The following is a 57,671-nucleotide window of genomic DNA, read 5'->3' on the forward strand; positions in this document are numbered from 1 at the left end:
CATGTCCCATGTAATTTCTTTTCCGGCAGCATTCCATTTGTTAGCCCAAATTGCTTTTTCACCTTCTATAGTGATATACGTTTTGTTAGCTGAAAATTCGCGGTCTTTTGGCGTTGCAGTAACTTCAATAAATGAATTGTCTTTAAAACGACGCGCTGTTTCCTTAACAACAGAAAAAGCTTCAGGAAGAATTTCCAATAAAGTTTTTTCTGAAATTTCGTATGCTTCTTTTTCAAGAGAATCGATAGCATCATAAAGATCTTCTCTTTTGTCGATGTCTTCGATGTTTTCAACTTCTGCTTTAAGTGCAGCAATTTTAGCATCTTTATCAGCTCTTGCTTCTTTTATTTTTTCTTTAAAAAATACGGTTCTGGCTCTCAATTCGTCGTGAGACAAACTCATTAAGCTGGTTTCGAATGTTTTAATTTTGTTTAAATAGGGCTGTAAAGCTTTGACATCTTTCTGTGATTTATCACCTACAAAGACTTTAATAATACTGTTTATGAAACTCATGATTTATTGTATTTCTATTTTATGTAAATGTGTATTTGAACCAAAAAAAAAGCCTCGGTGATGAGACTTTTTTCTTTGGTTTATTTTTTAATATTCATCCTCGTTCCAAAGATAATCTTCGTCTGTTGGATAATCAGGCCAAATTTCTTCCATTGATTCATATATCTCTCCTTCATCTTCGATTGATTGAAGGTTTTCTACTACTTCTAATGGAGCACCAGCTCTAATGGCGTAGTCTATAAGTTCATCTTTGTTAGCAGGCCATGGCGCATCACTTAAATAAGATGCTAATTCTAATGTCCAATACATCTGTTATCTGTTTAGTTTGTGCAAAAATAAATTTTTTACTGAAAAAGACAAGTAAATTTTGATTTATTTTAGTAAAATTTAAGAACGTCTCTATTAGTATTCAGTTTTCGGTGCCAGTTTGCAGTATGAAAACTGAAAAATTGCGACTGTTTACTTCTTTTTGAATTATTCGTTTTCAATGCCAGTTTACAGTATAAAACTAAAAAACTGCGACTCTTTACTTTCTTTTCAAGAATTCGCTTTTCAGTGTAAAACTGTGACTGCGACTGTAAACTCCTTACTTCCTCGGAATCCATTTCACTTCATCCGCTTTTAAGTCTGAGGACAACTTCCGTGCCAAGACAAAAAGGTAGTCAGAAAGTCGGTTTAAGTACTTAATTGCGATTTCAGGAACGTGTTCATTATGGCTTAAATGTACTGCCAAACGCTCTGCGCGACGGCAAATACAGCGTGCAATATGACAATGTGACACGGTAGGATGTCCGCCTGGCAAAACAAAATGAGTCATTTGCGGAAGACTTTCCTCCATTTTATCAATTTCGTTTTCTAATAATTCGATATCAGACTCTATGATTCCAAGGTTTTTTAAACGAAGTTCACCGTTTTTTAAAACTTCTTTTTCTGCCGGAGTAGCTAAAATAGCTCCAACGGTGAATAAACGATCCTGAATTTCGATTAAAATCGTTTTATAATGTGCATCGATTTCCTGATCGCGAATGAGTCCTATATAAGAGTTCAATTCGTCAACAGTTCCGTAACTGTCAATACGAATGTGATCTTTAGGAACGCGCGTTCCTCCAAAAAGAGCTGTTGTTCCTTTATCTCCGGTTTTTGTATATACTTTCATTTTTTTTAAGATACTAAGGTTCTGAGGTGCTAAGATGCTAAGTTTATTTTAGATTTCTGATTTTAGATTGAAATGAGAATTCAAAATTGATGATTTAGAAAATAATCTAAAATCTAAAATCAGAAATCTAAAATTTTCAAAGGAATCTAAAATCAAAAATCTACAATTATTTCGTTGTGTCACTTTCAATCAAACCATCACGCAAACGAATAACACGATGCGCGTAGGCTGCAATATCTTCTTCGTGTGTTACCAGAATTACGGTGTTTCCCTGAGCATGAATATCGCCAAAAAGCTTCATGATTTCTACAGAAGTTTTACTGTCTAAGTTTCCAGTTGGTTCATCGGCCAGGATAATAGATGGTTTGTTTACCAAAGCTCTTGCAATGGCAACACGTTGGCGTTGACCTCCTGATAGCTGATTAGGCTGGTGATCCATTCTGTCGGCAAGATTTACTTGTTTTAGAACTTCAATCGCGCGTTCGTTACGTTCAGATTTTGAATATCCTGCATAAATCATGGGTAGTGCAACATTATCTAAAGCGGTGGTTCTGGGCAAAAGATTAAAGGTTTGAAATACAAATCCAATTTCTTTGTTTCGAATTCCGGCCAATTCATCATCTTTCATCTGGCTCACATCTTTTCCATTTAAAACATAATGTCCCGAAGTTGGCGTGTCTAAACAACCTAATAAATTCATTAAAGTTGATTTTCCGGATCCTGACGGTCCCATTAAAGCTACGTATTCGCCTTTGTTGATTTCTAAATCTATACCTTTTAAGACATAGACGATTTCGTTACCCAATACAAAATCTCGTTTGATGTTGGTTATTTTAATTAATGGATTTGCCATTTCGATTTACAATTTTGGATTTAAAAGTACAAAACACTTTTCAATAAACGATAAGTAGCCTGAAATTGATTTTTGTTACAAAAACTACTGTTTATAAGGCTTTGCTTTTTCGATAGAAGGCTTTTTACTATTATTATATTTCATTGATTATAAAAATTGTTATATGATTATAAAATGATTTTACATAATTATCATATTTTTAAATTTTTATTGAATTATTTTAATTTTAAATATTAAAAAAATGATAATTATTTATTTTTATTTAAAAATTTAACTATATTTGTTATCTAATCTTAAATAATCAGAATTATGAAAAACATACAATTATTATCGGGAATTGCATTAATTGCATTAGCATTTACATCTTGTAAAGATGAAAAACAGGAAAAAGCTCAAAAAACAGTAGATGCTTATGTAGCCTATGTCGATTCTGTTAAAAACGTAAAAGCCGATGATTTGAAAGCCGATTGGGCAACTGTTGAAGCTGAATATGACAGAAAAGCTGCCGAGGCTCAAACTGCACTTGCTGATCTTAAAGACAATTCTGCAGCAACAGAAAAAATAAATGAGAGTAAAGTTAAATACGAAGCGTTTAAAAATGAAATGGCTACCGTTCTTGCTCCTCCGGCTCCAAGCCCAAAACAACAATTAAGAAACGCCTTATTTGGTGAAGGAAAAATTGGAGATGATATGAATTTTGACTGGGTAAACGCTAAAAATATTCATAGTGTATACCAACAATTTGTACATACTGTAGAGGATAATAAAGATAAATATTCTCGTGAAGACTGGGATGAAGTAAAATTAATGTACGAAGCACTTGACAGCCGTAAAAATACAGTTGAAAAAGAAGGTCTTACATCTGAAGACAATAGAAAAATTGCAGGTTTGAAAGTAAAATTTGCTCCAATGTACACTCTTAACAGAATGGGAGCTAAATCTGAAGAAAACAAAGAAGCTAAAAAATAATTAAGTAAATTGAATTAGTATTAAAATGACAATCAGAAATGGTTGTCATTTTTTTTATGCCCTAATCACAAAATGTTCTTTTTCCTGCTCGTACCTAAAAAACACAAATCCCCATTGAAAAGTATCAATAGTTACAGTAACTTTTGGATGGTTTTTAATTGTTTCCCAGGCTTCTTCCATATCAGGAGACCAGTGAATGTCATCAAATATCCAAACAGAATCGTTTGTAATAGTGGTTAATAAAAGATCGAAATAAGCTAAAGTTGCTTTTTTCGAATGATTACCATCAAAATATATCAGGTCGTAATCTGTAGATTGCAGGTTTGTACGAACTAAAAAGTCTTCAAATTCGGTTATAATGGTGTCGACATTTTTGCAATCAAAATTTTCTAAATGATTTTTTGCAACATTTCCGGTTTGCGGACAGCCTTCGAGTGTAATTATTTTTGCTTTTGGATTACCTAACGCTAATGCAGAAGTGGCTAAACCTAACGAAGTTCCTATTTCCAGAACGTTTTTAGGCTGAAAATAATTGGTAACTCTAAAAAGTAACTCGGCACGTTTTGGTGAAATTCCTGCGGTTTTGGCTATTTTAGATATTTGTCTTCTGTTCGATTTAAAAACTTTTGATCCTGCGCCAAAATCCGTTACCTCGATAAAACTTTTATTTTCTAAAAGCGTTTTTCGATAGTTTTTCAGAATTGAATATTCGGGTTTTGATTTTTTATCGTAAAAACATTTCGTTAATAAATTAAATACGAAAGGCGAATGTACTCCGTGTTCGTTTTTTGAATTCCAAAGGAATTTTAAATAAGATTTTATCTGAAATAGCATAGAAATAGTTACATCTGGATGCGAAGATAGTAAGATAATGATCAATAGTCAAAAGGGAAGACCTTGTTACTTTAGGTTTAAGATCTTTCAGAGTTCAAAAACACTATATTTGCGAACTTTAATTTAAGCTAATAGTAATACGTTTTTTATGATGTTGAAGGAAGAAATAGAAGGTACAAGTAAGATATCTTCTGAAGAAATTAATCGATGCATTGCTATTTTAGCACAATTGAATACTAACACAGATCAGATATTTGATATTCCGAAAGAGCAAAGAATTGCTTTGATTAAAGAAGCAGGAATGTTTTCGCGACCTGACAGAGATGAGTTTTCCCGAAGAGTAAAAGACGGACTTCAGGCTGCCAAACGAAAAAAAGAAAAGAAAGATAAAACTGCCCGCAAAGAAACCGGAATTCGTCATGCGCGTGAAGCCAGTATTTTTGTAGCGCCCAAATTATTGGCGCTAAATGATCTTGCCCATAAAGAACAATTAGAACTCGAAACTCCAAGAAATTGCTATGTTTGTAAAACAGAATTTACTAAAATGCATCACTTCTACGATACGATGTGTACAGATTGCGGCGATTTTAATTATGCCAAACGCTTCCAGACCGCTGATGTAAAAGGTCAAGTTGCCATTATTACCGGTTCGCGTTTAAAAATTGGTTATCATATTACTTTAATGCTTTTGCGTGGCGGAGCAACTGTTATTGCTACAACCCGTTTTCCGGTCGATTCGGCTTTGCGTTTTGCGAAGGAAGAGGATTTTATGGATTGGGGACATCGCTTAAAAATTCATGGTTTAGATTTACGACATATACCAAGTGTGGAGATTTTTTGCAATTTTATTGAACAAAAATACGAACGCCTGGATATTTTAATAAATAATGCGGCTCAAACTGTGAGACGTCCGGCAGGATTTTATTCGCATTTAATGCAAAATGAAGAATTACCAATAAATGCATTGCCTAAACAAGCGCAGGAATTATTAGGAGATCATTTGAATTGTCTGGACGAATTAAAAATGCTGACAAGTGGCGCTTCATCCAACGAAAATATGCCGGTAACCTGGCACGGACCTGAACCCGGAATTGGTTTGCGCGCTTCGGCTCAATTGTCTCAAATTCCGTATTCTTTTGATAATGCATTGGTTGCCAATGAAGTTTTTCCGGAAGGAGAACTCGATGCCGATTTACAGCAAGTCGATTTGCGTAAAACAAATAGCTGGCGTTTGCGTTTAGGACAAATAGAAACTACAGAAATGATCGAAGTACAATTGGTAAACTCTGTTGCGCCTTTTGTGTTATGCAACCGACTTTCGGAAGTTATGAAGAAAGATAATACAGGGAAAAAACATATCATTAATGTTTCGGCAATGGAAGGGAAGTTTCATCGCTTTTTTAAAGAAGACCGTCATCCGCATACCAATATGGCAAAAGCCGCTTTAAATATGTTAACGCATACGTCATCTGGAACTTTGGCCAAACATGGTATTTTTATGAATGCTGTTGATACTGGTTGGGTAACAGATGAAGATCCTGCAGAATTGGCGAAAAAGAAACAGGAATTAGAAGATTTTCAGCCACCATTGGATATTGTCGATGGCGCTGCACGTGTTATGGATCCTTTGTTTGACGGAATTAATACAGGAAAGCATTGGTGCGGAAAATTTCTGAAAGATTATAACCCGATTCCCTGGTAGATTTTAGTTTTCAGTCCCGGTCTCAGTTTACAGTTTAAAATGAAAAACCACAACAGAATTAAATTTTGTTGTGGTTTTTTTTATTGAAAAACAAATAGATTATCTGTATATGTTTACACCATTATTTGCTTGCCATTGCTGTTCAAGATATTCAGCATCTTCACTATTACGTGGGTGAACGCCTAGAACTACGTTACCATTTTTAATTCCGTCTTCGTAAACTTTGGCTCTTTCTTCAGGAATTCCGGATCCTACAAGTGCTCCAATTAAACCTCCTGTAATACCACCTGCACCTGCACCAGCTAATCCTGCAGCAAGCGGACCGGCAACGATTAGTCCTAATCCCGGAATAACAAGGCTAGTTCCTAAAGCTGCAACAACGCCCACAATAGCGCCAATTGTTCCTCCAATGGCAGATCCTGTTCCTGCACCTTCGGCTGCTTTTGTTCCTAATTCTGAATGATCATTTTTATCAGAATAATGTTTTTTTCTGGTTTCGTCTGACATTATCAAATTGATTTCGTCTTTTGTGTAACCTCTATCGTTCAAAGTGCTGTAAGCTCTTTCGATACTGTCGCGATCTGAAAACATTCCAGTTAATACTTCGCGTTTTGTTCCGTCAGGATTATGTAAATTTTCCATTTTATATATGTTTAAAGTGTGAATTTATTTTCACTTTAACAAAGCTCGTAAAATAGATTAAGTATCATTTACACAATTTTTTAGAATCATTATATAATACAATTCTTAGTTTTATAAAAAGGATAGTGCTTTTTTGAGATTATTTCATTTGTGACTATTTTGATAGAAAAAGAAAAGCCACAACAAAATTGAATTCTGTTGTGGCTTTTGTATAATGTAAAGTTGTTGTTTTAGTTGTTTACTTTGATCAATTTAACATCGAAAATAAGTACTGCTCCTCCGGGAATTTTTTCTCTGCCACCGTTTCCGTAAGCAAGTCTTGAAGGAACTAAAAGAATACCGCTTCCTCCAGTCTTGAAAAAAGGAATTCCTTCTGTCCAGCCAGGTATAACTTCATATAAGTTAAAAGAAATTCCATCTGAATTACTTTGGTCGAATACAGTTCCGTTAGTAAATGTACCTCTATACGCTACAGTAACGTTTGATTTTGCAGTAGGTTGAGTTCCTGTTCCCGGAACATCAATTACATAATACAAACCAGATTCAGTTCTCTGAGCTGTTAGTTTGTTTTTTGCTATGTAATCAGTGATTTCTTTCTCGTTTTCAGCAGTATAATCTTTTTGGTCATCTTTCGAACAAGAAATAAAAAGCGTCAATGCTAGTAATGAAGTTAAAAGGTATTTCATAAAATGTGGATTTTTTAAGAGCGCTAATATAATGAAATAAAGTTTTTTTGTTTCACGGAGATTCACAAAAAAAAAACACAAAGATTCACAAAATAAAAACTTTGTGGATCTCTGCGTTTCCTTTGTGAATCTCTGCGTAATTAACCTTCAATTTTAGCCGAAAGCTCGAACCAACGTTCTTCTTTCTGATCTATTTTATTGATGATGTTTTGTAATTCGTTTGCTTTTTTCTCGATATCAGCATCGGCTACTTTACCATCAGAGAATAATTGTTCGATCTTCGTTTTGTCGATTTCAAGATCTTTAATTTCTCTTTCTAGTTTTTGATATTCTTTTTGCTCGTTGAAAGTCAGGTTTCCTGTTGGATTGTTTTGTTTCCAGTCTTTCTTTTCGGCTTTGTTTTCTTCTTTTTGAGCAACATCGGCACTGTCTTCGTAAGCTCTGAAATCAGAATAGTTTCCTGGGAAGTTTTCAATGACTCCTTGCCCTCTAAATATAAATAGATGATCGACAATTTTATCCATAAAATAACGGTCGTGAGAAACCACTAATAAACATCCTGGATAATCTAAAAGGAAACTTTCAAGAACGTTTAGCGTAACAATATCCAAATCGTTTGTTGGCTCATCCAGAATTAAAAAGTTAGGATTCTGAATTAAAACCGTACATAAATACAAACGTTTTAATTCTCCACCACTTAATTTTTCTACAAAGTCATATTGTTTTTTAGCATCAAAAAGAAAACGCTCTAACAGTTGTGAAGCCGAAATCATTCTTCCTTTTGAAAGCGGAATAAATTCTCCGTATTCTTTAATAATATCAATTACACGTTGTCCCGGTTTTGGATTGATTCCGGATTGTGTATAATAACCAATTTTTATTGTTTCACCTTTTACCACGCGGCCGCTATCTAACGGAAGTGTTCCTGTTAAAAGATTCAGGAAAGTAGATTTTCCGGTTCCGTTTTTACCAATAATACCAATACGTTCTCCACGCTGAAAATCAAAACTAAAGTTATCCAGAATAACATGTTCCTTGAATTTTTTCGAAATTTTGTGAAGCTCGATAATCTTGCTTCCCATGCGTTCCATATTAATTTCAAGTTCGACCTTGTTTTCACGACGACGACTTTGCGCTTTTTCTTTAATTACATAAAAATCATCCTGACGCGATTTCGATTTTGTCGTTCTCGCTTTTGGCTGGCGGCGCATCCATTCTAATTCTTTAGTAAATAGATTTTTTGCTTTGTCAACGCTGGCATTTTCTGAGGTAATTCTTTCTTCTTTTTTCTCTAAATAATAAGAATAATTTCCTTTGTATTGGTATAGTTTTCCGTTGTCCAATTCGATGATTTCATTACAAACACGCTCCAGAAAGAAACGGTCGTGCGTAACCATAAACAACGTAATATTTTCTTTGGCAAAATAACTTTCAAGCCATTCGATCATTTCAAGATCAAGGTGGTTGGTAGGCTCATCCAGAATCAATAAATCGGGGCGATTGATTAGGATAATCGCCAATGAAAGACGCTTTTTTTGTCCACCCGAAAGATTTTTTACTTTCAATTTAAAATCTTCCAGTTTTAATTTGAAAAGAATCTGTTTGTATTGCGTTTCAAAATCCCACGCATTATGTTGGTCCATTCCGTCAAAAGCTTTTTGATAGGCTTCTTCATCATCCGGATTTTCAAGTGCTTTTTCGTATTTTTCAATTACTTTTAAAGTCTCATTATCTGAGGCGAAAATACTTTCTTCGATAGTCAGTTCTTCCTGCAAATTGTTGTTTTGCGATAAAAAAGCCATTTTAATACCTTTTCTTAAAACTACCTGACCAGTATCTGGTTCGTCTAAACCGTTAATAATGCTCATAATGGTTGTTTTTCCAGAACCATTTTTAGCAATAAAAGCAATTTTTTGGTCTTTATTGATTCCAAATGAAATGTTGTCAAAAAGCGTTTTTTCGCCAAACGACTTCGATATATTTTCTACAGATAAGTAATTCACTATAAACTAGGTGTTATAAATTATAAGTTAAGAATGTTTTGCAAAACATAACTTTTTTGCAAAAGTAAACTTTTATATTGCTATTTGCGAATTATTTATGGAGATAGGAATTTAGAACAGGACTTAAATCAATGCGATGAATTTGCTGTGGAACATTAATAATAGGTTTTCGAACCAAAGATTCATTGGTTAAGTAATAATGCAAGCCATCTTGAGTCGCGATTCCTTCTATCTGAAGAATAGGAAATTTGATAGTCATCCTGCGTTTGTTCCCAGATAAAAAATCATTGTTTTTATAATCGTATAAAAGATATAAAAATGGTTTTCCAATTTTAGAATAACCACAAAGCACTACGAGTTTTTTTGATTCTAAATAAGTAGCGCCCGTTACCAAACCTTTCGTGTCAAGCGTATGTTTTAGTTGTGCAACGTGATCGCCGGATTGGTTGGGTAAAGCATAAATACTAGTTTTAGACGAGCTCCATTGTTTGGTAAACAAATAAATACTGTCTTTTGAAACGATAAAGGCTTCACAATCAAAATTGGTCGTATTTCCTTTCTTAGCAGATAAATCAGTTTGATCAGAATATCGAAATGAAATGTTTTCGATAATTGGATTTCCTTCTAAAAAAGATTTTTTTTCAATTTTCAGAATATGCAAATCTGTTCTGTTTCCCGAAGCGTTATTTCCGAAATCTCCAATATATATGTGAGTACCGTCCTGAGAAATCTCTTCCCAATCATGGTTTACTACTTTATCTAATACAATCTTTTTCCTGATTTTGCCCAAAGAATCTAATCCGTAGATCGTTTTGTCGTGATCGTCATTGTGCGTCCATAATAAAGTATCGAAAGCAATTAATCCTGAAGTTTCATGAATAGAATCGCTTAGTTTGATAGAGTATTCTGGTTTTATTTTGAAATTTTTATACAAGCAGCTTCCATCATTTACTGTTGCGTCCGGATTATAATTTTTAGAAAGAGGGTCTGTGCAACCCTTAATTTGTGCATAACCCGATGAAAAAATCAGGCAGAAGAATAAAATCGTTTTTATCATGGTCTGCAATATTAAATTTGCATAACATAAAAGTAAAGTTTTAAAGAATAGCTTTAAATACTATTGAAAAATATAATTAAAATGGTATTTTGCGGTGCTGATTCATCAGATTTTTATTTAATATTTGTAGGTATAATTCCCAGTATGAAAATTTTACAAAGACTGTCACATTACCGTTTTTCACGCTATTTTAAACTTTTGTTTGTTTTAGTGGATGTGGTATTGTTAAATGTCGCTACAATACTTTCTGCGTTGGCCCGATTTGGCAGTTTAGATAAACTTTTATCTAAAGAAGAAAGGACAGTTTCGTTATTGGCAATTTTAATCTGGGTAGCATTATTACTTCAAAATGATTCTAACCGAAGTATACGGGTTGAGCCTGTAGAATCGATATTGGTAAGAACCATAAAAAAGCTAATCATTCATGCCGCTTTAATATCTATTTTTGTCGTTTACCTAAAATATACTGATATCTCGAGACTCAGATTGGCTTATTTTTATCTGATTTTCTTCGGATTATTGATGATTTCCCGTTATTTATCAATGAAGCTCTTAAAATATATTAGGGCCAAAGGCTATAATTTTAAAACTTTTATAGTGGTAGGAGCCAATGCGTCAGGAGAAAAAATCCGAAAAATATTAGCCAAAGATTTAACGTACGGATATCGTTTTTTAGGTTTTTTTGATGAACAGATCGATGATAAAATTGTAGATCCAAAATTGGTTTTAGGAAAGTTTAATGCCATTCAGGAATTTGTTCTTGAAAAGAAGGTCGATGAAATGTATGTCGCCTTGCACATTGACAATATTGAAGTAATCAACGAATTGACAAGGATTTGCGAACAAAACATGGTACGAATCAAGTTTATTCCTGATTTTCAGCTTTACACAAAATCCAGTAAAGTCGAGGTTGCTTTTTATGAAAATACGCCTGTATTAATGTTCAGGACAGAACCTCTGGAATTTCCGGTAAACAGGCTTGTAAAAAAAGTGTTCGATATTTGTTTTTCGGCTTCTGTAATTTTATTGGTTTTTCCTTGGCTGTTCCCAATTATAATGCTGATAATTAAATTGGAGTCGCCGGGACCAATCTTTTTTAAACAAGAACGTTCGGGTCGTGATAATCGATCTTTTATGTGTTTTAAATTCAGAAGCATGTATGTAAACGGTTTAGCGCATAGAAAACAAGCCGAAAAAGGGGACAGCCGTATTACTAAATTTGGTTCTTTTATTCGTAAAACAAGTATCGATGAATTGCCGCAGTTTTTTAATGTTTTGTTGGGCGATATGTCTATAGTAGGACCAAGGCCACACATGGTAAATCTGGCAAAAGAATATAGTGATTTGATTAATAATTATCTGGTTCGCCAATATGCCAAACCCGGAATCACGGGCTGGGCTCAGGTTAATGGTTTTCGTGGCGAAACAAAAGTATTAAGCGATATGGAAAGCAGAGTGGAATTTGATATTTGGTATATCGAAAACTGGAGTTTGGTACTGGATATAAAGATTATCATAAAAACAGTCATCAATATATTCAAAGGCGAAGAAAACGCGTACTAATACCGTTTATCAGAATTTAAAAAACTGATTATTACTAATTACTTTTTTTAGATTAGAGATACTTTCAACTTTTATTTTTTCATTAAAAGAAGCAATGTGTTTCATATGATGTACATCAGTTCCTGAAAAGTCATACATTCCTTTTTTAAGAAGTTCTTCTGCAATTCTGGTTATTCTTTCGCCATAATATCCTACTGTAGAAAGCAAATTCAGCTGAAACAAACATCCTGCTTTTTTTAGTTTTTCATATTCACTAAAGTCTTTTCGGTAATATAAATAACGTTCCGGATGTGCCAGAACCGGGATGTATCCGGCAACTTGCAACTCAAAAAGTGTTTTGTATAAATGCATAGGAGCGCTCTGGTAGGATATTTCGACCAATACATAATTATCTTTTAAGGTCAGCAGTTTTTCGGTTTTAAAATGACTTTCAAACCAATCATCCATAAAATATTCGGCTGCAGCCTGAAAAGGAATTTTGACATTGCTTTCTTCCAGCAAAAGCTTAGTTTCCTTGTGTTTTTCGATTATAATTTCCGAAGTATTATTCCATATATAATGACTTATATGAGGCGTAGTAATAACGTGAGAAATTCCAATTTCCTGAAATGCCCTGATAAGTTTTGCGGTGTCAGTTATGGTTTTAGCACCATCATCAATTCCCGGTAGTAAATGCGAATGAATGTCGACATAATGATCAGAAAGAAGATCTTTTAAAACGGGTTTTGATTTTAAGAAGGATAGCATGTTGCAAAAGTATAGAAATGGAAAGAATTTGTTATGGTTATTTTTTAATGTAACAAATGTAACCGAACATTTCAGAATTATATTATATTTGAGATTGCTATAAACCTACTATTTTATGAAAATTAAAGAAAATTTATACAATCAAAGGATTATTTCTATTGATGCTTTACGCGGAATTACAATTTTTGTTATGATTTTTGTAAATGAGTTAGCCAGTATTTCAAATGTTCCGCAATGGATGAAACACATGCCGGCTGATGCGGATGCGATGACTTTTGTAGATGTTGTTTTCCCTGCTTTTTTATTTATTGTAGGAATGTCGGTTCCGTTTGCTTTTAATGCGCGATTGCTCAAAGGAGATAGCGCCAAAACAATCTGGACACATACTTTAAAAAGAGCTTTAGCCTTAATTATCATTGGTGTTTTTATGGTTAATGCAGAATACGGTTATGATGCCACAAAAATGATTATTGCACCAGTTTTCTGGGCGCTTTTAGCTTATGCAATGCCAATCCCAATTTGGAATAAATACGGTAAAGATTTTCCGGTTTGGTTAAAAAACACCTTACAATATGGCGGAATGTTAGTTCTGGTCGCATTGTATTTTTTATATGTTCAGGATACGGGCGAAATCGGGATGACACCAAAATGGTGGGGAATTCTGGGTTTAATAGGTTGGGCGTATCTCTTTACAGTAGTATATTATTGGATTGTTTCCGGAAATTTATGGGCAATGATTGCTTTTTTAGTAGTTTGTGTTGCTGCAAATACAATGAATTTAACAGAAGGATCTTTTATACAACAAACTTCCTGGTTGAGTTTTATTGCCGGACATCTCACGCATGCCGCATTAGTTTCGGCAGGAGTAGTAATTTCGCTGTTGTTTTTTGATCGAAAAGTAACCGCCAAAATCAATTGGGCGGTAATAGGTTTTGCCGTTTTGTTTTTTGCAACAGGATATTTGTTAAGACCTTATTTTGGAATTTCAAAAATAAAAGGAACGCCTTCCTGGACGATGTTTTCTGCGGCAATTTGTACGGTATTATTTTATTTTCTGTATTGGTTAATGGAAATTAAAAAGATTACCAAATGGAGTAATTTCTTTATGCCGGCAGCAGCAAATCCGTTATTGATTTATATTTTGCCTGGCGTAATTTATTATTTCTGCAAAGCTTTTAATATTCATATTATTCCGGGATATTTCCGTGTAGGAGTGCCGGGAATTATCTGGGCATTGGTATTTTCGACGATTATGTTGTTTGTGATGAAATTATGTAATAGGTATAAAATTCAATTGCATTTGTAATGAGAGTTTAACCGCAAAGAGCGCTAAGTTTTTTTTTAAGCTGGATTTAATATGCTCGCAAAGTCGCAAAGTCGCTAAGTTTGTTTTTTAGAATTACATTTTTAGAAATCATTTTAATCTTGTAATCAGTGGCAAAAAAATTAACCGCAAAGACCACTAAGATTTACGCTAAGTTCGCTAAGTTTTTTTTAAAGCTGGATTTTAATATGCTCGCAAAGTCGCGAAGACGCAAAGTTTATTTCTATATTGAGTTTGTATAAATGCTAAGTTCGCAAAGTGATAAACACAAAGCTTTGCGAACTTAGCGTTTTTATTAAACCTTCATAATTAAAAAACCTTAGCGCCCTTTGCGGTTAAATTCTCATTTCAACCTGAAACAATCCTACTTAATCACAACTGATTTTATTTCTAAAAATGCTCCCGAAACCGGATTGTAATTCACAAAATTGAATTTGCAAAGATTGTGAATGTCTAAAAGTTTCCCGTCTGGTAATCCGTCTTGCTTAAAATCAGACCACGGAATTTTTACGGTTGTAAATTTTTTAGGAGAAGCTTTTAAATCAACTCGCGGATGCGAACCTCCATGCACGCAACCTGTTCCTTCGTTATTACCTTCGCGGGCTTGCAGTTTTATTAAATGAGAAGATTTATAAGTGATGGTGACAAATTTAGAATTATCAGATAAGTTTGTCGGAGCACCATCGTTGGAATTAGAATCTGTAATCAGGACATTCAATTCAATTTCACCAACCGGATTATCTTTTGCCGTCACTTTAATAATGCCTTTTTCCTGACGAACGCGATTAATAGTTTCCTGATTTTCTAAAGCTGGTCCGGCGATATACCATGTTGAGGTTTTGACTAAATCCTTTTCTGAATCTTTTTCAATAGAAACAAATCCGGATATGAAAATTCCTATTACCAGAAGTAAAAGCAAGGATTTAATCTTAACAGGCATTTTGTTTTTCATGGAAATGAAATTAGTATTCAAACTCAAAAATATACTTTTTTATCATCTGTTAGAATTTTCTCTTTTTTATTATTTCTAAAATAGCTTCCGTTTTAAAAATAATTTTAAATTTGTAAGAAGTTGTTTCTTAAAGTTTTACGAAATGAAAAAGCTGAAATCTCTTATAGTTTTATTTTTTCTAACGTCATTTTGTTATGCGCAGAATGATTCAATAGTGAGGAACGAAAAAGATATTTTAGATGTTTTGTATAAACTCTTTCATAAAAATGATTCACTTCGAATAGATCCCGATAAAAAAGTTGCTTTTTCGCTGCTTCCGGTTCCTATCGATGCTAATAAAAGTGCGGGATTAGTGGTTTCGTTTCTTACGACTTTTTATCTGGGTGACAGTAATACAACCAAAATGTCTCAGGTGGTATTTTCGCCTTATTTTAGTTTTACCAAACAATATGTTTTTCCTATTCAATCCTATATTTATACCAAAAATAATAATTGGAATTTTATTGGAGATTATCGGTACATGATTTATCCGCAACCAACTTACGGACTTGGCGGGCATAATACAGATAAAAAAATGTCGACTCTCGATTATCAGCAATGGCGCTTTTATCAATTTGCAACCCGAAAAATTATTGGTGATTTTCGCCTCGGATTGGGATTGTTGCTGGATAATTATCAAAATATTTCAGAGCAATCTTATATCGATGATGAAACCGATTATGTGAAGTATATGGATGGAGATTTCTCTGATGAAACTTCTTTTGGTGTTGCCATTCAGGGATTGTACGATTCGAGAAAAAACAATGTAAATCCGGAACAGGGTTTGTATGTCGAAGCAGATTATAGAATAAATACCAGTGGAGTAGACGGCGAAAAATGGAAATCGATCTATTTTGATGCCCGAAAATACCATTCCTTTAGTAAATACAAACACAGAGTTTTGGCTTACAGGGCTTTTTATTGGTCGACGTTTGGCGGAAAACCACATTATCTTGATTTGCCCAGTATAGGCTGGGATCGTGACGGAAAAACAGGCCGTGGTTTTACCAGAAACAGATTTAGAAGCAATGCTTTGATTTATCTAGAAACCGAATATCGAACTGATATTTCTAAAAACGGATTCTGGGGGGCGGTATTTTTTACGAATCTTTCTTCGGTTTCTAAGTTAGATACTTATGATTTCAAAAAATGGAATCCTGCTGCAGGCGCTGGTTTACGCATTAAATGGAACAAACAAAACAATAGTAATCTGGTACTTGATTTTGGTGTAAGTAAAAACGATTGGTCATTGCGATTGGGTTTGGCCGAAAATTTCTAACTTTCCAAAAAATCAATCCCTTCGTTTTTCATGCAATTATCGGTAATTATTCTTAATTATAATGTGCGTTACTTTCTGGAACAATGCGTTTTAAGTGTTCAGAGCGCCATCTCGACGCTTGATGCCGAAATTATTGTAGTCGATAATAATTCGTCAGACGAGAGTTGTTTGATGATGAAAACTAAATTTCCTGACGTAATATTAATTCAGAATACGGCAAATTTCGGTTTTCCAAAAGGCAATAATATAGGAGTAAAGCAAGCTTCAGGAAAATACATTTGCATTTTAAATCCCGATACTGTTGTTGCCGAGAATACTTTTGTAAAGATTTTGGCTTTCGCCGAAAGGCAAATCAATCCCGGAATTGTCGGCTGCCAATTAATCGATGGAACTGGAGAATTCCTGCCAGAAAGCAAACGCGGCATTCCAACGCCCTGGGTTGCTTTTACAAAAATTTCAGGATTGTATAAAGTTTTTCCAAAATGGAAACTTTTCAATCAATATTATGCCCAGCATTTAGATAAAGATCAAACCGGAAAAGTCGATATTTTGGTAGGCGCTTTTATGTTTTTAGAAAGAGAATTATATAAAGAACTTGAAGGTTTTGATGAAAAATGTTTCATGTATGCAGATGATATCGATTTGTCGTATCGTGCGTTACAAAAACAGAAATCGAATTTTTACTTTCATGAAACTACCGTTTTGCATTATAAAGGAGAAAGTACGGTGAAAGACGAAAAATACATGAAACATTTTCAGGAAGCCATGAATTTCTTTTATCAAAAGCATTTTAAGAAGTCGTGGTTTTTTGAATTTTTTATTCAAATCGGAATTTGGTTTTTCTCTTTTATAAAAATGTTTCAGGGAAAAACGAAGCCAAAACCGTTGCCTGAAAGTGTGGTTTTTTACTCTTCAAATAAAAATTTGTCTGAAAAATTACCTTCTATTTTAAAAAATAAAGTGCTGTTTATCGATTTAAAAAAAGAAAAAATGGTAAATTCGTCCCTGATTTTTAAGGGTAAAAGTGTTGAGATTATTTTGGATAATCAGTATGTTTCATTCAAAAAATGTATCAAAATCATAAAAACTCTTAAGGATAAGAACGTTACTTTTAAGATTTTCCCCAAAAACACAAATTTTATTATTGGGAGTAATTCCCGGAATGACAGGGGGCAAATTATAAAAATTGAGTAAAAAATTATATTAAGTGTAATTTATATTTAAAATATTCAGTAATTTCGCAATCAGAAAATCAAAATCATCCTTTAGATTAACAATATGGCAAGATTTGAATTAAAACTTCCTAAAATGGGAGAGAGTGTCGCTGAAGCAACTATTACCAACTGGTTGAAAGAAGTAGGAGACAAAATTGAAGCTGATGAAGCAGTACTGGAAATTGCGACTGATAAGGTCGACAGTGAAGTGCCAAGCGAAGTTTCGGGAATTTTAGTTGAACAATTGTTTGGCAAAGACGATTTGGTTCAGGTAGGACAAACCATTGCAATTATTGAAACTGAAGGTGATGCACCAGCTGCAAAAGCTCAGGAAGCTGCTGCTCCGGCAGAAGTTGCTGCACTTGAAGCAACAATTGAAACAGCGAAAGAAACAGTTGCTGCTCCGCAGGATTTCTCAGGATCAGATAAATTCTTTTCTCCGCTAGTAAAAAATATTGCAAAAGAAGAAGGTATTTCTGTAGCTGAATTAGAAAGTATTGCCGGTTCAGGAAAAGATGGCCGCGTAACAAAAGAAGATATTTTAAAACATATTGAAAACCGCAAATCAGGTGTTGAAACGCCAAAAGCGGTTTTAGAGGCTCCAAAAGCAGTACAGCCTGTAGCTGCTCCGGTTCAAAAAAGCCAACAAGCAGTTCCGGTTTCTGTAAACGGAGGTGACGAAATCATCGAAATGGACAGAATGCGTAAACTGATTTCAGGATACATGACAGCTTCTGTACAAACTTCGGCTCACGTACAATCGTTTATTGAAGTTGATGTAACGAATATTGTAAAATGGAGAGAGAAAGTAAAAACAGCTTTCGAAAAAAGAGAAGGCGAGAAGCTGACTTTTACGCCAATTATGATGGAAGCGGTTGCAAAAGCATTGAAAGATTTTCCTGGAATGAATATTTCTGTAGATGGTGATTATATCATCAAAAAGAAAAATATAAACTTAGGAATGGCTGCAGCTTTACCAAACGGAAACTTAATTGTTCCTGTAATTAAAAATGCAGATCAATTGAACCTGGTTGGAATGGCAAAAGCGGTTAATGACTTAGGAAACCGTGCAAAAGCAGGAAAACTTAAGCCAGATGATACACAAGGCGGAACTTACACGGTGACGAATGTGGGAACTTTTGGTAGTGTTTTTGGTACGCCAATTATCAATCAGCCACAAGTAGGTATTCTTGCTCTTGGTGCGATTCGTAAAGTACCTGCAGTTATCGAAACTCCTGAAGGTGATTTTATCGGAATCCGTCAAAAAATGTTCCTTTCGCACTCTTACGATCACAGAGTTGTAGATGGAGCTTTGGGTGGAAGTTTCGTAAAAAGAGTAGCAGAATATTTAGAAGCTTTTGATCTCGACAGAGATTTCTAAAATCAGATAAAAATAAATTCAAACCCGGAAAATTTTAATGATTTTCCGGGTTTTTTGTTTTGTAAGAAAAGGTTAAGAAATAAAGAAAGCCAATCTTTAAGAACGAATTTAAAAGTTAAAATCATTAAATTGACTTGATTTTTGTTTAAAAAAATCAAGAATAAAAGAGGAAATTCGGCTTTAAAAATTACATTTGTAATCTTATAAAATTAAAAAATGGAACTGAAACTCAACAAACCAATTTGCTTTTTTGATCTTGAAACAACCGGAATTGATATAGGTAAAGATCGAATTGTAGAAATTTCGATATTCAAAGTTTTTCCAAACGGAAATAAAGAAAGTAAAACCTGGTTAGTGAATCCTACGATTCCAATTCCCCCGCAAACCACCGCCGTTCATGGTATCACAGATGAAAAAGTAGCGAATGAGCCAACTTTTAACGAATTGGCACCGCAAATTCATAATATGATTAAGGATAGCGATTTGGGAGGTTTTAATTCAGACCGTTTCGATATTCCGCTTTTGGCAGAAGAATTGCTTCGTGCCGGAGTCGATTTTGATATGAAAAATAAAGTGTCAGTAGATGTGCAGACTATTTTTCATAAAATGGAAGAGCGTACCCTGAGTGCTGCATTGAAATTTTATTGCGGAAAAAGTCTTGAAAATGCCCATTCTGCAGAAGCAGATACTATGGCAACTTACGAAATTTTAAAAGCGCAATTAGATCGTTATCCGGATTTAGAAAATGATATGAAATCATTGTCTGAATTTACTACCCGTAAAAAAATCGCTGATTTCGCCGGAATGATCGCTTTTGATAAAGACAACGAAGAAATTTTTACCTTCGGAAAACACAAAGGTGCCAAAGTCGATAAAATTCTTGAAACCGAACCGGGATATTTCAGCTGGATTCAAAACGCTGATTTTCCATTATATACTAAAAAGGTTTTAACAGCAATTAAGTTAAGAAAGTTAAATACTAAATAAGGTACTAAGTTACTAAGGTTCTAAGATGTTAAGTTTTTATGCATTTTTTCTTAGAACCTTAGCAGCTTAGCAACTTAGTAACTCATAAAAGAAATGAAGATTATTTGTATCGGTAGAAATTATACCAATCATATCGAGGAGTTAAAAAACGAGCGTCCAGCAGAGCCGGTGGTTTTTATGAAACCGGATTCGGCAGTTTTGTTAAAGCAGCATCCGTTTGTAATTCCTGAATTTTCTGAAGAAATTCATCACGAAATAGAGATAATTGTTAAAATTAACAAAGTAGGGAAGTACATCGAGCCTAAGTTTGCTCACAAATACTACGATGAGATAAGTGTAGGTATCGATTTTACTGCCAGGGATTTACAGGATAAATTGAAAGCAAAAGGATTGCCTTGGGAAAAAGCAAAAGCATTTGATGGCTCTGCGGTAATTGGAGACTTTTTACCAAAAACCGATTTTATTTCGATGGAAAATCTTACATTTGAGTTAACAAACAATTCTAAAACAGTTCAAAAAGGGAATACAAGCTTCATGCTTTGGAAAATTGATGAGCTTGTTTCGTACGTATCGCAATTTTTTACCTTAAAAATTGGTGATATCATTTTTACAGGAACTCCTGAAGGTGTAGCTTCGGTGAAACCTAATGATGTTTTAGAAGGCTTTTTAGAAGATAAAAAATTATTTAGAATACAAGTAAAATAATGGCTTTAAAATACAACCTTTCGAAAGTGTATGCGCTTTCAGACAACGATCCTGAATTTGTAAACGAAATTCTAAAATTATTTGTTACCGAAGTTCCTGAGGATTTAAAACAAATCAAAGAAGGAATCAAGAAAAAAGATCATAAATACGCATATTCGTATGCGCACAAAATAAAACCAACATTAGATTTAATGGGTCTGAATGTTGCTTTTGAAGAAATATTGCAAGTCGAGGCCTGGACAAAAGCCGAAGGCAAGAAAAAAGAAATTATCGAAACTTTTAAAAGTATAAAAGTGCAGGTGAAAGACGCGATTAAAGAAATTAAGAAAGATTTCGATTTGTAAAGTCTGGGCGTGCCCCTGTTTTTGCCCTTTTTTAATTTAAGGCAAAAACAGGGTCGGGTTATTCGCTATATCTTTTGTTCCAGAAATTTTTTGCTTAAAAAAGGCGTCTCTTTTGTCACAAAAGGATGCCGCTACTACCCCTCACGCAAAATCGTTGCGACAACAACCTACTTTATAATAATGACTTACACCTAAGTAAGTAAAAATATTCCACAGCTATGAAAGCAACTATCATTACTATTGGAGACGAAATTTTAATAGGTCAGATTGTAGATACAAATTCAGGTTTTATCGCTAAATCACTCGACCGAATCGGTGTTGAAGTTCATGAGATGATTTCGATAAGCGATGACAAAAAGCATATTTTAGACACCTTTGCGCAACTGCAAAACAAAGTCGATGTGGTGATTGTAACAGGAGGTTTAGGGCCAACGAAAGACGATGTTACGAAAAAAACATTCTGCGATTATTTTGATGATGAATTAGTCGTAAATCCCGAAGTTCTGGCTCACGTGACCGAATTGATCGAAGGTTTTTACAAGCGACCAATTTCACAATTAAATAAAGATCAGGCCTTAGTTCCGTCAAAATGTACTGTTTTGCACAACAAAATGGGAACTGCACCGGGAATGTGGATGAAGAAAGAAAATACGGTGTTTATTTCGCTTCCGGGAGTTCCTTACGAGATGAAATATTTAGTCGAAGAAGAGATAATTCCTAAAATTGTTCGTGAGTACAAACGTCCGTATATCATTCATAAAACTATTTTAACGTATGGTCAGGGCGAGAGTCTAGTGGCAGAACGTATCGAACATTGGGAGAATAATTTGCCTGAATTCATCAAGTTAGCTTATTTGCCAAATCCGGGAAGAGTACGTCTGCGTTTGTCGGCCAGAGGAACCAATAAAGAATTGCTGGAAGCTGCGATAGAAGAAAATGTAAAATCATTAGATGCTATCATTTATGATATTATCGTGGGTTACGAAGAAAATGAAACGATAGAATCTGTAGTTGGTAAAATACTGACCAAACAAAATAAAACTATTGCGACTGCAGAAAGTTTTACAGGCGGAAAAATCGCTTCTGTATTATCAGCTGTTCCCGGAGCTTCTAACTACTTTAAGGGTAGTGTAGTTTCGTACGCAACGGCGGTAAAGGTTAATGTTCTCGGTATCTCGCAGGATTTAGTCGATCAATTTTCGGTAGTTAGCGCAGAAGTTGCCTCGGCTATGGCTTTGAATGTGAAAGAGATACTTAAAACAGACTATGCAATTGCCACAACCGGGAACGCCGGACCGACAAAAGGAGACTCTGATGCTGAAATTGGAGCTGTTTTTATCGCTTTGGCTACTCCAACCGGTATAATTGTCGAAGAATTTAATTTTGGCCAACCACGTGAAAAAGTGATAGATAGAGCCGTGATTAAGAGTTTAGAAATATTACAGAAAGAAATTTTAAAAAATGTGCTATAATTTTTTGTTTCAATCGTTTATTTTTCTTTTCTTTGCACCCTGATTTTGAATAACGATAAAAGATAAGTATAATGTCAAGAGTTTGTGACCTTACAGGTAAAAGAGCGATGGTAGGAAATAACGTTTCTCACGCTATGAACAAAACTAAGAGAAAATTTTCTGTAAACTTAGTTAAAAAGCGTTTTTATCTTCCAGAAGAAGATAGATGGATTACTCTTAGAGTAGCAGCATCTACGATAAAAACAATTAATAAAAATGGAATCACTGCTGTTTTGAAAAAAGCACAGTCAGAAGGATTTATCAAATAATCTTTTCCTAAATAAATATATAGCAAGATGGCAAAGAAAGGTAATAGAATCCAGGTAATTTTAGAATGTACTGAGCACAAGACTTCTGGTGTTCCAGGAACTTCTAGATACATTACAACTAAGAACAAAAAAAATACTCCAGACAGATTAGAGATTAAGAAATTTAATCCAATCTTGAAACGCGTAACTGTTCACAAAGAAATTAAGTAATAATTAGAGATTTTTGTAAATCTCAATGGTTTTGCCATTAGAGTTTTATAAAAGCTTCAAATAACATTTGAATCATGGCAAAGAAAACCGTAGCATCGTTACAAACATCTTCTAAGAGATTATCAAAAGCCATCAAAATGGTGAAATCTCCTAAAACTGGTGCATATACATTCGTAGAATCTATTATGGCTCCTGAAGAAGTTGATACTTTCTTGAAAAAGAAATAATAACAATTACACTATATAGAAAAGCTACTTTCATTCGGAAGTAGCTTTTTTATTTTTTATATTTGTCTAAAATTTTATAGAAATATAACAATTGGCTTTTTTTTAAGCAATAATTCCCGTTATCCTCTCTATCTTTACTATCCGTATTTAGCGGAAATAAAAGGATAAATGCTGTCAGGACTAAAACAATTGGTCTTCTATAAATACCAGGATTATTTAGATTGTCAAAAAATCGTATAATCTGAAAAACTAACAACCTATAAAAATGAGTTTTTTTAAAAAATTATTCTCTACTGATAAAAAAGAGACTTTAGACAAAGGTCTTGAAAAATCAAAAACTACTTTTTTCTCAAAGTTAAGCAAAGCTGTTGCCGGAAAATCTAAAGTCGATGACGACGTTCTTGATGATCTGGAAGAAATTCTTGTTGCTTCTGATGTTGGTGTAAATACAACTCTTAAGGTAATTTCAAGAATTGAAAAACGTGTTGCTGAAGACAAATATTTAGGTACAGAGGAGCTGAACCAAATTCTTCGTGAAGAAATTGGGGCTTTATTATCTGAAACTAATACTGGTGAAGCTACTGAATTCGAAATTCCGAAAGATAAAAAACCATACGTTTTAATGGTGGTTGGAGTAAACGGGGTTGGTAAAACGACTACAATTGGTAAACTGGCATATCAGTTTAAAAAAGCGGGTTATAAAGTCGTTTTAGGTGCTGCAGATACTTTTCGTGCTGCTGCTATCGACCAATTGCAGGTTTGGGCAGATCGTGTAGATGTGCCTATTGTGAGACAAAATATGGGTAGTGATCCTGCATCTGTAGCTTTTGATACTTTGCAGTCTGCCGTAGCTCAAAATGCCGATGTGGTAATTATAGATACTGCCGGACGCTTGCATAACAAAGTTAATTTGATGAACGAGCTTACCAAAGTAAAACGTGTAATGCAAAAAGTGGTTACTGATGCGCCTCATGATGTATTGTTGGTTTTGGATGGTTCTACAGGTCAAAATGCTTTCGAACAAGCGAAGCAATTTACTGCTGCGACTGAGGTAACTTCTCTTGCGGTAACCAAACTTGACGGAACTGCAAAAGGTGGTGTTGTAATTGGTATTTCTGACCAGTTTCAAATTCCTGTAAAATATATTGGTGTTGGTGAAGGAATTGAAGATTTACAAGTCTTTAATAAATATGAATTCGTTGACAGTTTCTTTAAATAATTTATAATGAGTTTTTCTTCTTTTAATAATATATCGGCCGTTGTTTTTTATTTCGCCAGCGTTGTATGTTTTGTATTAGCGAGTGTTTTGAGAGATAATAGTCTTTCTTTTTACTACATTTTATTAGTTTTAGGAATAGCTTTCTTCTTTATGGGAGTTCGTAAAAGACTGCGTACTAAACAATAATTTTTTGCTGTAGTTTGATTATGAAATACTGTTTTCTTGTTTTTCTTTTTCTTGTGCTTTCTTGTAAAAATGAGAAAACTGAAATCAGTGTCAAAATCCAAAAAGTAATTGTTATACAGCCTTTAGGTGATTTTAAAACAGAACAATCCCAAATGGTGTTTGCGGAAATTAAAACTATAAACCCAAATGTAGTTTTAAGGTCAAATATTTCCTTTCCTGAAAATTCATATTATAAACCCAGAAACAGGTATCGCGCTGATAGTATTATAAAAAGTCTTAAAGATAATATTGGCAAAGATTCTTTAATTGTTGGATTATCAAATCATGATATTAGTACAACATATAAAGGAGTTAAAGATTGGGGTGTAATGGGATTGGGTTACCGGCCTGGAAAATCCTGCGTAGTTTCGGATTTCAGAATGTCAAGGAAAAATAGAAACCAGCAATTTTATAAAGTAGTTTTGCATGAATTGGGTCATACTGAAGGTCTGCCTCATTGTGAAACGAAAATCTGTCTGATGAGAGATGCTGAAGGCGGAAATCATCTCGATGAAGAAAAAGATTTCTGTAAAAACTGCAAAAGTTTTCTCGTGAAAAAGGGCTGGAATTTAATCTAAATGCATTCCTGTTTCTTGTTTAAGTTCCCATTTTGTTCCGTCGGCAAATACAACGTAGTAGGCTCTTGCTGCTATAATGGTGTAGGCATCTGTCGAAAAATCTTCCCATATTTTAGATTCTACTTTTCGTGACTTTAATAAGATATCGGTGTGTCCTCGTGATATTCCCTTTACGAAGAAAAATTGTCCACTTGCGGGTTTGTCAAATACATTTTCGCAATACCATTCAAACTTAATAGCTTGAATATTTTTTTGTGTTATGTTTTTGTAGGTTAGCTGAATGTCTTTATGATCAGAATATTGATTTTTAAGCAATTTGGCTGAGAGAATTTTAACTGGTGAGTTTTTGGTTTTTTGTACGTCTAAGAAGTTGTGTTTGACAGAATCTATTATTTCTTTTTCTTTTTTTTCTTCTGTATTTTTAATGAGACTATTGTCCGGAATTATAGGTTCGGTTTTGTTGCTTTTTTTATTTGTACAGGAAAGTAAAGTGATAATAATAAATAGTAGTATTTTCTTCATATGGTTATGGTGTGTCTGGTAAAATGTCTGATTAGTAAGTGTTTTGACGAGAAAAGTTAAAACACTTTGAATGTAAAAATGCGATATATTAAAATTTCCTATAGCCTTTATAAGTCAAATTTTAGCTAGAATAAGTTTTTTGTTAAGGATGTTTTATTGTTTTTTATTATTGTGAATCTTATAAAAATTAAGAGATAAAAATTTTATTTGAATTTTATAAAGTTAACTTTGTATCACAGAATTTCTTTTGGAAAAGGATGCCCTAGCCCTGATGGGAGCGGCATCCTTTTTCTGGCTTCTTTAGACAGGAAAAGATATAGCGGACAGCAGGAAATAGCTCCTGATTCTTCTTATTGAGCTTCAGGATGCTGGCGTAGTAATTATTGAATTTTAATAAAATATAGTATGAAAAACACTTTTACGATTTTGGTTTTATCGCTTTTGTTTGTGAGCTGCAAACAGGAAATTAAACCGGAAGATATTGCGAAATTAAACGGTTACTGGGAAATAGAAAAAGTCGTTTTTGATAAGGGTGAGGAGAAGGATTATAAAATGAATGAAAGTTTTGATTATTTTGACATTAAAAATAATAAAGGAATTAGAAAGAAGGTAATGCCGCAACTTGACGGAACTTTTTTGACAAGTGATTCTTTTGAAAATGTTTCGGTTCGATTTAAGGACGATCAGGTTTTTCTGGATTATAAAACAGATTACGCAAAATGGAGTGAGGAGCTGGTTTCGATTACAGATGAGAAATTGGTGGTAAAAAATAAGGAGAAAAAAGAGTATCATTATAAAAAAGCAGGACCGGTAAATTTATTAGACGATGGCAAAAAGACTAAATAATCAGACAATCGGGGCTGTTTTACAACAGATTATCCAGGTAAATAAACTTCAGCCCGGAATGGATCAGATTGATGTAAAAGAGGCGTGGAGACAGTTAATGGGGAATGGTGTAAATACGTATACAAAAAATGTTGTGCTGAAAGGAAGTACTTTGTATGTAGAACTGGCATCGGCAGTATTGAGAGAAGAACTAAGCCACGGAAAAACTAAAATCGTGAAAATGATTAATGAAGAGTTGGGACGTGAGGTGGTGAAAGATGTGGTTTTGAGATAGATTAGTTTTTGAGTTGAAAATGAAATTTTTGTTATGATGAGTATAAAATCTAAATTTAAATTGTGGCCAATTTTGTTAGTTTCTTATTTAACAATATTACCGTTAGGAGTAGTTTATTTTTCGGCAATGTCTCCGGTAGCAGGTATGTTTTTACCTATTTTATTTTTATTATTTATTGTATTTTTTTGGCTCACAGTTTTTAGAACCAGAGCATATAAAGTAGAAATGGATGGTAATACATTAATTGTAAAACGTTACTTTGGTTTGGGGAAATCTACAGCTTATAATTTTAATGCATTAGATGGTTTTATAACTTTGTTTGAATCGGCAAAGGGAACCGTTCATGAATCTGTTTTTATTCTTGAAAAAGGAAAAAGAATTGGTAGTATTTCTAGTTTTTATCACAGTAATTTTGATCAGTTAAAATCGATTTTGAAAGATAAACTGATCGATCTTGGAGAAAGAGAATCTACTTTTAGAGGAGAAACATCTGAATTATTTAAATAAATAATGGAATAAAAAAAATCCTGATTGTAAACAAACAGGATTTTTTTATGTGTTTCTGTGACTAAAAACTGCCACTGAGACTGTAAACTTATATTAGAATTGCTCTCTTCCGGCAAAATGGAATGCACCTTCGATAGCAGCGTTTTCGTCGCTATCAGAACCGTGAACTGCATTTTCTCCAATAGAAGTTGCGTATGCTTTACGAATAGTTCCTTCAGCAGCTTCAGCAGGATTTGTAGCCCCGATTAAAGTTCTGAAATCTTCTACTGCGTTGTCTTTTTCTAAAATTGCAGCAACAATTGGTCCGCGAGACATGAATTCAACTAATTCTCCGTAGAAAGGTCTTTCTGCGTGAACTGCGTAAAATGCTTTAGCATCAGCTACAGTTAGTTGAGTTAGTTTTAATGAAACGATTTTGAAACCTCCGTTAGTAATCATTGCTAAGATATTACCGATGTGTCCGTTTTGAACTGCATCTGGCTTAATCATTGTAAAAGTTCTATTAGTTGCCATTTTATATTTTATTAAATTTTGTGCAAAAGTATACTTTTTTTATGAATTGATTTTAATTAATTCGTAATTAAAACACGGTAGAATGATGTTTTGATTAATAAAGGCTATTTTTTAAACCATATAAGTTATATAAGTTCATTTTAGTAATACCGCATAATTCTATAACGTTGATTTGTAGGTGCCTATTTAAATGAACTTATATAACTTATATGGTGAAAATATTTTTCTAGACTTTGAAAATCAATTTGTTTTTGTAGAATATCCACAATATAAACGTCCAGATGCCAACGTACACTAAAGCTCCGGCTAATGAAGCGGTCATAGGATTACTGAAAAATGGTGCGATTCCGAAAGTGTATAAATAATTTAAGAGATTGATTTTTTCTGAAGGATTATGCGGGTTTTGAAACTCGATCATTACTAAAGCCTGCGGGATAATTTGTGAGCTAAAGAAAACAATCATGGGATTTACTCCCCAAATTAAGAAGGGTTTGAAACCTTTTTTATAGTTAGCAATATCAATTGTGTAGTATAGAACGGTTAATACGACAGTTGCTAATCCTGTGGTATAAAGGACGTAGCTGCTTGTCCAGAGTGATTTGTTTATGGGGAAAATGATATCCCATATTAAGCCAAAAAAGATAAGTATCGTACCGATGATCCCCATTTTTTGCGCTTTTTGGATTTTGATGGTATCAGTTTGTAAAAGTTGCCCAATTAATAAACCGATAATTCCGTTTACGATTGACGGAACTGTACTCAAAACTCCTTCGGGATCCCAGGTTACAGTTCCTCGATACATATGGCCTTTTAGTAAAACACTGTCAAGCCAGGAAGCTAAGTTGGTTCCTTTGTCAAGATTTGCTTCGCCAATTCCGGGAACAGGAATTAGAGTCATCATCGCCCAATAACCTAACAATAAAACAATTCCGGTTATGATTTGCGTTTTTTGAGACGTTTTTAAATACAAAAGAGAAACTACAAAATATACAATTGCAATACGCTGTAAAACTCCGGGAAGCCTTACATCGCTGTAAGCTTCGATACCGCTATAAGCCAAAAACAAATAGATAAACAGAATCGAAAAGGCTAAAATGTTTTTGATTTTTGAACTGAAACTCCCCATCAAAGCATAACCAACGGCAATGGTAATAGCGAGACGGCCAATAAGAAGTGGAATCCCTTCAAGTCCGAATAATTGGATTTTTCCAAAAAAGTTGAAGAAAATCCCTAAACAAAGCATTCGCAACGAGCGAACTAAAATTTTGTTGAAAGTTGTGCCGTCATAAAATTTATCAGGCATTGCGAGCGGAACAGCAACTCCCATAATAAAAATAAAAAATGGAAAAACTAAATCGGTTGGGGTGCAGCCGTGCCATTCGGCGTGTAATAATGGCGGATAAACATTGCCCCAGTCGCCAGGGTTGTTTACAATTGTCATCAATAAAATAGTGAGTCCTCTAAAGACATCCAATGAAATCAAGCGCTCTCTGGTCATAATTTTGGTAAATAGGTTAATTTTTGTTTTTAAAAAGTTACTATTTGGTTTAGAGAGGCAATAATTTCAGAAGAGGTGGTTATTTGTTTCTGAGGATTATTACTTTATTGTTTGTTTGCCACTAATTGCGCGAATTTTAAAGAGAAGCAGATTGCTTTTTCTTTGAGTATTTACATTCGTGGAAATTTGTGTAATTCGTGGCAAACTTTTTTTATATCATAATTATATTAAAATTGTTTTCTAAAGGTTTTAATTTTTGAATTAAAAGCGGAATCAACTGTTCGCCTTTTTCCAGATAAAATTCTGAGAAATTAGTATGACGTTCCTGTAAACTTTGATTAGGAAACAATTCGAATTGCAAATCTGTTACACGTTGCAATTCGTGATCTAATTTCCGTTTTTGGGCTTTTAATAATCTTTTTTCAAGATTGTCTAATCCTTTCTTTTGTTTTACTTCCTGCGCTTTTACAGCTCCGGTAAATGATTTGTCGGTTTGCTGTGCGAGTTCATAAAGATATTCAAATTGTTTTTCTAATATTTCTTTTTGAGGTGTTAAATCAATCGGAAAAGCAGATAATTTATGTGTGATCGCATTGATTAAATTTTCTGGTTTTGTGAATAAATCTGCCCAGGTGAGATTTAATTTGTCTGCTTTTTTAGCTTGTTTTTCTGTTGATAAAAGAACAGAATTACGAACCAAAAGCATTGGGAAAGTAATGTTTACAGCTTCGAAAAATGATTTTAATTCCAGCCAATAAGCAATTTCTCCGCCTCCGCCAATGTAGCACAAATTAGGTAAAATAATTTCCTGATACAACGGACGCATAATTACGTTTGGACTAAATTTCTCCGGATTGCTTTCTAATACGTTTAAAATTTCATCTTTAGAAAATGAGATTCTGGTGTTGTTGATAAAGTATTTATCATTTTCGAAAATAATACGTTCACGCAAATCATCTTCGATATAAAATAAATTTATCTCACGAGGGTTTACCTGAACAGTATAATCCTTGAGTTGTTCTATCGTTTCCTGAACCGCTTTGAAAGAAGTTTGTTGTTCTAATTCTTCTTTGATGTACGGAATAAATGCTTGTTTTAAATTGGCATCATCAGCATCTAAAATTACCAAGCCATAATTGCCAAATAAACTATTGGCTAAAAAACGAGTAGCATCGGCCAGTTTTTCGTGTTTTAGATAAGCTTCTTCAAAAACTTTTTTCAAAACATTGGCATTAGTGCTCGATCCTAATTCTTTAGAATAAATTTCGAAAAATTCAGCTAAACCTTCTGTAGAAAGTCTGCCAACAGGACCCGTGCTTTCTTTATTCCATCGGAATTTTTTTCCTTTAAAATTAAAATAGTTGATCTCTTCAAAATCGTGATCTTCGGTCGCCATCCAATAAACAGGCACAAAGTTATTCGATGGATATTTTAGCTTTAATTCCTTGGTAAGGTTAATCGTCGAAATAATTTTATATAAGAAATACAAGGGACCGCTAAATAAATTTAACTGATGTCCGGTGGTAATGGTATACGTGTTTTGAAGCCCTAAAAGTTCGATGTTTTGTTTTGTCGAATCAGAAATTTCGATGTGGTGGTATTGCTTTTTTAAAGTTTCAACCAATGGGATTCGGTTGTTATTATCAAAGTTTGCGGCTTTTTCGGCAATTTGTTTTTCGAAGTTTTCTAAGGTAGGAAAATTGTTGTACAGCGGTTTTAATTCTGATTTTTGATCTAAATAATCTTGCATCAATTTAGAAAAATATCCTGAAGTTTGATAGCTGATACAGTCGGTTGGCATAATTTTAAATTTATTTTTGACAGCTGTAAATTTAATGAAAATATGCAGTGAAAAACAGTTTTAACGATAGCTTATGATTTGATTTTTGATTTTTATTTTAAAGCTCCTGTAATCAAGTTTTTAATGTTGAGTTATTTGTGGAATAAAATAAAATGAAAATTCGGTAAAGTTGTTAAAAATACGTGATCATTTAAAAGTATTTATTCTAAAGATGAATTATTACTAGCGAAATTCTATTTTTGTAATTAAAAAAGATATATCTATTTTACATGGAAACTAACCCGAAAAAGAAGAACTCACTAAAACACGTTCTTTTTGGTTCCCTGATTGGAACTACAATTGAATTTTTTGATTTTTATATTTATGCCAATGCTGCAGTATTGGTTTTCCCGCAATTATTTTTCCCTGGTTCTAATTCGACTATAGCGACTCTGGAATCTTTAGCAACTTTTTCAATAGCATTTTTATCACGTCCTTTAGGATCCGCTTTTTTTGGACATTACGGTGATAAAATTGGGCGTAAGTTTACTTTGGTTGCTGCATTATTAACGATGGGTATTTCGACCGTGACCATTGGATTTTTACCAAGTTATGCCAGTATTGGCGTTTCGGCTCCATTATTATTAATGCTGTGTCGATTTGGACAAGGTGTAGGTTTAGGAGGCGAGTGGGGAGGAGCAGTTTTATTGGCTATAGAAAATGCACCACCAAATAAGCGTGCCTGGTACGGAATGTTTCCGCAATTGGGCGCTCCGATAGGATTATTGCTGTCAGGAGGAACTTTTTTATTCTTGACCGATTCAATGAGTAATGAAGATTTTATGGATTACGGATGGAGAATTCCGTTTATTGCCAGTTCACTTTTGGTAGTAATAGGATTTTACATTCGAACAAAAATAACCGAAACACCTTCTTTCGAAAATTCTAAAAAAGAACAGGAAGAAGTAAAAGTTCCCTTTTTAACGCTTGTAAAATCGTATAAAAATCAATTGATTTTTGGAACCTTTGCTGCTGTTACAACTTTCTTGGTTTTTTATTTAATGACTGTTTTTACGTTGAGTTGGGCAACTTCAGATTTAGGAATTGTGAAAAGAGACGGATTATTAATACAATTATTTTCGGTATTGTTTTTTGCCATTTTTATTCCGGTTTCGGCTGTAGTTGCAGATAAAATTGGCCGACGTAAAATGCTTATTATAGCTACAGTGGCAATTGCAATCTTCGGATTTTTCTTTTCATACTTTTTAAGTTCCGGAAACATTGTTTTAGTCACCATTTTTGCCTGTATCGGAATGGCTTTAATGGGCTTTACTTATGGGCCATTAGGGACTTTTTTATCAGAGTTGTTTCCAACAAATGTGCGTTATTCCGGTGCATCGCTGACTTTTAATATGGCAGGAATTCTTGGTGCTGCTTTTGCACCCATGATTGCAATTTGGCTGGCCTCTACTTATAGTGTAAGTTATGTAGGTTTGTATTTAACGATTGCGGCCTGTATCTCTCTTTTTGCCTTTTTGGTCATTAGTAAAGAGGAACATAAATTTTAGAAATTACATTTAAAATAAATTTTATAAAGAGGCTTTAATGTAAAATTAGAGCCTTTTTTTTGTTAATTAAAAAAGTATTTAGATATTTGTCTAAATATATAAATGATGAATGATATTTTTAAAGCATTAAACGATGCAACCCGAAGAGAAATTCTGGAACTTTTGAAAGAGAAAGATTTGTCTGCCGGAGAAATTGCTGATGCGTTTAATATTTCAAAACCCAGTATTTCGCATCATTTGGATATTTTGAAACGTGCAGATTTAATTACCTCTGAAAAAAACGGGCAATTCATCATTTACTCCATCAATACCACCATAATGGAAGATGTTTTGCAATGGATACTAACCTTTAAAAGATAAAAATGAATTTAGAACTGAAAAAAGAGCTTCCAATAATTGGAATTGTTTTGACACCTTTTGTGTATTTAGCTATTATTTGGGACAGTCTTCCTCAGAGAGTTCCAATACATTGGAATTATAAAGGAGAAATTGATAATTGGGGCGACAAGTTTTCGCTTATTCTGATATTGTTTCTTTTGCCGGTTTTAATGTATGTTTTGATGACTTTTATTCCAAAAATAGATCCTAAAAAGAGAATTTCTTTGATGGGAGGAAAATTCTATCAGCTCAAGTTTTTTTTGGTACTATTCATGTCTTTGGTAGCATTATTAATTCTTTATACTACAAAAGAACGATCTGTAAATAATCCTAATTTAGTTTTTGCCTTATTAGGAGTGCTATTAATGATTTTTGGGAATTATTTTAAAGTAATTCAGCCTAATTATTTTATAGGAATTCGTACACCATGGACACTGGAAAATGGTGAAGTATGGAAAGCTACCCATGCATTTGCAGGTAAGATTTGGCTTATTGGAGGTTTTATTCTATTACTTGGAGGATTAGTTCTCAACAATTCATTTCGTAATGTATTTGTTTTTATCATTCTGATTTCAGCATTAATTCCGATAGTTTATTCTTTTATAAAGTTCAAACAAATACAAAAAAGAGATCATCAATCAAACTAGTTTAATTACATAATCAATCAAAACAAATGACGAAAATTATACTTATTTTAATTACAATTTTAGGCTCTTTTATAATGAGAGGACAAGAAATTTCAGGAAAATGGAATGGTGTTTTAAAAGTACAGGGCACTCAATTAAGAGTTTCATTTAATATAAATAAAACCGAAAATGGTTATAATGCAACAATGGATAGTCCAGACCAGAAAGTGACTGGAATTCCATTAGAAAAAACAACTTTTGAAAATTCAATTTTAAAATTAGAAATTCCAAGTGCTCAAATTTCTTATGTTGGAACTTTAAATAAAGACAATATTATTGTAGGTACTTTTACGCAAGGCGGGCAATCTTTCGAGATGAATTTATCGAAAGAAGTAATTCAAAAACAAGTATATGCAAGACCACAAGAACCGCAAAAACCTTTTCCTTATTATACGGAGGAAGTGAAATTTGAAAATAAAACAGATCATGTAACTTTAGCAGGAACTTTGTCCTTACCTAAAAAAGAAGGGAATTTTCCAGCTGTAATTTTAATTAGCGGAAGCGGCAAACAAAATAGAGACGAAGAAATACTAAGACATAAACCATTTTTAGTTTTGTCTGATTATTTGACTAAAAAAGGAATAGCCGTTTTACGTTTTGATGATCGTGGAGCAGGCGAATCTACTGGTGATTTTACAAAAGCAACAACGATTGATTTTGCAAGAGATGTTCAGGCTGGAGTTGATTATTTAAAAACCAGAAAAGAAATTAATAAAAATAAAATTGGATTAATTGGTCATAGTGAAGGAGGAGTAATCGCTCCAATGATTGCAGGAAATTCAAAAGACATTGACTTTATTATTTTGTTGGCCGGGCCGGGTCTTCGTGGGGATAAGTTATTGTTACTACAAAAAGAAATACTTGAAAGACAATTTGGAGTTCCTGAAAATGACATTCAAAAAGGTCAGGAGATTTTTAAAGGTTCCTACGAAATTGTCTTGGCTTCTGCTGCAAATGATGAAAAGCTAAAAAATGATTTAAGTAGCTATGCTCATTCAAAATTTGATGATAAAACTGCAAAATCATTTACAGAACAAATTACAAATGTTTGGTGGTATAATTTTTTAAGAATCGATCCGGCAGTCGCTTTAGCAAAAGTAAAATGCCCTGTTTTAGCTCTTAATGGCAGCAAAGATTTGCAAGTTCCTGCAACTGTTAACTTAGAAGCGATTAAAAAAGCCTTAAGCAAGGCAGGGAATAAAAATGTAACCATCAAAGAGCTTCCTGGTTTAAATCATTTGTTTCAGGAATGTAAAACAGGTTCTCCTATGGAATATGATACGATTGAGCAGACATTTTCTCCTATAGCTTTAGAAGAAATATCCAATTGGCTTTTATTGCAAATAAAATAAAAGGTACAGTTCTAAATAAAAAATAACCGCAAATTTACTTTGCGGTTATTTTTTTTATCTCTTCAAACTAAAATGTCCTCTATATTCTTTTCCGTTTAATCTTGTTGCAGTAAACCAATAATCTGACGCGGATTCATTTGTACCCAGGTAAGTTCCGTCCCAGGAAGTATTAGGATTAAGTTCCTTGATGAATTTTCCGTAGCGATCAAATATTTTGATTGTTGTATTCGGTTTCAAATAAGCGAAGTCTATTGTCCAGGTATCATTATAGCCATCATTATTTGGTGTAAAGAATTTAGGAAAAGGAAGTTCGTCCACAAAATTGATACAATCACCTTGAGTTGCTTCCAAAATATTTATTGTAATTGGAATTTTGTCGCTTTCGCAGTTATTTATAGTTTGTGAAGCATAATAAGTGATTCCATTTTCAAGAACTTTTATTTCAGACAAAGTATTATTTGAAGATGTACTTTGATACCATTTTATATTTTGCCCTGTAATGTTGATACTTTTTATTGAAGCATTTTGTTGTACACAGAATGTCTGCGGAGAATCAGCAATTGGATTTTGTGTATCCTGAATTTTTACTGTTATCGCTAATCTTTTACTTTCGCAATTGTTTATTGTTTGCGTAGCGTAATAAATACCATTTTGTAATAAAGTGGTTTCTAATAAAATGTTGCCATTTGTTGTGGCGTCATACCATTTAATTGCATTTCCGGTTAACACTATATTTTCTAAAGTTGCAATTTCATCGATACAAAATTGTTGATTATTGTTTCCAATTGGTAAAGGAGTATCATAAACCTGAACTAGAATTGGAGTTCTTTCACTTTCGCATCCAATGGTTTGTGAAACATAATACGTTTTATTGTTTTCTAGTACAGTAGTATTGGGTAAAACAGCAGCTGAGAAATTAGTGTCGTACCATTTTGTGTTTTGTCCTGTTATTTGAATGTCATTTAATGTTGCATTTTCGCTTTTGCAAAATTGCTGATTTGCATTTCCAGTTGGAGCAGAAGGCGTATTTACAATTGAAACTGTAATTCCGAATCTGGGACTTTCGCAACCGTTGATAGTTTGCGATGCATAATAGGTTTTTCCGTCAACAAGATTTGTTGTTTGTTGTAATAAAACTCCATTGTTGACTGAATCGTACCATTTTATTAAATCTCCATTAATTTGCAGATTAGCAATTGTTGGATTTTGTCCGGTACAAAAGGGCTGATTTGCATCTCCTGTTGGTGCTAAAGTATTCTGAATTTTTGTTGTTACAGCTATTCTTGCACTTTCGCAGCCATTTGTAGTTTGCGAAACATAGTAAGTTACCTCATTTTGGACTGTTGTAATATTTGCTAAAATGACTCCGGCTGTTGCAGCATCATACCATTTTTTATTTTGACCACTTACACCAATATCATCTAAAGTTGCATTTTGGTTGAAGCAAAATGTTTGTGGGGAATTGGCTGTAGGAAGAGGTTGGCTTGTAATATTTACCGTTTGACTTTGGGTCGAAATGTTTCCGTTTCCGTCGTTATAACTCCAAACAATGGTATAAGTTCCCGGTAAATTGTATGATAACGGGTTTGTGGTTGTGCCTGTTATAGCTCCTGCGCAGACATCCGTTGCTGTTGGAATTGTTGTTATTATTGTATTACAATCTCCTGTTATTGTAGGAAGATTTACAATATCAGGAACTGGTTTTTCAACATCCCCAATAAAGACAGTGATTTTTTTTGTGTCATCACAGCCGCCCGTTCCTGTAATTGCGCAACTATATTCTCCACTATTAAGAGTTGTAGCATTTGTAATAGTTGGGTTTTGATCTGTAGATGTAAAACCATTTGGTCCTGTCCATGAATAATTTGTTCCTCCAGATGCTTTAAGCTCTAAAGTTTTACCAATGCAAACGGGGGAGTTGCTTTCTGCTTTTGGAATACCAAGTATAACTGATTCCTCAAATTTCATTAAAAAATAATTATGAAACCCGAGAATGTTCGATTGATAGGAACTCGCATCCGCAATACCGTTATTTTCACGTGAAATTCCGCTGGCAAATATGTTGTTACTTCTGTCTAGTGCTATTTTTGTTGGACTCTGCATAGCATCTCCTCCAATGTCGGTTCCCCATATAAAATCTGCTTCTTTAGAAAATTTAGCAATGTATCTTTCAAAATGTTTGTTTGATCTGTATGAACAAGCGTTTGTTAATTTTGGGTTAGAAAATCCAGAGTTTGTGGCGCCAAAATATATTGAATTGTTTCTGAAAACTATTGAGTAAATATGATTTTGACCTAAGTAACTTCCCCAAATTCTTTGACCATTGGAATTTAATTTTGCGAAAAAACCTTTGTATGAAAAAGTACTGTTGCTTTCAAAACTTCCCGCAGTTGTTATATTATTATTGCTTGCTGTTTCTCCTCCAATATAAATATTATCTTCGTCATCAACTTCCACCGCATTTATTTCGTCAATTTGTTCTCCTCCGTAATATGTTGACCATATTCTTTCGCCGTTCAGAGAAAATTTGTACAAAACTCCATCTGAATGAGTAATTGGGTTGTGTAATTCTTGAAAAACACCCGGTGTAGAAATATTGTTAAAACTGTATGTATAACCTCCTATAATCAAGTAATTATTTTTTACTACTATATCATTAAATATATCACGATTTTCACCTCCTACATAAGAACTCCAAATTAAATTTCCTGAAGATCCAAATTTTGCTAGAAATCCGTCAATTGTATTAGAGAAAGCCGGGTCTACATTTATATGTGTTTGAAATTTACTATTTATAGCAATACCAGTTGTACTATTAGTAAGGCCAATAATATAAATGTTGTTGTTGTTATCGACATCTAAAGCAAATCCCGAATCTTCATATTCGCCCCCAAAATAAGTTCCCCACAATCTAATACCTGAACTATTAAATTTTATCAAAAAAGCATCTTGATAACCTCCTAAATTGGGTTTATATGATCCTGCAGTACTTATGTTAGTTTGATCTTGAGTTGTCCCTGTTACAATTATGTTATCCTGAAAATCTATTTTTACATCAGTTATGCCAGAATAATTTTGTCCACCATAGTAAGTTCCCCATAAACGATTTCCATTAGGGGCAAATTTTTCAATGATACCATTTAAATAGACTGATGATGGTGTTGTTTGATGTGCCCCTGTTGTGGCATATGATGAATTTTGAGCATTTGTACTTCCGGCTACATATGCATTTCCAAAAGAGTCTGTACTGATACTTGAAGGACTAAGTACTTGGCCTGAACCAGTGTGATCTCCATAAAAAGTCCCCCAAAGTCTCGTTGGCACAGGATCAATTACAATCGTTTTTCCAGAAACAGCTTCTAAACTACTAAACCCATAAACATCCTTCTTTATTTTTCTATATCCAACGGCAATTTCTTTTTTACGATTTCCTTCTTCAATCCAACTCGCGGGAAGTGTTTCTTCCATTTTTCCAAAACGAACATTCATTTGAATTTTATTATCAACCAAATCAGTTTCAGCACCAGTAAATTTTAGTTGAATATCAGAAATTTTTCCTTTTGGATGAATAACAAAATTATATTCGACAACTTTTTTAGGATCATTCGGAATCGTAAAAATGACATCAATATTAGGGTAAATATTTTTGTAGGTAATTTGTTTGAATTGATGAACGCCGGTAATTCCTTCCGGTTTATTTGGAATATTATAATAGTTATCAAAATCTGCTGATTTTTGTTCCGTAATCAATTCAACTTTAGAATTTGAGTTTACAAAATCAATATCAATTCTATGAAAAGTGTATTCTAAATTATATTCGGGTTTTTCTTCTTTGTCTTTTTCCGGAATCTGATAAGGAAGTGTTTTTGCTGTTTGAGAACGAACAACGGGAATTTTATTTACTTCATAAACATCGTACGAAAATCCATTTTTCTTTAATTGAACATTCAGCCCATTTGAGTTTAAAAGATATTTTACAGCAGTATTTGGTTTTCCTTTCTGGTCGATTATTTGACCTTTATTTTCTTTAAAACCAATAGATTGATTTTTATTTTGAGAAAATAAATGAGTTGTAAGTAGTAAAAAAAATAAAAGTAAAGTTTGCTTCATTTGTAAAATTTGGATAGCGACAAATGTAATTAATTATCTACAAAATAAAACTAAAATCACAAGTTGAATCTTTTCCTGAAAAGTCTCTAAATATCCCGTATTTTTGCAAAAAATAATGTTCCCTTGAAAACCAAACTTTTTGTCGTTACGCCGCCTTTTACCCAACTGAATACTCCGTATCCGGCGACAGCGTATATAAAAGGATTTCTAAACACAAAAAATATCGAATCGGTTCAGGCTGATTTGGGTATTGATGTGATTTTAGAATTGTTTTCGAAAAAAGGTTTGATTGATTTGTTTCAGGTTTCAAGTTTCAGGTTTGAAAGTGTGTCCTCCCGAGCGGAGTCGAGGGATGATGTTTCTGATAACTCTAAACGTATTTTTGCTTTACAGGACGAATACATCAAAACTATTGATGCGGTAATTCAGTTTTTACAGGGGAAAAATCCAACATTGGCTTTGCAAATTTGTCAGGAAGATTTTCTGCCGGAGGCTTCTCGTTTTGCACAATTAGAAGAACTCGACTGGGCTTTTGGAACCATGGGAACTCAAGATAAAGCGAAACATTTGGCAACTTTGTATCTTGAAGATATATCTGATTATATTGTTGAATGTGTCGATGAAAATTTTGGCTTTAGCCGATATGCTGAACGTTTAGGCCGAAGCGCTAATTCGTTTGATGAATTATACGAGGCTTTACAACAAGAACCCACTTATATCGACGCGATTTTAATTTCAATTTTGAAAGCTAAAATCGAAACTATTCAGCCTACATTTTTTCTGATTTCTGTTCCCTTTCCGGGGAATTTATACAGCGCTTTCAGATGTGCGCAATGGATCAAACAAAATCATCCCGAAATCAAAATTTCTATGGGAGGCGGTTTTCCTAATACCGAATTACGTTCACTCTCGGATGCTCGTGTTTTCGAGTTTTTCGATTTTATCACTTTAGATGATGGTGAAGTTCCAATAGAAGAATTAATTTTCAATCTCGAAAATCCAAATTCCAATTCTTATAAAAGAACTTTTTTATTAGAAGGTGGAAAAGTAGTGTACAAAAACAATTCTCTAAAACACGATTACAAACAAGCTTATGTAGGAACACCTGATTATTCTGATTTGTCTTTGGATAAATACATTTCGGTTATCGAAATCGTCAATCCGATGCACAGAATGTGGAGCGACGGACGTTGGAATAAACTTACCATGGCACACGGTTGTTATTGGGGAAAATGCACATTTTGTGATATTTCGTTAGATTATATCAAAGTATACGAACCTGTTGCAGCCAATTTATTGTGCGATCGAATGGAAGATATGATGCTGCAAACAGGGCAAAACGGATTTCATTTTGTCGATGAAGCTGCACCGCCTGCTTTAATGCGTGCTTTGGCATTGGAAATTTTACGTCGAAAACTGGCTGTTACGTGGTGGACAAACATTCGATTTGAAAAAAGCTTTTCTAAAGATTTATGTTTATTACTAAAAGCTTCCGGTTGTATAGCTGTTTCCGGAGGTTTAGAAGTGGCTTCAGACCGATTATTAAAATTAATAGACAAAGGCGTAACGGTAGAACAAGTCGCAAAAGTGACCCGCAATTTTACCGAAGCCGGAATCATGGTTCACGCGTATTTAATGTACGGATATCCAACACAAACCATTCAGGAAACGGTAGATAGTCTCGAAATGGTACGTCAGTTATTCGAAGCGGGAATTCTACAATCCGGATTTTGGCATCAGTTTGCCATGACGGCTCATAGTCCGGTTGGATTATATCCCGAGAAATTTGGAGTAACAAAAAAGACCGAAGCCATTGGAACTTTTGCCAATAACGATATCGACTATACAGATTCTACAGGAATCAATCATGATAAATTTAGTTTCGGATTAAAGAAATCCCTCTTTAATTTCATGCACGGAATTTGTTTTGACTACGAACTTCAGGATTGGTTTGATTTTAAAATTCCGAAAACAAAAATAGATCCCGATTTTATTTTTAATGCGCTTGAAGAAGGAAACGATTTTAATACAAAACCAAATGCAAAAGTAGTTTGGTTAGGAGGAAAGCCTTTTACAGAACATTTTACAAAATCTAAAAAAGGAAGATCCTGGGAAATGATGACTTTTACTTTTCATGATAAAAAAGAAAGTTTCAACATTCAGACCAATAAAGAAGAAGGGGAATGGCTGGTCGAAATTTTAACCAAAATCACGATTTCAAATGCTAAAAATTATACTTTTCAGGAAGTAAAAGCCGATTTTGAAACGAGTTTAGAAGATTTCGAATTATTCTGGTATTCAAAACCTATTAATACTTTACGCGAATTTGGTTTACTGGTTTTATAACTTTAATACAAAACAATTTCGCCATCTTCCGGAATCGAAACTTTATCTAATAAATTATTTTCCTCTAAGGCTAATCTCAATTCCGATCTTTTTGTCGGGCAATGGTTTAAAGCTTCTAAATGATTTGCCAAAATATATTTAGGCGCTAAGGCAACAAATTTCAGGATATCATTCATTCTCATTAATAAAGGCTGCCCTATATCTAATCTCGCTGTTCCGCAGGCTACGACAGCAATTTCTGGCTTAAATTCAACCAGAACTTTTTGTACATGTTCGGTAAAAACAGTATCTGAACTTATATAGATTGATTTTTGGTTAGGTAATTCGATATAAAAACCCATTACGTTTCCCATTAGTTTTGCAATAAATCCGTAACCGTGAATAGCCGGAATACCAATAATTTTACCTCCCAAAAATTCCTGCGGTTCCCAATAATTTAAAGTTTGAAGAATGTTTAAGCCTCTTGCACTCAAAGCATTTTCATCTTTTGCACTGCAAATTACCGGAATACTTTTTCGTCTTAGAAAAACTTCCCCGGCTTTGTCTATGTGATCGGTATGTAAATGTGTAATCAGGCAAATAGTAACCCTGCTTAAAATATCTCTGGTATTTTTGGGTAAAGCAACAAGTGGGTTTCTATGGGGTTTATAACGAAAAATCGTAAAAGGCGGAATCGTTTTTCTCTTTCCTAACATGGGATCAACCAATATAACATCGGTTTCAGTTTCAATAACTAAAGTGGCGTTGCGTAAATGATGTAATTTCATATCGAGGAAAATTAGATATTAAAAATACGAAAGTTTTTTAAAAATAATTTTACAGTTTTTTCTATATTTTTAGCAGAATTGTTATTATTGAATTTTATGCATTTAGAGGTTGGGTTTCATACATATTACATTTATATTATTACAAATAAAGCGAAATCTGTTTTCTACACAGGTGTTACAAATGATTTAAGAACGAGATTAAGTCAACATAAGAATAATATTTTAGTGCAAAACAAAACCTTTGCTTCAAAATATCATGTTGAATTTTTACTCTACTATGAAAAATTTACCTGGATTCAAGAAGCTATTGCAAGAGAAAAAGAAATAAAAGGTTGGAGAAGAGAGAAAAAATTAGCTCTTATAAAAATAATAAATCCTGAATTGAAGTTTTTAGAATATTAAACTTTAATTACTCGTGCGGAATCTCCACAAGTAACTCGATACAGTTTTATTTTGTACAAAGTTGCCACACTGTTTGTCCTTCCGAGGAACGAGGAATCTCCACAAGTAACTCGATACAGTTTTATTGTGTACAAAGTTGCCACTGTTTGTCCTTCCGAGGAACGAGGAATCTCCGCAAGAAACTCGATGCAGTTTTGCTATCCATTAGCTGAAATGAAAAATTACTGTTGGCGAAAATTATCGTGGAGATTCCTCCTCCGTCGGAAGGACAAACAGTGCGAAGAAAGAAGAATCTTTGGGGTTGTTATATGGAAAGAAACGAGCGCTTACACCGTAAACCTAAACCCAATTCCGTGAAGATTCTCTATAGCAATACCTTCTTCATTCACTAAAATTTTACGCAGTCGCGAAATAAAAACATCCAGACTTCTTCCCATAAAATAATCATCTGTTCCCCAAAGCGAAGTCAGAATTTGTTCTCTTTTTAAAACCGAATTTTTATTGTCCAGAAATAATTTCAATAACTCGGCTTCACGTTGCGTGAGGCTGATTTTTTCATTTTCATTAAATAAAATAAAATTGTTGGTATCAAATTGATACTTTCCAATTTCGTAAACCGATTTTTCTATCGGGATGTTTTTCTGAGAACGCTTCAGGAAAATTTCAATTTTCAGGAGTAATTCTTCAATGCTAAAAGGCTTTACCAAATAATCATCCGCGCCCAGACGCAAACCTTTAATGCGGTCTTCTTTTAATGTTTTTGCAGAAAGAAAGATAATCGGAATATCAGTATTTAATTTTCTGATCTCTGTCGCCAATTCAAAACCATCCATTTTTGGCATCATGATATCAAAGATACAAATGTCAAAATTTTCTTTTTTAAAGGTTTCTAATCCCAATTGCCCGTCGCAACAATGAATTACTTCATAATTGTTTTGTTCCAAATTGTCTTTGGTCAAAAAAGCTAATGTTTCATCGTCTTCGGTATAAAGTATTTTGAATTGTTTCATTTTTTATAAGGAATTGACAAAGTTATCGTAATGCCGTTTGTTGGGTTATTTTGTACTTTTATTTTCCAGTTGTGCAAGTTGCAAATTTCTTTTACATAATACAAACCAAGTCCAAAACCATTTACTTCATTGCTTTTTTCGTTTTGTGCGCGGTAAAATTTATCAAAAACAAAAGACATATTTTTAGGAGAAATTCCGATTCCGTTATCACTAAAAGCTATTTTTATAACTGAATTTTCTGTTGAGATTCCAATCTTGATTTCCGGTTTTTCGTTGCAATATTTTATAGCATTATCCAGTAAATTATAAATTAAATTAGAGAAATGAAAAACATCCGTTTCTATTTGATATTCATTCGACTGTGTCTCGATTTTAATTGCAGCTTCAGGATATTTTAACTGAATATTTTCGATCGTTTCTTCGATAATCGGAACAATTAAAACCGTTTCTTTCTTTAATTCTAAAGGAGCATAATCTGATTTGGCAACATTCAGAATCTTCTCAATATGATTGTTCAGTTTATGACTTTGATTGATAATTATATTGGTGTACGTATGCAATTTTTTATCATCCTTAATAGGATTTTGTTCGCTTAAATATTTTGAAGCAATTAATATAGAAGACAAAGGCGTTTTGAATTCATGTGTCATATTATTGATAAAATCCCGTTGCAGTTCAGAATATTTCTTTTGCTGCAAAAGCGTAAAAATCGAATAAACATAAATCAATAAAATCAAGATTAAAGCGATCGAAAGTATAAACCAAAATCGCATCGAACTGAATAAATAAGTCGTTTCGTTAGGAAAACGAATGGCAAAATAATACACTAAATTTTTATGCTTTGGAAAAGAAACTGTTCTCTTCGCTTTTTCTTTTTCAGCAAACGAAATGTACTTTCCGTAAACCATTTCATCACTTTGGCAGTTGTACACTGCGTATTCAAAATCAGTTGTAATGTTCATTTTTTTAAACTCTGATCTCAAATAAAACTCTAAGATATCCGGTTCAAAATCGTTCTGGATATTGACAATATAATAATCGTTCGAAATTTTTTGAACAGGATTCAGACAAGAGGATTCATGATCTTTTCCTTCATATAATTTTCGGGCAACTTCCAGCAAAGCGATGTTGGCTTTCTGGCTTAGTTTTTTTTGTTCTAAAGTAAAAGCCTCCTTCGTCCAAAGTAATTGCGCTACCAATATGCTAATAATGGCGACAAGTCCCAGAAGGATAATACTATTGAGTTTATTTATTTTCAAGAAAACGGTATTTTGAGAGTGTAATATTAATCAAATTTAGGTTTAAAAACAGCGATTAACAAGTCATTAACAAAGATTTGAAAGCGGTTAACAGCGATTTGGTTTTGTCTGAAATATCTTTGTAAAACAAAATTAGAACTATAAACCATTAAATTATATAACTATGAAAATGATTAAAATTTCGATGTTAGCTTTAGCGTTAAGCTTAATGTCTTTTTCGGCAATTGCACCAATACAATCTATGAGTTCTGAAACAAAAGTTGAAGGAGTAACAGCTTCTACAATTGTTTGGAAAGCAGAAACTATTGATGTAGGTCAAATTCCGCAAGGAACGCCAAAAGCAATTGTTTACGAATTTAAAAATACAGGAAAAACTGCCGTTGTAATTACAAACGTTCAGGGATCTTGTGGTTGTACTGCAACAGATTATACAAAAGAGCCTATTTTACCTGGTAAATCAGCTAAAGTAACCGCAACGTATAATGCAGCCAACAAAGGTGGTTTTATAAAAACAGTTACTGTAACAACAAGTGCGGAGACTACTCCAAAAGTACTTACTTTAAAAGGAACAGTAATCTAAAAATAAAGGTTGGTTATAAAGCAGAAGCTCCGGATATGTAATGTATTCGGAGTTTTTTTTTGTTTTTTTATGGAGTAATAAAAGGATTTTAAAAGCCATATTAATTTTTTTAGAAATGCTTTGATTTCGCCAAAACTTTTCTATTTTTATTAAAAAAAATATTATGAAAATTTTGTATCCGCTTGTTGCTGTAGTACTTCTAATTAGTGCTGTTTCCTGTAATAAAAAAGCAGAAAAGAAAACGGAAGAATCAAAGAATTCAGAAAAAGTGGTTCCTGAACTTAAATTAACAATTGACAGTTCTGTCATCTCGACATTTTATCAGGCGTATCCTAAATTGATTAAATTTCAGAGCGAGGTTTTGGCTTTATACAAAAAAAACAAATCTACCCAGTTATGGCTGGATAATAAAGGTGTTGTAGAATACGGAAATACATTATTCAATAAATATAAAGGATTAGATCAGGAAGGCTTGAAAGCTAATTTTCCTTATAATGAAAAGATCAATCCTATTTTTGAGCATACAGCCGAAAACAAATTATCACAAACTGATACCGATTTGATGATTACCAATTTGTACTTTTATTATGTACAGAAAGTTTCCGGCGTAGACGAAAAAACAACAAGATCATTAGAATGGCTTTTACCTCGAAAAAAAGTAAATTATCAGGTTTTTTCAGATTCTATTTATAAAAAAGCTACGATTAGCGATGACAAAAAGAGCAAAATGTTCAGCCAATATTATAAGCTTCGTGACGCGCTTCATCAATATAGAGAGATTGAGAAAAAAGGGGGATGGAAAACTATCGAAACGGCAGAAGATTTTAAAAGTCTAAAACTCGGAGATTCCGTTGCAACAATTGGACAAATCAGAGAAAGGCTTTTTATAACCGGTGATATTAAAGAAAATAGCAAAAGCAATATTTGCGATTCGACATTGATAAAAGGAATAAGAAGCTACGAATTCCATCACGGATTAACTCCAAAAAACACCATTTTACCGGAACATATTGCCGAGTTAAACGTTCCTGTTTCAGACAGAATTAAAACTATTATTGCTAATATGGAACGTTGCAGATGGATTGATCCCGAACTCGAAAAAGGGAAAGAATACATCGAAGTTAACATTCCGGAGTTTAGATTGTACTTGATTCGCAATCATGAAATTGCATTTGTATCGCCGGTTGTAGTAGGAAGAGCAATGACCAAAACCGTAGTTTTTAGCGGACTGATGAATAATATTGTTTTTAGTCCGTATTGGAATGTGCCTCCAAGCATCATCAAAAGCGAGATAAAACCCGGAATGGCAAAGAACAAGAATTATCTGGCTCAAAAAAATCTGGAATGGAATAATGGCGCAGTTCGTCAGTTACCCGGAAAAAACAATTCGCTTGGTTTGGTGAAGTTTTTATTCCCGAATTCAAATAATATTTATTTACATGATACGCCGGCAAAAAGTTTGTTCGAAAGAGAAAACAGGGCTTTTAGTCACGGATGCGTTCGTGTAGGCAAACCAAGAGAATTGGCCATCGAACTTTTAAAACAAGATCCAAGCATGACTCCGGAAAGAATCGATAAAGCGATGCATGCCGGTAAAGAAAGCTGGTATACGCTAAAAAAGAAAATTCCGGTTTATATTGGTTATTTTACCGCCTGGGTAGATCGTGACGGCAATTTGAACTTTTATAAAGATGTTTATAAAAGAGATGAAAGTCTGATCAAATTACTTACCGAAGAATAGAAATGGTTTGTTGCTAACTACAGTAATTTTCACGCAGATTTAGCAGATTAAAGCAGATTTAATTGGATTTTTTTGAAGATAGAATCATAAATCTGCGTGCATTTGCTCAAATCTTTTTAAATCTGCGTGAAAAAATCTATTTAGAAATCACATCAACACACCTATAATAACGTTTACTGTAATGATCAGAATCTAAATCGCTAATGGTTACGCTTCCCGCTTTTCCGGATGAGGCGTGTATAAATTTCGAACTCATGCCATTGGCTTCGCAGATAATCCCGACATGCCCAACAACGGTTCTGTTTTTGTAGCCGTAAAAAACTAAAACATCTCCCACTTTAAAATCTTCAGGCTTTTTTGAAACTCCCAGATTTTTATATCCACTGGAACTTCTGGGTACGCTAACATCAAAATGTTTGAAAACATAATTGACAAAGCCCGAACAATCAAATCCTTTTTTGGGATCATTTCCTGCGTATAAATAATGTATTCCTAAATATTGTTTGGCGTAACTAATAATAGAATCGCGATCTATTGTGGTTTGTGTTTTTTCAGTTTGATCGTTAATGAGCTTATTTTCTTTTTTTAAAGTAAAAGAAGAAAACAGAATCGTAGCTGCAAATGCGATATATAAGGATGATTTCATTTTAAAAATATAATTATAAGATTTTATTTACGAATATATAGTGTTGCTTTCGAATATCAAAAACAATGTTATACAAAGAGGCAGTTGATGAGTAATAAGAACGGAAGATACATCTTTTTATTTTGGTGTTTTTTTATTGCTTTTTGATGTTTTAGTATCTTTTTGTATATCGTATTTCAGATATATTTGTGAATCGTATTTATATTTTAACAAATAAATTATGTTTCTCAAAAAAATAGCATTTATAATTTCGTTTTTACTGATTTCGATTGTTTCGACTTCACAAAACAAAACAACTACTTTTCTGTATCAGGGTCGTGTCGAAAAACTTCCCGATAATAAAGTTGTTTTAATAGGAACGGCTTCTTCGGTTTCTTTTAATTTTTCAGGTAATGAATGTTCTATTTCTCTGCAAAGTGTTGATGCATGGGAACATCATAATTATGTTTCGTTGGTTTTGGATGGGAAATATATTGGGAAATTGAGAATCGAAAAAGGAGTAGCGCAATCTTTCCCCGTAAAAATTACTTCAAATAGAAAAGAACATACTTTAGAAATTTATAAAACTACAGAAGCGCACAGCGGTGGAATTCTATTTGCAGGAACAACCGCAAAACTGACTTCGATTTCAGCCAAAAAGAAAAAGAAAATTGAGTTTATAGGAGATTCAATTACTTGTGGCGCGGCGAGCGATCCATCAGATATTCCTTGTGATAAAGGCGAGTATTTTGATCATCATAACGGATATTATGCGTACGGGCCAGTGCTTTCCAGAGCAATTGGCGCTGATTATTTAATGAGTTCCGTTTCCGGAATCGGGATGTATAGAAACTGGAATGATGAGAATAAAGAAGAAGGAATTATGCCTGACGTTTATCAGAATTTATATTTAACGAAAGACAATTCCAAACCTAAATATGATTTTGCTTTTCAGCCCGATATTATCAGTATTGCATTAGGAACCAATGATTTTTCTGGCGGAGATGGTAAAAAAGAGCGTTTGCCTTTTAATCCTGAAAAATACGTTTCGAATTACATCAACTTCATTAAAATGTTATACGAACATAATCCAAAAGCGCAAATCGTGATTACAAATAGTCCGATGGTTGGCGGTGAGAGAGCAGTTGTTTTTGAAGAATGCCTGAATAAGGTAAAGAACGCTTTCGCGGAAGATAAAGCGCATAAACCAATCCTGATTTTCAAATTTAAACCAATGACGCCAAAAGGCTGTTCAGGACATCCTGATATAGCTGATCATAAGGTTTTGGCCGAGGAATATGCTCCGTTTTTAAAAAAGTTACTAAATGAAAAATAATATATTTAAGTTTGTTTTCATTCTGATGATTTCCAGTACTATGATGGCAAACGTTACACTTCCGAATATTTTTGGTGATAATATGGTTTTACAGCGTAACTCCGAAGTGAAAATTTGGGGTTGGGCGAATCCTAAGGAAGAAATTAAATTGGTTTCGGGCTGGAACAATCAGGAATATAAAGTTGTAGCGAATAATCAGGCACAATGGGAATTACATATAAAAACGCCTGAAGCCGGAGGACCTTACACGATTTCGATAAAAGGATATAATGAAGTGATTCTTAAAAATATTCTGATTGGCGAAGTTTGGGTTTGCGCCGGACAATCCAACATGGAAATGTCGGCAAGCTGGGGAATTGATAATGGCGATGAAGAAGCTAAAAATGCCACAAATCCGAATATCCGATTTTTTACGGTTCCGAAATTAACGGCTACAACGCCTCAAAATAATTTACTTGGAAACTGGGTTGAATCGACTCCGGAAAATATGAAAAACTTTAGCGCCATTGGTTACTTTTTTGCCAAACGCTTACGCGAAGATTTAAAAAATGTACCAATAGGTTTGATATCTTCCAATTGGGGAGGAACTCCAGCCGAAATCTGGATGCCGGAAGAAGTTGTTCAAAATGATGCTGTTTTATTAGAAAATGCCAAAAAACTAAACGAACAAGAATACGGACCGCGCCAACCCGGGCGTGCTTACAATGCTATGATTTATCCTTTTACAGGTTTTAAAATTGCCGGAACACTTTGGTATCAGGGCGAATCAAATGTTGGGTCATTGGTTTATGATAAAACATTGTCGGCTTTAATTACGTCATGGAGAAAATCCTGGCAAGACGAATTTCCTTTTTTTTTCGTTCAGATTGCGCCATATAAAACAGGCAGTAATAATTTCTCCAATGTTACGGTTAGAAATTCACAAAGAAAAATACTGAAAGAAGTTCCCAAAACCGGAATGGTTTTAACAAGTGATATTTCGGACACGATTGATATTCATCCAAAGAATAAAAAAGATGTCGGAATTCGTTTGGCAAATTTGGCTCTTGCCGAAATGTACAAAACGAATAATAATTTGGTAAACGGACCACTTTTTAAAGATTTTAAAGTCGAAAAAAACAAAGCCATAATTTCTTTTGATTATGCCGATGGATTGTATTTTAAAAACAAAACCTCAAATCAATTTGAATTGGCTGGAGCCGATGGAATATTTTATCCTGCAGAAGCTTCGATAAAAAATAATCAGGTGATTTTGATCAGTAAAAAAGTTGCTGTTCCTGCGAAAGTGAGATTTGCCTGGGGAAATACGATACAATCTGATTTGTTTAATAAAGCGAATTTACCGGCTTCTTGTTTTATTACTGAGTAAAGGAATTTTAGATTTTAGAATGTAGATTTTAGATTTTTTGCCCACGGATTTTACTGGTTTAAACGGATTGGCGCTGTTTTTTGTTTTATCGCATTTTTTGTCATCCTGAGGTACGAAGGATCACACTAGTGACTCGACAAAGATTGGCGAATTTCTGTGCGGAGTTTCTTGTGTGATCCTTCGTGCCTCAGGATGACAAGATTGCGTTGAACTCGCCGCGGCGAACACACCCAAATCAATAAACTTAGCATCTTAGTAACTTAGAACCTTAGCACCTTTAAAAAACCACTATGAAAAATAAAATAATAACTATCGGGGTTTTTGCCCTGTTTACTGTTGGAAATATGAATGCACAGAAAAAACCATATCTGGATAAAAATAAAACGATTGAACAACGAATTGATCTGCTTTTGCCTTTGATGACTCTGGAGGAAAAAGTGGGGCAAATGAACCAATATAACGGATTTTGGGATGTAACGGGACCGGCGCCAAAAGGCGGAACTGCGGAACTGAAATACGAACATTTGCGAAAAGGATGGGTAGGATCAATGTTAACCGTTCGCGGTGTAAAAGAAGTTAAAGCCGTACAGAAAATTGCGTTAGAAGAAACCCGCTTGGGAATCCCGTTGATTATAGGTTTTGATGTAATTCACGGTTATAAAACGTTAAGTCCGATTCCGTTGGCAGAAGCTGCGAGTTGGGATTTGGAAGCGATTAAGAAATCGGCGGCGATTGCGGCTGATGAAGCTTCTGCATCTGGAATTAACTGGACTTTTGGACCAAATGTAGACGTTGCAAATGATGCACGTTGGGGACGTGTGATGGAAGGCGCGGGCGAAGATCCTTATTTGGGAAGTAAAATTGCCATTGCGAGAGTTCATGGTTTTCAGGGAGAAAGTATTGCCGATCTGGCTAAAGTAAATACGATTGCAGCTTGCGCCAAACACTTTGCAGCATATGGTTATGTAGAGGCTGGTTTGGAATATAATATCGTTGACATTAGTAATTCTAAATTATACAATTCAGTTTTGCCGCCTTTTGAAGCGACGGTTCAGGCAGGAGTTCGTACGTTTATGAATTCGTTTAATACTTTGAATGGCGTTCCGGCAACTGGAAATGTTTTTTTACAAAGAGATATCCTAAAAGGAAAATGGAAGTTTGATGGTTTTGTGATTTCGGATTACGCTTCGATTCGCGAAATGATTGCGCACGGATATGCCAAAGACGAAGCCGATGCAACAGCAAAAGCGGTAATTGCAGGTTCAGACATGGATATGGAATCGTATTTGTATGTAGCGAAATTGGTTGCACTTGTAAAAGAAGGAAAAGTAAAAGAAGCCTTGGTTGATGATGCCGTTCGCAGAATCCTTCGTGTGAAACTTGAATTGGGTTTATTTGATGATCCGTACAAATATTGTGATGAAAAGCGCGAAAAAGCGGTTGTTGGCAGTAAAGCCAATAATGACGGCGTTCTGGATATGGCGAAGAAGTCGATTGTGTTGCTTAAGAACAATAAGAATTTACTTCCGCTAAAAAAATCAGGGCAAAAAATCGCTTTGATTGGCGCTTTGGCAAACGACAAAAATAGTCCGCTTGGAAGCTGGAGAATTGCGGCTGATGATAATACTGCCGTTTCGGTTCTTGAAGGAATGCAGCAATACAAAGACAATCAATTGACTTTTGAAAAAGGAGTTGATTTGTTGTCACAAAAAGCTACTTTCTTGACAGAAACAGTTTTCAACACAACAGATAAAAGCGGATTTGAAGCAGCGAAAACAGCCGCGAAAAATGCTGATGTTGTCGTAATGGTTTTAGGCGAATACGGTTTCCAGAGCGGCGAGGGCAGAAGCAGAACCGACTTGAATTTACCGGGACTGCAACAGGAATTGTTAGAAGAAATTTACCAAGTAAATCCTAATATAGTGTTGGTTTTAAATAACGGACGCCCGTTGAGTATTCCGTGGGCTGCAGAGAATGTCCCTGCAATTGTAGAAGCCTGGCAATTAGGAACGCAAACCGGAAATGCCGTAGCGCAGGTTTTATACGGTGATTATAATCCAAGCGGAAAGTTACCAATGTCTTTCCCAAGAAATGTAGGTCAGGTTCCTATTTATTACAACAAATACAGCACAGGAAGACCAATTGACAGCGATAAAAATGTGTTTTGGTCGCATTATATGGATGTAGAGAAAACGCCTCAATTTCCGTTTGGTTTTGGTTTGAGTTATACAACTTTCGATTATAAAAATCTGAAAATAAATAAATCTGCTTTCTCAAAAGGCGAAAATGTTCAGGTTAGTGTTGAGGTTACCAACTCCGGAAATTATGACGGAAAAGAAGTAGTGCAATTGTATATTCATGATGAATTTGCAAGCATTGTTCGCCCAATAAAAGAATTGAAAGGTTTTGAATTGGTGAATTTGAAAAAGGGAGAAACTAAAACCGTAACTTTTACTTTAACGGAGAAAGAACTTGGTTTTTATGATAATGAAGGGAATTATTTAGTTGAGCCGGGAACTTTTAAAATCATGGTTGGAGGAAGTTCTGATAAAGGATTGGAGAGTGGCTTTGAATTGAAGTAGCTAAGAAATAATCTCGCAAAGGCGCGAAGGCGCAAAGTTTTATTTTTAAGATTAGAATGAATAGCGTCCAGCTTTAGCTGGATGGAGATAGGAACACAATTGAAAAGGGCTTTACCAAACCAATAAAGTTTGGCTAAAGCCCTTTCTATTCAAATATTTATCTCCCAAGCTGAAGCTGGGGCCTATGCAAAAAAACTTTGCATCTCTGTGTCTTTCCTAGATTATAAAAAAAAAAGCTTTATTAATAAATTTCTAAAATCATTAATTCTTCATTTGAAATAAATGATTCAATAGTTTCTTTTTTTGAAATGAGAATTTCAGAAATTTGCTTTGTACTTTTATTGAAAGTTTTTAAAACTATTACTTTTGGAGGTACTCCTTTTAAAAGCAATAACTTTTCAAAATCATCATCATGAGTAAGTATGGTGAAATTATTTTGTTTTGCAAACTGCCAAATTTCAATGTCTTTCGCTGGTTGATTTACAGGAATATTATTTGCATGTAAACAATTTGAAAAATCATTCTCAATAAGTTTTATAATTCTCCATGAAATATTGGCATCCAAAAGTAATTTCATTATGCTGCAATTATTTTTGTAATATTCTCTCTATTAGCAGCAAAAGCCAAAGCAGCCAGGATATCTTCTTTCTTTAATTCAGGAAAATCTTCAATAATTTCTTCAGAGGACATTCCTGTAGATAACCATGAAAGAATATCTGATACACAAATCCTGGTTCCTGCTATGATAGGTTTCCCAAATCTGATATCTGGATTTATCGAAATTAAATTTTGCCAGTTATTTTCCATAATTTTATTATTTAAACAAATTTACAAAATTAAAGACAAATTAGATTTTTAATTATTGAAGTTAGTTTTCTACCTTTAAAACCTATTAAAACACCAACCAATTAATCTAAAATAATGAAATATAACAGATGCGGAAAAAGCGGGTTATTACTACCTGAAATTTCTTTAGGATTATGGCACAACTTTGGGTCAGTAGATAATTTTGAAAATGCAGAAAGTATTGCTGTAGAAGCTTTTGATAAAGGAATCACCCACTTTGATTTGGCTAATAATTACGGACCGGTACCGGGTTCTGCCGAAACTAATTTTGGTAAAATCCTTTGGCATAATTTTCAGGGAAATTTGCGCGATGAAATCATCATTTCGACAAAAGCAGGTTATACCATGTGGGACGGACCTTATGGCGATTGGGGTTCGCGTAAATATTTATTATCAAGCTTAGACCAAAGTCTGAAAAGAATGAAAGTTGATTATGTCGATATTTTTTATTCGCATCGTCCTGATCCCGAAACTCCAATTGAAGAAACAATGCAGGCTTTGGATTACGCTGTAAGAAGCGGAAAAGCCTTGTATGTTGGAATCAGTAATTATTCAGCAGAACAAACTCGTGTTGCGGTTGATGTTTTAAAACAATTAGGAACGCCATGTTTGATCCATCAGGCAAAATATTCGATGTTAGAGCGTTGGGTAGAAAATGGTTTACTCGATGTTCTGGAAGAAAAAGGAGTGGGTTGTATTGCGTTCTCGCCTTTGGCACAAGGACTTCTAACAGATAAATACTTAAACGGAATTCCAGAAAATTCCAGAGCACATAATCCAAACGGACATTTGAAAGAAAATGAGGTTACAACAGAAAGAATTCAGAAATTAGTACAACTGAATGAAATCGCTCAAAACCGTAACCAATCTTTGGCTCAAATGGCATTGGCATGGTTACAAAAAGACAAACGAATTACATCGGTTTTAATTGGCGCTAGTTCTGTTAGACAATTAAATAATAACATTGATTGTTTGCAAAGTCTTGAATTTACGCAGGATGAATTGAATGCCATCGAGAACATACTATCTTAATTTTTGCTGTACATATTTAAACCCGACAGGTTTTAAAAACCTGTCGGGTTTGAAATACATAGATATATTGTTTTAAATTATTTCAATTGTAAATTATATTTCTTTACAATATCCAAAGTCGATTTATCCGTAGAAAAAACAGAATTTAATCCTTGTGGTTCCTGAGGAGGATCTGTAGTTAAAGGGTCTCCCGGATTCCATTTTCCGTCTTGGGTAACAGGTTTTCCTTCGCCGCCAAATCCCCAAAAATTCGCTGCCTGTAACGGACCGTTATTTTTGACACTTTCGGCAACTCTGCCAAAAATATAATTGTAAAAAACATCTCTGTTTACTGTAGATGTCGTTGCCAGTAAACTTTCGTTTTCCCTTCCCAAACCAAATTCTTCAATAATAATGGGGCGTTTTAGATTGTTTGCCACCTTAATATGCTCATCAATATATTTTCCTGCATTCTCAAGTGTTATTGGTATTGTTTTTTCGGCATCATCCGCCTTAAACCAATTCCAGTTTTTGGGCCAGATGTGCATCGTCAAATAATCAATATTCGGATTTTGATGTGTTCTTTCAAAAATTTCCATGCTGTCGTTGGAGCTATTTTTTCCTTCAGAACCCGTCGAAACCAAGTGATTTTTGTCTAAACTATCAATCAAATTCACAATAGTATTCAGCCAGGATGTAAATTTCGCTTCATTTTCTACCGTAAAAAGTCTTGGTTCATTCCCCACTTGCCAGGACATAATCGTGTTGTCTTCGGTATATTTCTTTTTAGAGTATTTGTTGGTTCTTCCAATAATAAATTTCACATGATTTTCTAAAGCTTTCATACAAGGCTCACAACTGTAAAATTGTTGGGTATATGCCATAAACTGCGGCCATGTATTTGGGGCAATATTCGGAACCGGAATCGCGCCTTTACCATTCCATTCTAAATATTGCGACATTCCGCCCGACCATTCCCAGTTGTTGGTCAGGTATAAAACCGCATACATTTTGCGTTTACTCATTTCGCTGATCAAAAAATCCAATCCGTCAAGCAAATCATCATCGTATTTTCCCTGTTCATATTGCAACGCCGGACGAACTGTAAAATCATATTTTCCGCCATCAGCGCCAACTAGAATTCTCAGATTATCGATTCCGTTTTTTTGCATCAAATCCAGTTCGCGAAGCAATCTTTTTCGGTCGCCTACTTTTTTCGAAGCCAGTAAACTTCCGTACCAATAATTCGTACCAATATAAGCGTACGGTTTATCGCCTTTATAAAATTGCGTTCCCTTGACCGTAATTCTTTCCTGCGCCTGACACGCCATAGTAGAGAACATCAAAGCTAATCCGAGGGTTTTTAGAAATTTATTTTTCATTATTTATTTTTTAAAAGTTAATCGCTGCTATTCTGAGCGAAGTCGAAGAATTAGGAGCTATTTCCTGCTATCCGTTTCAATCTTTATTTTTTTAAAGAAAAAAAATAAAGGATTTCCACTTCTATCAGGGCTAGGGCTTTAGGTTTTTATTAGTCATTGTGGTAATAAAGAAACTGCGTAAACCCGTTTAAACCTGTTCAAATCCGTGGCCCAAACCACAATCTTTACTTCGGCAATTCATACATCTTCGGCAAAGAATTCAGCAATGCCGATTTTGGCTTTACAGCAAAATTCTTAAAATCCGCCGCATTCGAAACAGTTCCATTTGGCACAAAATAAGCATCTTTGTTGTTGTTCCAAAGCATGACGTAACTAACCTCAATGTTATTTGATGTCAATGCGTTGTACAAGTAAGTCGAAAACCAATCTGTTACTGGCGCCTTTGTACTTGTAACCTGATAGCCTGTTTCTGTTAATGCTGCAATTTTTACTTTGGCTTTAGCCAAATCAGCAATTATTTTTAGTTTAGAATTGGCTTTGTTCGCACCAGATTGCCCTTGATTATCAAAATCACCATAATTATCCATTCCTAAAATATCTACATATTTATCACCGGGATATCTACTTAAATAATTGCTTTCTGTAGTATACGAGTTGTCAGGCGAAAAAGCATAAAGAACATTATGAACGCCTTTGGTATTTTTTAGATAATCAACTGTAAACTGATAAGCTGTTTTGTATTCTTGGGCAGTGGCAAAATTAGCGCCCCACCAAAACCAGCTTCCGTCGAATTCATGAAAAGGTCTGAAGATTATCGGAATCAATTCACCATTCGAACCTTTTAAATTCAAAAGAACGATGGCAATTTTGTCTAATTTTTTCTTGTACCATTCGTGATGGGTTCCACCAGGCAAAATGCTTTTAAAAGCCGTTGCTTTTTGATCAGCCGTCATATCGGCTGTATAAAAAGAATCCTCTTTACTAGGCTCTCTCAAATGCCAGCAAAAGGTATTGATTATTCCTTTCGCGTAAGCGGCTTTTGTCGCGTTTACAAGTTTTTCTTCTTGTTGATAAAACCAGTTATCCGCCTGATTGTTATTGTTCTTGTCGGTAATAAACATAAAATCAGAACCTAAAATCGCAGGATCGAAACCTGTGTTTTTTTTAATATCAGAGTCACCACCATTGTCCT

The 57,671-nt window shown here is 34.1% G+C and carries 55 protein-coding genes (2 of these 55 cut by a window edge); 31 read left to right on the plus strand and 24 right to left on the minus strand.

Annotated features, from left to right (window positions below; genetic code table 11):
• The 4 genes from secA to ACIDC4_RS16165 form a co-directional block, all read right to left on the minus strand.
• Positions 1 to 513 carry the 5' portion of a preprotein translocase subunit SecA gene (gene secA, locus ACIDC4_RS16150; RefSeq protein ID WP_412044112.1) on the minus strand. It extends 2,829 nt beyond the left edge of the window, so the window shows 513 of its 3,342 coding nt (coding positions 1–513); its start codon is at positions 511 to 513; its stop codon lies beyond the left edge, outside the window.
• 87 nt (positions 514 to 600) lie between these two features.
• Positions 601 to 822 (minus strand): DUF2795 domain-containing protein, encoded by a 222-nt coding sequence (locus ACIDC4_RS16155; protein WP_007138072.1) that lies wholly within the window; start codon positions 820 to 822, stop codon positions 601 to 603.
• Positions 823 to 1,099: 277 nt separating this feature from the next.
• Positions 1,100 to 1,669 carry a cob(I)yrinic acid a,c-diamide adenosyltransferase gene (locus tag ACIDC4_RS16160; RefSeq protein ID WP_412044111.1) on the minus strand — a complete coding sequence of 190 codons (570 nt, stop codon included), beginning with the start codon at positions 1,667 to 1,669 and terminating at the stop codon, positions 1,100 to 1,102.
• Between the two features lie 166 nt (positions 1,670 to 1,835).
• Entirely contained in the window at positions 1,836 to 2,522 is a 687-nt protein-coding gene (locus ACIDC4_RS16165; protein ID WP_194617608.1) for an ABC transporter ATP-binding protein, read from the minus strand.
• A 309-nt stretch (positions 2,523 to 2,831) separates the two neighbouring features.
• Between ACIDC4_RS16165 and ACIDC4_RS16170 the strand changes: the two genes are divergently transcribed.
• Positions 2,832 to 3,491: a DUF6565 domain-containing protein gene (locus ACIDC4_RS16170; RefSeq protein WP_230040744.1), complete on the plus strand. Its 660-nt coding sequence runs from the start codon at positions 2,832 to 2,834 to the stop codon at positions 3,489 to 3,491.
• 54 nt (positions 3,492 to 3,545) lie between these two features.
• Here the strand turns inward: ACIDC4_RS16170 and ACIDC4_RS16175 are convergent, their stop codons facing one another.
• Positions 3,546 to 4,325, minus strand: coding sequence for an O-methyltransferase (locus ACIDC4_RS16175; RefSeq protein ID WP_412044110.1), 780 nt, complete (start codon positions 4,323 to 4,325; stop codon positions 3,546 to 3,548).
• Between the two features lie 151 nt (positions 4,326 to 4,476).
• Here ACIDC4_RS16175 and ACIDC4_RS16180 point away from each other — a divergent pair, with 151 nt between their 5' ends.
• Positions 4,477 to 6,027: an SDR family NAD(P)-dependent oxidoreductase gene (locus tag ACIDC4_RS16180; RefSeq protein WP_412044179.1), complete on the plus strand. Its 1,551-nt coding sequence runs from the start codon at positions 4,477 to 4,479 to the stop codon at positions 6,025 to 6,027.
• A gap of 99 nt (positions 6,028 to 6,126) precedes the next feature.
• Here ACIDC4_RS16180 and ACIDC4_RS16185 read toward each other — a convergent pair whose 3' ends face one another.
• The 4 genes from ACIDC4_RS16185 to ACIDC4_RS16200 form a co-directional block, all read right to left on the minus strand.
• On the minus strand, positions 6,127 to 6,669 hold the full coding sequence (locus tag ACIDC4_RS16185) for a DUF4564 domain-containing protein (RefSeq protein WP_412044109.1): 543 nt from the start codon (positions 6,667 to 6,669) through the stop codon (positions 6,127 to 6,129).
• 230 nt (positions 6,670 to 6,899) lie between these two features.
• Positions 6,900 to 7,355: an FKBP-type peptidyl-prolyl cis-trans isomerase gene (locus ACIDC4_RS16190; RefSeq protein ID WP_412044108.1), complete on the minus strand. Its 456-nt coding sequence runs from the start codon at positions 7,353 to 7,355 to the stop codon at positions 6,900 to 6,902.
• Between the two features lie 140 nt (positions 7,356 to 7,495).
• Entirely contained in the window at positions 7,496 to 9,358 is a 1,863-nt protein-coding gene (locus ACIDC4_RS16195; RefSeq protein ID WP_412044107.1) for an ABC-F family ATP-binding cassette domain-containing protein, read from the minus strand.
• 91 nt (positions 9,359 to 9,449) lie between these two features.
• Complete coding sequence (locus tag ACIDC4_RS16200) at positions 9,450 to 10,415, minus strand: T9SS C-terminal target domain-containing protein (protein ID WP_412044106.1); 966 nt, start codon at positions 10,413 to 10,415, stop codon at positions 9,450 to 9,452.
• A 144-nt stretch (positions 10,416 to 10,559) separates the two neighbouring features.
• Between ACIDC4_RS16200 and ACIDC4_RS16205 the strand changes: the two genes are divergently transcribed.
• The gene (locus ACIDC4_RS16205; RefSeq protein ID WP_412044105.1) at positions 10,560 to 11,978 is read left to right on the plus strand and encodes an undecaprenyl-phosphate glucose phosphotransferase; all 1,419 of its coding nucleotides are present in this window, start codon (positions 10,560 to 10,562) and stop codon (positions 11,976 to 11,978) included.
• A gap of 9 nt (positions 11,979 to 11,987) precedes the next feature.
• Here the strand turns inward: ACIDC4_RS16205 and ACIDC4_RS16210 are convergent, their stop codons facing one another.
• Positions 11,988 to 12,725, minus strand: coding sequence for a tyrosine-protein phosphatase (locus tag ACIDC4_RS16210; RefSeq protein WP_412044104.1), 738 nt, complete (start codon positions 12,723 to 12,725; stop codon positions 11,988 to 11,990).
• A gap of 115 nt (positions 12,726 to 12,840) precedes the next feature.
• On the opposite strand from ACIDC4_RS16210, the gene ACIDC4_RS16215 reads away from it, so the two are divergent.
• Entirely contained in the window at positions 12,841 to 14,031 is a 1,191-nt protein-coding gene (locus ACIDC4_RS16215; RefSeq protein WP_412044103.1) for a DUF5009 domain-containing protein, read from the plus strand.
• A gap of 382 nt (positions 14,032 to 14,413) precedes the next feature.
• On the opposite strand, the gene ACIDC4_RS16220 is transcribed toward ACIDC4_RS16215, so the two are convergent.
• Positions 14,414 to 15,001: a hypothetical protein gene (locus ACIDC4_RS16220; protein ID WP_412044102.1), complete on the minus strand. Its 588-nt coding sequence runs from the start codon at positions 14,999 to 15,001 to the stop codon at positions 14,414 to 14,416.
• A 142-nt stretch (positions 15,002 to 15,143) separates the two neighbouring features.
• Here ACIDC4_RS16220 and ACIDC4_RS16225 point away from each other — a divergent pair, with 142 nt between their 5' ends.
• The 12 genes from ACIDC4_RS16225 to ACIDC4_RS16280 all read left to right on the plus strand — a co-directional run bounded on the left by ACIDC4_RS16225 (position 15,144) and on the right by ACIDC4_RS16280 (position 25,189).
• Entirely contained in the window at positions 15,144 to 16,319 is a 1,176-nt protein-coding gene (locus tag ACIDC4_RS16225) for a BamA/TamA family outer membrane protein (protein ID WP_412044101.1), read from the plus strand.
• A gap of 30 nt (positions 16,320 to 16,349) precedes the next feature.
• Positions 16,350 to 17,513, plus strand: a complete 1,164-nt coding sequence (locus ACIDC4_RS16230) for a glycosyltransferase family 2 protein (RefSeq protein ID WP_412044100.1) — start codon at positions 16,350 to 16,352, stop codon at positions 17,511 to 17,513.
• A gap of 84 nt (positions 17,514 to 17,597) precedes the next feature.
• Positions 17,598 to 18,914 carry a dihydrolipoamide acetyltransferase family protein gene (locus tag ACIDC4_RS16235; protein WP_412044099.1) on the plus strand — a complete coding sequence of 439 codons (1,317 nt, stop codon included), beginning with the start codon at positions 17,598 to 17,600 and terminating at the stop codon, positions 18,912 to 18,914.
• Between the two features lie 216 nt (positions 18,915 to 19,130).
• Positions 19,131 to 19,901 carry a 3'-5' exonuclease gene (locus ACIDC4_RS16240; RefSeq protein WP_056252330.1) on the plus strand — a complete coding sequence of 257 codons (771 nt, stop codon included), beginning with the start codon at positions 19,131 to 19,133 and terminating at the stop codon, positions 19,899 to 19,901.
• A 93-nt stretch (positions 19,902 to 19,994) separates the two neighbouring features.
• Positions 19,995 to 20,606 (plus strand): fumarylacetoacetate hydrolase family protein, encoded by a 612-nt coding sequence (locus tag ACIDC4_RS16245; RefSeq protein ID WP_230040719.1) that lies wholly within the window; start codon positions 19,995 to 19,997, stop codon positions 20,604 to 20,606.
• A complete protein-coding gene (locus ACIDC4_RS16250) occupies positions 20,606 to 20,950 on the plus strand; it encodes an Hpt domain-containing protein (RefSeq protein WP_194617623.1) in 345 nt (114 codons plus the stop codon). Before ACIDC4_RS16245 ends, ACIDC4_RS16250 begins: the two co-directional genes overlap by 1 nt.
• A 218-nt stretch (positions 20,951 to 21,168) precedes the next feature.
• On the plus strand, positions 21,169 to 22,422 hold the full coding sequence (locus ACIDC4_RS16255; RefSeq protein ID WP_412044098.1) for a CinA family nicotinamide mononucleotide deamidase-related protein: 1,254 nt from the start codon (positions 21,169 to 21,171) through the stop codon (positions 22,420 to 22,422).
• Between the two features lie 71 nt (positions 22,423 to 22,493).
• Positions 22,494 to 22,730, plus strand: coding sequence for a 50S ribosomal protein L28 (gene rpmB / locus ACIDC4_RS16260; RefSeq protein ID WP_008468080.1), 237 nt, complete (start codon positions 22,494 to 22,496; stop codon positions 22,728 to 22,730).
• A 27-nt stretch (positions 22,731 to 22,757) separates the two neighbouring features.
• The gene (gene rpmG, locus ACIDC4_RS16265; RefSeq protein ID WP_008253902.1) at positions 22,758 to 22,940 is read left to right on the plus strand and encodes a 50S ribosomal protein L33; all 183 of its coding nucleotides are present in this window, start codon (positions 22,758 to 22,760) and stop codon (positions 22,938 to 22,940) included.
• A gap of 74 nt (positions 22,941 to 23,014) precedes the next feature.
• Positions 23,015 to 23,167 (plus strand): DUF4295 domain-containing protein, encoded by a 153-nt coding sequence (locus ACIDC4_RS16270; protein WP_007805819.1) that lies wholly within the window; start codon positions 23,015 to 23,017, stop codon positions 23,165 to 23,167.
• Between the two features lie 265 nt (positions 23,168 to 23,432).
• Positions 23,433 to 24,386, plus strand: a complete 954-nt coding sequence (ftsY, locus tag ACIDC4_RS16275) for a signal recognition particle-docking protein FtsY (RefSeq protein WP_412044097.1) — start codon at positions 23,433 to 23,435, stop codon at positions 24,384 to 24,386.
• A gap of 338 nt (positions 24,387 to 24,724) precedes the next feature.
• A complete protein-coding gene (locus ACIDC4_RS16280) occupies positions 24,725 to 25,189 on the plus strand; it encodes a Zn-dependent protease (protein WP_412044096.1) in 465 nt (154 codons plus the stop codon).
• Here ACIDC4_RS16280 and ACIDC4_RS16285 read toward each other — a convergent pair.
• The gene (locus tag ACIDC4_RS16285) at positions 25,181 to 25,711 is read right to left on the minus strand and encodes a hypothetical protein (protein WP_412044095.1); all 531 of its coding nucleotides are present in this window, start codon (positions 25,709 to 25,711) and stop codon (positions 25,181 to 25,183) included. The genes ACIDC4_RS16280 and ACIDC4_RS16285 overlap by 9 nt on opposite strands.
• Positions 25,712 to 26,116: 405 nt before the next feature.
• Here ACIDC4_RS16285 and ACIDC4_RS16290 point away from each other — a divergent pair, with 405 nt between their 5' ends.
• Genes ACIDC4_RS16290 through ACIDC4_RS16300 form a run of 3 tightly spaced genes read left to right on the plus strand, consistent with a single transcriptional unit; the run spans position 26,117 to position 27,338 of the window.
• Entirely contained in the window at positions 26,117 to 26,557 is a 441-nt protein-coding gene (locus ACIDC4_RS16290) for a lipocalin family protein (protein ID WP_412044094.1), read from the plus strand.
• Positions 26,538 to 26,831, plus strand: coding sequence for a DciA family protein (locus ACIDC4_RS16295; protein ID WP_412044093.1), 294 nt, complete (start codon positions 26,538 to 26,540; stop codon positions 26,829 to 26,831). The genes ACIDC4_RS16290 and ACIDC4_RS16295 overlap by 20 nt, the downstream gene beginning before the upstream one ends.
• A gap of 33 nt (positions 26,832 to 26,864) precedes the next feature.
• A complete protein-coding gene (locus ACIDC4_RS16300; RefSeq protein ID WP_412044092.1) occupies positions 26,865 to 27,338 on the plus strand; it encodes a hypothetical protein in 474 nt (157 codons plus the stop codon).
• A 93-nt stretch (positions 27,339 to 27,431) separates the two neighbouring features.
• On the opposite strand, the gene ACIDC4_RS16305 is transcribed toward ACIDC4_RS16300, so the two are convergent.
• The 3 genes from ACIDC4_RS16305 to bshC form a co-directional block, all read right to left on the minus strand.
• Entirely contained in the window at positions 27,432 to 27,851 is a 420-nt protein-coding gene (locus tag ACIDC4_RS16305) for a nucleoside-diphosphate kinase (protein ID WP_055095565.1), read from the minus strand.
• 226 nt (positions 27,852 to 28,077) lie between these two features.
• Positions 28,078 to 29,349, minus strand: a complete 1,272-nt coding sequence (locus ACIDC4_RS16310; protein ID WP_412044091.1) for an acyltransferase family protein — start codon at positions 29,347 to 29,349, stop codon at positions 28,078 to 28,080.
• Positions 29,350 to 29,560: 211 nt separating this feature from the next.
• A complete protein-coding gene (gene bshC, locus ACIDC4_RS16315; RefSeq protein WP_412044090.1) occupies positions 29,561 to 31,150 on the minus strand; it encodes a bacillithiol biosynthesis cysteine-adding enzyme BshC in 1,590 nt (529 codons plus the stop codon).
• A 269-nt stretch (positions 31,151 to 31,419) separates the two neighbouring features.
• Between bshC and ACIDC4_RS16320 the strand changes: the two genes are divergently transcribed.
• The 4 genes from ACIDC4_RS16320 (at position 31,420) to ACIDC4_RS16335 (ending at position 35,113) form a co-directional block, all read left to right on the plus strand.
• Positions 31,420 to 32,697, plus strand: a complete 1,278-nt coding sequence (locus ACIDC4_RS16320; RefSeq protein ID WP_412044089.1) for an MFS transporter — start codon at positions 31,420 to 31,422, stop codon at positions 32,695 to 32,697.
• Between the two features lie 105 nt (positions 32,698 to 32,802).
• Complete coding sequence (locus ACIDC4_RS16325) at positions 32,803 to 33,057, plus strand: autorepressor SdpR family transcription factor (protein WP_395356502.1); 255 nt, start codon at positions 32,803 to 32,805, stop codon at positions 33,055 to 33,057.
• Between the two features lie 2 nt (positions 33,058 to 33,059).
• Positions 33,060 to 33,722 carry an SdpI family protein gene (locus ACIDC4_RS16330; RefSeq protein ID WP_412044088.1) on the plus strand — a complete coding sequence of 221 codons (663 nt, stop codon included), beginning with the start codon at positions 33,060 to 33,062 and terminating at the stop codon, positions 33,720 to 33,722.
• 26 nt (positions 33,723 to 33,748) lie between these two features.
• A complete protein-coding gene (locus tag ACIDC4_RS16335; RefSeq protein ID WP_412044087.1) occupies positions 33,749 to 35,113 on the plus strand; it encodes an alpha/beta hydrolase family protein in 1,365 nt (454 codons plus the stop codon).
• A gap of 54 nt (positions 35,114 to 35,167) precedes the next feature.
• On the opposite strand, the gene ACIDC4_RS16340 is transcribed toward ACIDC4_RS16335, so the two are convergent.
• Positions 35,168 to 39,223, minus strand: a complete 4,056-nt coding sequence (locus ACIDC4_RS16340; protein WP_412044086.1) for a DUF7948 domain-containing protein — start codon at positions 39,221 to 39,223, stop codon at positions 35,168 to 35,170.
• 123 nt (positions 39,224 to 39,346) lie between these two features.
• Here ACIDC4_RS16340 and ACIDC4_RS16345 point away from each other — a divergent pair, with 123 nt between their 5' ends.
• Positions 39,347 to 41,569: a B12-binding domain-containing radical SAM protein gene (locus ACIDC4_RS16345; RefSeq protein ID WP_412044085.1), complete on the plus strand. Its 2,223-nt coding sequence runs from the start codon at positions 39,347 to 39,349 to the stop codon at positions 41,567 to 41,569.
• A 2-nt stretch (positions 41,570 to 41,571) separates the two neighbouring features.
• Here the strand turns inward: ACIDC4_RS16345 and ACIDC4_RS16350 are convergent, their stop codons facing one another.
• Positions 41,572 to 42,336 (minus strand): MBL fold metallo-hydrolase, encoded by a 765-nt coding sequence (locus tag ACIDC4_RS16350; protein ID WP_412044084.1) that lies wholly within the window; start codon positions 42,334 to 42,336, stop codon positions 41,572 to 41,574.
• Between the two features lie 96 nt (positions 42,337 to 42,432).
• Here ACIDC4_RS16350 and ACIDC4_RS16355 point away from each other — a divergent pair, with 96 nt between their 5' ends.
• A complete protein-coding gene (locus ACIDC4_RS16355; RefSeq protein ID WP_412044083.1) occupies positions 42,433 to 42,738 on the plus strand; it encodes a GIY-YIG nuclease family protein in 306 nt (101 codons plus the stop codon).
• A gap of 326 nt (positions 42,739 to 43,064) precedes the next feature.
• Here the strand turns inward: ACIDC4_RS16355 and ACIDC4_RS16360 are convergent, their stop codons facing one another.
• Complete coding sequence (locus tag ACIDC4_RS16360) at positions 43,065 to 43,748, minus strand: response regulator transcription factor (RefSeq protein WP_230040688.1); 684 nt, start codon at positions 43,746 to 43,748, stop codon at positions 43,065 to 43,067.
• Complete coding sequence (locus ACIDC4_RS16365; RefSeq protein WP_412044082.1) at positions 43,745 to 45,007, minus strand: sensor histidine kinase; 1,263 nt, start codon at positions 45,005 to 45,007, stop codon at positions 43,745 to 43,747. The genes ACIDC4_RS16360 and ACIDC4_RS16365 overlap by 4 nt, the downstream gene beginning before the upstream one ends.
• 163 nt (positions 45,008 to 45,170) lie before the next feature.
• Here ACIDC4_RS16365 and ACIDC4_RS16370 point away from each other — a divergent pair, with 163 nt between their 5' ends.
• Both ACIDC4_RS16370 and ACIDC4_RS16375 read left to right on the plus strand, forming a co-directional pair.
• Positions 45,171 to 45,587 carry a DUF1573 domain-containing protein gene (locus tag ACIDC4_RS16370; protein ID WP_412044081.1) on the plus strand — a complete coding sequence of 139 codons (417 nt, stop codon included), beginning with the start codon at positions 45,171 to 45,173 and terminating at the stop codon, positions 45,585 to 45,587.
• Between the two features lie 163 nt (positions 45,588 to 45,750).
• Entirely contained in the window at positions 45,751 to 47,328 is a 1,578-nt protein-coding gene (locus ACIDC4_RS16375) for a L,D-transpeptidase family protein (protein ID WP_412044080.1), read from the plus strand.
• 136 nt (positions 47,329 to 47,464) lie between these two features.
• Here the strand turns inward: ACIDC4_RS16375 and ACIDC4_RS16380 are convergent, their stop codons facing one another.
• Entirely contained in the window at positions 47,465 to 47,974 is a 510-nt protein-coding gene (locus ACIDC4_RS16380) for a C40 family peptidase (RefSeq protein ID WP_412044079.1), read from the minus strand.
• Positions 47,975 to 48,194: 220 nt separating this feature from the next.
• On the opposite strand from ACIDC4_RS16380, the gene ACIDC4_RS16385 reads away from it, so the two are divergent.
• The 3 genes from ACIDC4_RS16385 (at position 48,195) to bglX (ending at position 53,240) form a co-directional block, all read left to right on the plus strand.
• On the plus strand, positions 48,195 to 49,289 hold the full coding sequence (locus tag ACIDC4_RS16385; protein WP_412044078.1) for an SGNH/GDSL hydrolase family protein: 1,095 nt from the start codon (positions 48,195 to 48,197) through the stop codon (positions 49,287 to 49,289).
• Positions 49,279 to 50,658 (plus strand): sialate O-acetylesterase, encoded by a 1,380-nt coding sequence (locus tag ACIDC4_RS16390; protein ID WP_412044077.1) that lies wholly within the window; start codon positions 49,279 to 49,281, stop codon positions 50,656 to 50,658. The genes ACIDC4_RS16385 and ACIDC4_RS16390 overlap by 11 nt, the downstream gene beginning before the upstream one ends.
• Before the next feature lie 290 nt (positions 50,659 to 50,948).
• Positions 50,949 to 53,240 (plus strand): beta-glucosidase BglX, encoded by a 2,292-nt coding sequence (bglX, locus tag ACIDC4_RS16395; protein ID WP_412044076.1) that lies wholly within the window; start codon positions 50,949 to 50,951, stop codon positions 53,238 to 53,240.
• Positions 53,241 to 53,481: 241 nt separating this feature from the next.
• On the opposite strand, the gene ACIDC4_RS16400 is transcribed toward bglX, so the two are convergent.
• The gene (locus tag ACIDC4_RS16400; RefSeq protein WP_412044075.1) at positions 53,482 to 53,817 is read right to left on the minus strand and encodes a DUF5615 family PIN-like protein; all 336 of its coding nucleotides are present in this window, start codon (positions 53,815 to 53,817) and stop codon (positions 53,482 to 53,484) included.
• The gene (locus tag ACIDC4_RS16405; RefSeq protein ID WP_412044074.1) at positions 53,817 to 54,047 is read right to left on the minus strand and encodes a DUF433 domain-containing protein; all 231 of its coding nucleotides are present in this window, start codon (positions 54,045 to 54,047) and stop codon (positions 53,817 to 53,819) included. Before ACIDC4_RS16405 ends, ACIDC4_RS16400 begins: the two co-directional genes overlap by 1 nt.
• A gap of 114 nt (positions 54,048 to 54,161) precedes the next feature.
• Between ACIDC4_RS16405 and ACIDC4_RS16410 the strand changes: the two genes are divergently transcribed.
• A complete protein-coding gene (locus ACIDC4_RS16410; protein ID WP_412044073.1) occupies positions 54,162 to 55,118 on the plus strand; it encodes an aldo/keto reductase in 957 nt (318 codons plus the stop codon).
• A gap of 77 nt (positions 55,119 to 55,195) precedes the next feature.
• Here the strand turns inward: ACIDC4_RS16410 and ACIDC4_RS16415 are convergent, their stop codons facing one another.
• Together ACIDC4_RS16415 and ACIDC4_RS16420 are read right to left on the minus strand one after the other, a co-directional pair.
• On the minus strand, positions 55,196 to 56,479 hold the full coding sequence (locus ACIDC4_RS16415) for a glycoside hydrolase 5 family protein (RefSeq protein ID WP_412044072.1): 1,284 nt from the start codon (positions 56,477 to 56,479) through the stop codon (positions 55,196 to 55,198).
• Positions 56,480 to 56,703: 224 nt separating this feature from the next.
• Positions 56,704 to 57,671, minus strand: partial view of a glycoside hydrolase family 26 protein gene (locus ACIDC4_RS16420; RefSeq protein ID WP_412044071.1) — the 3' portion only. 268 nt of this gene lie beyond the right edge of the window; only the last 968 of its 1,236 coding nucleotides appear in the window; the start codon falls outside the window, past its right edge — the gene reads right to left on this strand; its stop codon occupies positions 56,704 to 56,706.

This window comes from Flavobacterium sp. C3NV, assembly GCF_046825355.2.
In the GTDB taxonomy this organism is placed as follows: domain Bacteria; phylum Bacteroidota; class Bacteroidia; order Flavobacteriales; family Flavobacteriaceae; genus Flavobacterium.

Excerpts from the sequence above, each read along its gene's own strand:
- ACIDC4_RS16280 (WP_412044096.1), top strand. The coding sequence starts at position 24,725 with ATGGTGTTTGCGGAAATTAAAACTATAAACCCAAATGTAGTTTTAAGG.
- ACIDC4_RS16305 (WP_055095565.1), bottom strand. The coding sequence starts at position 27,851 with ATGGCAACTAATAGAACTTTTACAATGATTAAGCCAGATGCAGTTCAA.
- ACIDC4_RS16350 (WP_412044084.1), bottom strand. The coding sequence starts at position 42,336 with ATGAAATTACATCATTTACGCAACGCCACTTTAGTTATTGAAACTGAA.
- ACIDC4_RS16325 (WP_395356502.1), top strand. The coding sequence starts at position 32,803 with ATGAATGATATTTTTAAAGCATTAAACGATGCAACCCGAAGAGAAATT.
- ACIDC4_RS16415 (WP_412044072.1), bottom strand. The coding sequence starts at position 56,479 with ATGAAAAATAAATTTCTAAAAACCCTCGGATTAGCTTTGATGTTCTCT.
- ACIDC4_RS16385 (WP_412044078.1), top strand. The coding sequence starts at position 48,195 with ATGTTTCTCAAAAAAATAGCATTTATAATTTCGTTTTTACTGATTTCG.
- ACIDC4_RS16270 (WP_007805819.1), top strand. The coding sequence starts at position 23,015 with ATGGCAAAGAAAACCGTAGCATCGTTACAAACATCTTCTAAGAGATTA.
- ACIDC4_RS16170 (WP_230040744.1), top strand. The coding sequence starts at position 2,832 with ATGAAAAACATACAATTATTATCGGGAATTGCATTAATTGCATTAGCA.
- ACIDC4_RS16230 (WP_412044100.1), top strand. The coding sequence starts at position 16,350 with ATGCAATTATCGGTAATTATTCTTAATTATAATGTGCGTTACTTTCTG.
- ACIDC4_RS16405 (WP_412044074.1), bottom strand. The coding sequence starts at position 54,047 with ATGGAAAATAACTGGCAAAATTTAATTTCGATAAATCCAGATATCAGA.
- ftsY (WP_412044097.1), top strand. The coding sequence starts at position 23,433 with ATGAGTTTTTTTAAAAAATTATTCTCTACTGATAAAAAAGAGACTTTA.
- rpmB (WP_008468080.1), top strand. The coding sequence starts at position 22,494 with ATGTCAAGAGTTTGTGACCTTACAGGTAAAAGAGCGATGGTAGGAAAT.
- ACIDC4_RS16410 (WP_412044073.1), top strand. The coding sequence starts at position 54,162 with ATGAAATATAACAGATGCGGAAAAAGCGGGTTATTACTACCTGAAATT.
- ACIDC4_RS16400 (WP_412044075.1), bottom strand. The coding sequence starts at position 53,817 with ATGAAATTACTTTTGGATGCCAATATTTCATGGAGAATTATAAAACTT.
- bglX (WP_412044076.1), top strand. The coding sequence starts at position 50,949 with ATGAAAAATAAAATAATAACTATCGGGGTTTTTGCCCTGTTTACTGTT.
- ACIDC4_RS16250 (WP_194617623.1), top strand. The coding sequence starts at position 20,606 with ATGGCTTTAAAATACAACCTTTCGAAAGTGTATGCGCTTTCAGACAAC.
- ACIDC4_RS16185 (WP_412044109.1), bottom strand. The coding sequence starts at position 6,669 with ATGGAAAATTTACATAATCCTGACGGAACAAAACGCGAAGTATTAACT.
- ACIDC4_RS16320 (WP_412044089.1), top strand. The coding sequence starts at position 31,420 with ATGGAAACTAACCCGAAAAAGAAGAACTCACTAAAACACGTTCTTTTT.
- ACIDC4_RS16375 (WP_412044080.1), top strand. The coding sequence starts at position 45,751 with ATGAAAATTTTGTATCCGCTTGTTGCTGTAGTACTTCTAATTAGTGCT.
- ACIDC4_RS16200 (WP_412044106.1), bottom strand. The coding sequence starts at position 10,415 with ATGATAAAAACGATTTTATTCTTCTGCCTGATTTTTTCATCGGGTTAT.
- ACIDC4_RS16370 (WP_412044081.1), top strand. The coding sequence starts at position 45,171 with ATGAAAATGATTAAAATTTCGATGTTAGCTTTAGCGTTAAGCTTAATG.
- ACIDC4_RS16155 (WP_007138072.1), bottom strand. The coding sequence starts at position 822 with ATGTATTGGACATTAGAATTAGCATCTTATTTAAGTGATGCGCCATGG.
- ACIDC4_RS16225 (WP_412044101.1), top strand. The coding sequence starts at position 15,144 with ATGAAAAAGCTGAAATCTCTTATAGTTTTATTTTTTCTAACGTCATTT.
- ACIDC4_RS16390 (WP_412044077.1), top strand. The coding sequence starts at position 49,279 with ATGAAAAATAATATATTTAAGTTTGTTTTCATTCTGATGATTTCCAGT.
- ACIDC4_RS16310 (WP_412044091.1), bottom strand. The coding sequence starts at position 29,349 with ATGACCAGAGAGCGCTTGATTTCATTGGATGTCTTTAGAGGACTCACT.
- ACIDC4_RS16380 (WP_412044079.1), bottom strand. The coding sequence starts at position 47,974 with ATGAAATCATCCTTATATATCGCATTTGCAGCTACGATTCTGTTTTCT.
- rpmG (WP_008253902.1), top strand. The coding sequence starts at position 22,758 with ATGGCAAAGAAAGGTAATAGAATCCAGGTAATTTTAGAATGTACTGAG.
- ACIDC4_RS16295 (WP_412044093.1), top strand. The coding sequence starts at position 26,538 with ATGGCAAAAAGACTAAATAATCAGACAATCGGGGCTGTTTTACAACAG.
- bshC (WP_412044090.1), bottom strand. The coding sequence starts at position 31,150 with ATGCCAACCGACTGTATCAGCTATCAAACTTCAGGATATTTTTCTAAA.
- ACIDC4_RS16300 (WP_412044092.1), top strand. The coding sequence starts at position 26,865 with ATGATGAGTATAAAATCTAAATTTAAATTGTGGCCAATTTTGTTAGTT.
- ACIDC4_RS16255 (WP_412044098.1), top strand. The coding sequence starts at position 21,169 with ATGAAAGCAACTATCATTACTATTGGAGACGAAATTTTAATAGGTCAG.
- ACIDC4_RS16335 (WP_412044087.1), top strand. The coding sequence starts at position 33,749 with ATGACGAAAATTATACTTATTTTAATTACAATTTTAGGCTCTTTTATA.
- ACIDC4_RS16235 (WP_412044099.1), top strand. The coding sequence starts at position 17,598 with ATGGCAAGATTTGAATTAAAACTTCCTAAAATGGGAGAGAGTGTCGCT.
- ACIDC4_RS16220 (WP_412044102.1), bottom strand. The coding sequence starts at position 15,001 with ATGAAAAACAAAATGCCTGTTAAGATTAAATCCTTGCTTTTACTTCTG.
- ACIDC4_RS16240 (WP_056252330.1), top strand. The coding sequence starts at position 19,131 with ATGGAACTGAAACTCAACAAACCAATTTGCTTTTTTGATCTTGAAACA.
- ACIDC4_RS16190 (WP_412044108.1), bottom strand. The coding sequence starts at position 7,355 with ATGAAATACCTTTTAACTTCATTACTAGCATTGACGCTTTTTATTTCT.
- ACIDC4_RS16205 (WP_412044105.1), top strand. The coding sequence starts at position 10,560 with ATGAAAATTTTACAAAGACTGTCACATTACCGTTTTTCACGCTATTTT.
- ACIDC4_RS16290 (WP_412044094.1), top strand. The coding sequence starts at position 26,117 with ATGAAAAACACTTTTACGATTTTGGTTTTATCGCTTTTGTTTGTGAGC.
- ACIDC4_RS16165 (WP_194617608.1), bottom strand. The coding sequence starts at position 2,522 with ATGGCAAATCCATTAATTAAAATAACCAACATCAAACGAGATTTTGTA.
- ACIDC4_RS16340 (WP_412044086.1), bottom strand. The coding sequence starts at position 39,223 with ATGAAGCAAACTTTACTTTTATTTTTTTTACTACTTACAACTCATTTA.
- ACIDC4_RS16215 (WP_412044103.1), top strand. The coding sequence starts at position 12,841 with ATGAAAATTAAAGAAAATTTATACAATCAAAGGATTATTTCTATTGAT.
- ACIDC4_RS16160 (WP_412044111.1), bottom strand. The coding sequence starts at position 1,669 with ATGAAAGTATATACAAAAACCGGAGATAAAGGAACAACAGCTCTTTTT.
- ACIDC4_RS16180 (WP_412044179.1), top strand. The coding sequence starts at position 4,477 with ATGTTGAAGGAAGAAATAGAAGGTACAAGTAAGATATCTTCTGAAGAA.
- ACIDC4_RS16245 (WP_230040719.1), top strand. The coding sequence starts at position 19,995 with ATGAAGATTATTTGTATCGGTAGAAATTATACCAATCATATCGAGGAG.
- ACIDC4_RS16360 (WP_230040688.1), bottom strand. The coding sequence starts at position 43,748 with ATGAAACAATTCAAAATACTTTATACCGAAGACGATGAAACATTAGCT.
- ACIDC4_RS16285 (WP_412044095.1), bottom strand. The coding sequence starts at position 25,711 with ATGAAGAAAATACTACTATTTATTATTATCACTTTACTTTCCTGTACA.
- ACIDC4_RS16330 (WP_412044088.1), top strand. The coding sequence starts at position 33,060 with ATGAATTTAGAACTGAAAAAAGAGCTTCCAATAATTGGAATTGTTTTG.
- ACIDC4_RS16355 (WP_412044083.1), top strand. The coding sequence starts at position 42,433 with ATGCATTTAGAGGTTGGGTTTCATACATATTACATTTATATTATTACA.
- ACIDC4_RS16175 (WP_412044110.1), bottom strand. The coding sequence starts at position 4,325 with ATGCTATTTCAGATAAAATCTTATTTAAAATTCCTTTGGAATTCAAAA.
- ACIDC4_RS16210 (WP_412044104.1), bottom strand. The coding sequence starts at position 12,725 with ATGCTATCCTTCTTAAAATCAAAACCCGTTTTAAAAGATCTTCTTTCT.